The organism is Ensifer sp. EB106-03-01-XG145 (assembly GCF_058792075.1).
Genome location: NZ_JBYTEC010000020.1, coordinates 1 through 55312, shown reverse-complemented (window position 1 = coordinate 55312; position 55312 = coordinate 1). Strand labels below are relative to the sequence as shown.

Below are 55312 nucleotides of genomic sequence, written 5' to 3'. Positions count from 1 at the left end.
CTTGGGCGGGCTGGCGGTTGCGGGCGACTACAAGGCAGCAGCTGCCGGAGGAGCCGCACTTGCAGCGGTACTTGCAAGCAGAGAGCTTCTTCACAATCTCCTCAAGCGGCTAACCTGGCCGGAACTGCGTTCCGCTCTCGTTCTTGCGGTGATGACCGCCATCGTATTGCCGCTTCTGCCGAACCAGACGATCGACCCCTGGGGCGGCTTCAATCCCCGCGAGGTGTGGTTTCTCACGGTTCTGAGCGCCACTATCTCCTTCGCTGGATATGTTGCAACGCGCTTACTGGGATCGACGCGCGGGCTTCTTGTCAGCGGTCTTACGGGCGCGATTGTCTCCTCTACTGCTGTCACGGCAAGCTTTGGACAGAAAGTGCGCGCCGGGGAGCCGGCTTGGCCGCTGGCAGGCGCGGCAAGTGTCGCTGCGGCTATTTCATTGTTGCGCGTACTCGTTATCGTCCTTGCACTATCACCGCGGCTTCTTCCGCTCGTAGTGCCGCCGTTGCTGACGGCAGGTGTCGTATTCGTCGTGTGCGGGAGCCTTTTGATGATAAAAAGGGCGCCCGGTGCAGGTAAAGACGTCGATGCACGAAATCCCTTTGAACTTATGCCGCTCCTTATCTTTGCCAGTCTTTTTGCCGCCACGGCGACACTTGGCGCCGCAGTGGTGGCGAGGATTGGCAACAACAGCCTGATTGGCATTTCGGCGGCATCTGGCATCTTCGACGTCGACGTTGCCGTACTGACCGCGTTACGCTCCGTTGGCGGAGCAATGCCCTTGCCAACTGTCGGCGCCGCCGTGCTGGCAGCCGCGCTCGTCAATGCCGGGGGCCGAATATTCGTGGCGATCCTATCCGGTACAGCAGGATACTGGGTGCTACTCGGCCTCGTCTCGCTTGTTGCCGCAGCAGCCGGCGCCAGCGCCTATTTCTTGACTATGCAGTAGATTTGCCCCGGAGCCGCCATTTGTCGAATTCCATGGTGAAAAGGACAGAAGAGGCGGCAGTGAGAAGCATTGCCCACTCAGCCGGTTCCATCGGTGAAACCTGAAGGGTAATACTGACAAGCGGAACATGCATGGCGATGATGTGGAGACCCAAGGCTGCGGCAATGCAGAAGAGCAGGAGCGGGTTGCCAAACACGCCGAGCGCGAGCACGGATTTTCGTTCCGATCGGCTTGCAAAGGTCTGGAAATTTTCGAAGAGAACAAGCAGCAGCAAGAGCATGTTGCGGGCATCGCTTTCACTGTGGCCTTGTTGGAGAGCGAGGTAGAACATCGCGAAACCTCCGCCTCCCATGACAAGCGTCGTCTGGCAGAGACGGCGGATCATCACCCAATCGAATATTGGCTCATTCGGCCTGCGCGGGGCGCGTGAGAGTTCGTCGCCCTCAGGTCCTTCGCTTGCAAGAGCGACGTCCTGGATGCCGTTCGTGACAAGATTGAGCCAGAGGAGTTGCACCGGGAGGAGCGGCATCGGCAGTGCCAGGGCGGCGGCCAAAAGAAACAGCACGAGTTCCGCCGATCCCGTGGAAGCGAGCATGAAGATGACTTTGCGGATATTGGCGTAGGCGACGCGACCTTCCTTGATGGCACTGACAATTGACGCGAAATTGTCGTCCGTGATGATAATATCGGCGCTCTCCTTGGCGACGTCCGTGCCCTTGCGCCCCATTGCCACACCGATATGCGCGTGCTTCAGTGCAGGCGCATCGTTGACCCCGTCACCCGTGACGGCGACGAAGTGTCCGTTGCGCGAAAGCGCGCGAACGATCGCCAGTTTCTGCGAGGGAGCGATGCGTGCATAGATGCGGCCCCGGCGGGCGAGCGCGTCGAGGCTTGCGTACCCTCGCTCCTCGGCCAGGCTCACCTCTTCGCCAGTGACGACCTGATCTATCGTGAAGGTGAGGCCCGCATCAGCGGCGATCGCCGAGGCGGTCTTAGGATCGTCACCGGTGAGCATGACCACCTGAACGCCTGCGCCGTGGCAGTTGCGGATGGCTTCTGGCACTTCCGGTCTGATTGGATCCCGCATGCCGACGAGCCCCAGAAAGACCAGATCGACAAGGAGATGGCGGCCGAATCCGCCACTATCTTCGATGGCGGTTTCGCCTTCTGCAAAAGCCAGTACGCGCAGGCCTCGGGCCGCCATTTCTTCCTTCTGACGCAAGAGCCTGTCGCGGTCGATCGTTACCGCGCGGCCGTTCATCTCCATTCGGTCCGACATTGCGATGAGGGTTTCGGCCGCTCCCTTCACGAAGATGCGCAGCACGTCGCCATGTCGATGAAATGATGCGGCATATTTGATCTCCGGCTCATAGGGGATTCGGGCAACCAGAGGATAATTATCCTCAATCGACTCTCGCGGCAGGCCCGCCTTATGTGCGGCGGCCAGCAGCGCGACATCGACCGTGTCGCCAACAGTGGTCCACCCATCTTCACCCCTTACGAGCGATCCTTCATTCGGAAGCGAGGCAGCTCGAAGAAGGGCGGTCGCCCGATCACGCGCCTGGTCCGGGGACGTGTCTTTCCCGCGGATGTGACAGGACTCGATATCGGCATGCGTGTCGCAGAAAAGGTCGGTTCCATCGGGTAGGCGAATGTCGGTGACCGTCAACTCATTAAGCGTCAGTGTTCCGGTCTTGTCGGTTGCGATTATCGTGCATGACCCAAGTGCTTCGACGGCCGGCATGCGGCGAACGATGACGTGTTTCTTGGCCATCCGACGCATGCTGATCGCCAAGGCGACCGAGATCGCGATCGGGAGGCCCTCGGGGATTGCGCTCACGGCCAGCCCGACGGCCATCATGAACAGATCGCTCAGCGGCATGTCGCGGGCGACCCCGACAAGTATCAGCAAGACCACGACGGTTGCGACGACCAAGGCAATGAGTTTCGAAAAGCCCTCAAGCCGGATCAGCAACGGCGATTTCGCAAGGGGCGCCTTCCCGATATCGCTTGCGATCTTGCCGATTTCGCTGTTCTTGCCCGTCGCGTCGACCACGCCACGTGCGCGCCCGCGTGTGACGAGGGTACCAGCGTATACCATGTGGCGTCGTTGCTCGTCGCCTGTGATGGAAACCGGAGCTTGCGACTTTCTAACTGGCGACGACTCGCCTGTTAACAAGGACTCATCACAAAAGAGACCGTCAACCACGGTTAGTCGCATGTCTGCTGGCACGCGTCCGCCGGATTCCAGTGCGACCAGGTCGCCCGGCACAATCAGTCGTGTGTCGAGCTCGACCAAATGCCCGTCTCGCACAACGCTGGCTTTCCGTTGCTCGAGTTTGCGCAACGCCAATGCTGCCTGGCCGGCAGAGTGTTCCTGAATGGTCCCGACGATGGCGTTTGCAACAAGTACGATCCCAATAAAGGAAGCGTCCCTCACATCGCCTAGCAGAAGCGACACCAACACCGCGGCCAACAGAATGTAGATCAGTGGACTACGGAACTGGCGCACGAAGGTTACGGCCAGCGACCCTGCCCTCGGTTCGGGCAGGGCGTTTGAGCCGTATTTTGCCAGCCGGGTGTGGGCTTCCCCGCTCGTCAGCCCGGTATAGACGCTGGCATTCTCCTCATGCCGAGTGAGGCTCGGGGGCATCGTATCGGACATCATGGCCCCTTTTGGCAAAGTGCGAAGGTGCCTATTTGTCGGATACGGTTAGATAGTCCGTTACGCCGCTCACTCCTTTTGCGGACCAGGCAGCCTGCTCGGCCGTGATGCGCTCACGCGGGCTTTGGACTTTCCCGCGCAAGGTCACGTGGCTACCGGAGACTTCGACCTCTATGTCCTCGGCCTCGATTTCGGCATTGCGCCTCAAGGCCTCCTTGATGCCATGCCGGATGTCGACGACATCCATCCTCGGTCGAATTCTCAACTGATTATCGATGCCCGTTATACCGGAGAGTTGGCGTATCGAGTGTTCGGCCGCAGAGCGTTGGAAATACCAGTCAACGGTGCCGACAAGAGTGACGAACCCTTGCTCCACCTTGATCTGGATATCGTTCGGTTCGGAAATAGCCGCGCCCCAGTCGAGAATTTTCAAGACACGGCTTGCGATTTCGTCATCGGCGGCCTTCTTGTGCGCGGGCAACCGCACGGCGATTTCCTCCGCAATCGCGCGTACGCCCTTGACTCGTTGAGCAACGTGCTCAGCGGCGTGCTTTTCGGCAAAGCTGTGGACATGACCGGTCAGGGTCACGATTCCGTTATCAACCGTGACGCCGATGTTTGCGGCATCGATGCTGGGCTCATACTCGAGTTCGTCGAGAATATCCTGTCGTAAACTGATGTCGCTCATGGGGGTCACCTCCAAAGGTCTGCTCGTCCGGTTTGCGCCAAGAGTGTGCTCCATCATCGGCCATCGGTCTTTGAGGGGCATCAAAGCGCGGCGACACTCGAAGACTTAATTTCGAGAGGTGAGTTCAAGGAGGCGGATCATGATCGTCAAGGAAATGTCCCGCCACGACTGCAGCAGTGTCGTTCAGGAAGGCCATGTGGCGCGCCTTGCCTGTTGCCTGGACGACAAGCCCTACGTTGTCCCAATCACATATGCCTACTCCGGGAACTGCCTCTACGCATTTTCCATGCCCGGACGAAAGATCGACTGGATGCGCAAGAATCCCAATGTCTGCTTGCAGATACATGCAAGTTCGGGAGGCGAATGGAAGAGCGTCGTGATCTACGGGCGTTATCAGGAACTTGCCCCGACCGGTCAGTGGCACCGGGAGTACCTGCACGCCTGGTCCCTTCTCGAAAAGAGAGTAAACTGGTGGGAGCCAGGCGGCCTGAAACCGGCTCCGCAAGAAGTGTCCGGCCACTACCCGCACCTCTTCTTCAGTATCGATATACTCGAAATGACTGGGAGGGCGTGTTGTGCAAGTGAGACTTGAAACTGAAAAGGTGCGCCACTCGAGGCGGCGCACGTGTTGTCTTTTGTTCAGGTGGCTCAATGAACCATCAACACCGGCACTGCCGGGGACTCGATCATGGCCTTGGTAACGCCCCCGAACATGCGTTCGCGAACACGTGAATGGCCATAGGCGCCCATGACGATGAGGTCCGCCGCGGTGTCCAGCGCATGCTCCAAGAGCACCACGTTGACCTGGCGCCCGGCGCTCGGAAGCCTGTCCACGGTGACCTTGATGCCGTGCCTAGCAAGGTAGGTCGCAACATCCGCCCCCGGTTCTTCCCCGTTCCTCGCCGGCACAGCCTTGGGATCGACCAGCACAACGTTGACGCTGTCGGCGGTCTTCATCATTTCGAGCGCTTCGCGTGCGGCTCTGGTGGCTTCGATGGTGGAGTTCCATGCAAGGAGGATCTTTTTCGGCGCCAGCGTCACCGATTGGCGGTTGCCAGATAGAAGGACTGGGTGGGCCGAACCAAATAGCGCACCCTCAATCGCGTGCGAGCGAAGCCGCGAACTCGCCTTGAGGCTTGTCCCGATCAACGTCACGTCAGCGTACCGTGCCCGCTCTCCGATCTCATCCTCCGCCCACGCTTCCTCAGGGTAGCTCCCGTGGACATCAAACGAGATGCCAAGTGCTTCCAGGGTTGCGCGGGAATCCATAACGGCGTCGCCGAGTTTCTCGGTATCGCCGGCGCGCACGTCCAGCCACGCGACCGACATCGCCGCGAAGTCACCGAGGGGCACAGGGGCGGCAAGCTTCACAAGAAAAACGGACAGGTGCGCGTTCCCTGCCACGCAAAGATCTGCCGCGGTTCTCAGATCGATATCATAGTTTTCGGCATCAGCAACCAGTAGGACAGTCTTGTAGGTCATTGCTTGATCTCCCGAATTGATGTTTGGGCTATCAGCCAATCTACGCACGGTCTTACAAACGGCATTGACGGCAATCAAAGACCCATCCTCGGGAACTCAGCATTTCGCGACCATCGTCTGCCGCTGGCGCGGCTAGTTCGGAAGGGCTGGATCGAGGTCGAAACAGTAAAATACGTAGGATAGCTGTCCGGCCAGCGCCTCGCGCATTTCGAAGAAGTGGAAAATTTCCATGAAGGACGATGCAGGAACAGGTCGTGGATCATTTGTGGAATTGGCAAAACCGTTCAAATGGTTCGCAGGTTGACCACGTAGTGAGGATTGCGAACCGTCATCGCGGCGATCTCCTGTCTCCTCCCTCCATCCACAATACCGGGACTTGTGCCGCATGCAGACAGATCAGCCTGGTTTGCTGACGGACGAGATCCAGGCGACGGCATCAGTCGAGCAGTTCGCGAAGTCGCTTTGCGAGTTTTCTCGCCGTATAGGGTTTAAGCAGCCACGAAGCACCTTCGGGCAGCCTTTCTTCTGCGAGGCTCGGGGCCGCGTAACCCGACGTTACGAGTATCTTCATCTCCGGGCGGAATCTGCGAACGTGCTGGGCGAGCTCGTTACCGGTCATCCCGCCAGGCATGACCATGTCCGTAAACACAAGGGAAATCTCCGGGTGGTCTGCGAGGAGCTGAAGGGCTTCGGCGCCTGTCTCGGCCTCGACGACCCCATAACCGGCGTTTAAAAGACGCGCTACCACAACGCGGCGGACGCGGGCGTCGTCCTCGACTACGAGAATGGTCTCGTGTCCGTGTGGTATGGGCTCGGCTTGAGGATCCTTCGGCCAGTTTTCCTCGTCGGCCGGCGATATTCCTTTCGCCGCCGGTAAGAAAAGCCGTACGCTGGTGCCGTGGCCAGGTTCGCTATAAAGTTGGACATGGCCGCCTGATTGCTTGACGAAGCCATAAACCATGCTGAGACCGAGCCCGCTTCCCGCTCCGGTCGCCTTGGTCGTAAAAAAGGGCTCAAATGCGCGGCGCCTGACATCTTCCGACATGCCCACCCCCGTATCGCTGACGGTAACGAGGATATAGTGTCCCATCCGGGCATCTGGATACATAAGCACGTAGTCCTGATCGAGGCTCGCCTTCGACACCTCGATAGTGAGCCGTCCGCCCCCTCGCATTGCATCGCGCGCATTCAGCGCAAGGTTCAGAAGAGTGTTTTGAAGTTGAGGGACATCGACGAGTACAATGTTGTCAGAGCCACGAACCAATGTTGATAGTTCCACCGTTTCGCCCAGCGTTCGCCCCAGAAGATTCGCGAAATTGCAGATGAGACCGCCCACGTCGACGAGTTTTGGAGCAAGGGGTTGACGCCGGCCAAAGGCGAGCAGTTGCGCTGTAAGCTTTGCGCCGTCGTCGGCTGCGGCCTGTGCTTCTTGCAAAAGCTGCCTAAGGTCTTGATCCTCAAGGCGCGCCTCGATCATCTCGAGGTTGCCGGTTATGACCGTCAGCAGATTGTTAAAATCGTGCGCGAGTCCGCCGGTAAGTTGCCCGACCGCTTCCATTTTCTGTGCCTGACGCAACTCCTCATCAATACGTTGGCGGCTGGTCAGGTCCCGAATGAAGCCGGTAAAGATCCGGCCCCCGGCTGATCGGGCTTCTCCGACGGACAATTCCATAGGGAAGGTTGTACCGTCCTTGCGCCTGCCCGTCACAACTCGCCCTATTCCGATGATCCGACGCTCGCCGGTGCGCAGATAGTTATTCAAGTAGCGATCGTGCGCGTCGCGGTCCGGAGACGGCATCAGCATCTTCACGTTCGCGCCGCGCACCTCGCTCTCGGTGAAGCCGAACAGTCGTTCCGCCGCCGCGCTGAAAGAAGTGATCAGCCCCGTCTCGTCAATCACCACCATTGCTTCGGGCACCGTCTCAAGGATCGACCGAAGATGGGCCTCTCGCGAAACAAGATCGGCCTGGGCGTGTTTCAAGTTGGTGATATCGCTGTCAATCTGCACGATAAGATCGCTTTCACCGTTTGGAAGACCGACCCAGCGGCTCGCAACGAAGACCTTGCTTCCATCCTTGCGCTTTTGTGCCAGTTCGCCGGACCATGACCCGTGTCGTTCAACCTTCTTGCGGATGTTTTTGACTGGCTCTGGAAATGTCGTGGCGAGCAGGTGGTGGATCAGTTCACCTTGCGCTTCAGCCCGTGGCCAACCGTATAGTCGCTCGCAGCCTTTGCTCCAGTGACTGATCTTTCCGCTAGTCTCATGCACGATCAGGTTCGCGTCCTCGAGGAGACCAACGATTTTGCCGACCGTCGTTTGCGTCATCATCAACCGCCACGTGCTCAAGCGAAGCAGCTTCGCCCCATCCTGTTAGACATCGCAGCCGGACGAAGATCGCAATCCTCACCATCCGCGATCGATTGAAGCATATGCTTTTTCAAGACTATGATCGAGCGCCGGTCGGGCGCAGCGATGACACCGTTGCTCGCGAATTTCGTTATGGTGCGAGATACCGTCTCGATGGTCATGTTCAAGTAATCGGCAATGTCGAGCCGGGTCATCGGTAGATCGACGTGGTCGGTCCGTTCGGCGTCTCGGTCTCTCGCCATCATAAGCAGGAAGTTGGCGACCTTCTCGTCGGCGCTGCGTCGCGACAGCAACACCGCCTGGTCCTGGGCCGCAGTCATTTCGTCGCATAGCTTGGAAAAGAGCTGCGCTCGAAGGTGCGGTTGGCGTGCCACTTCGTCTTCAAAGCGACGACGGGGATATCGCCGCAATCTCACGTCGGTAATCGCTTCGACCGTATAGACGTAGCGGTCTTTAAGAGAGACACCCAGGAGATCACCGGGACGCAGAAAGCCTACGATAACCCTACGGCCATCGGCAAGCAGGCGCAATGCGCGCAGCATACCGTGTTCAACCTGAAAAACGAATTTGGCATCGTCCCCTTCCCAGAACAATGCTTGGCCCGGCACAGCCGCGATGATCGGTTGGAAACTGAAGACCGACGATAGCTCCGGGGGAGGAAGAGAGCGCTCCAATGCTCCAGGACCGCCCTGCATAGCTACTGATTGAAGGGTCATCGCGCATCCTCCATCTGACGCTGAGTGGGGGGATTTCAACATCTGTGCGTGACCCGGCATCGACGCGCCTGCAACAATTGGTGCTATAGTGTGACGGAATGTAACAGCACTTCGGGGGGAAGGTTATGGCAAACGCTCGAGACGAGCCGGAGCTTGTTCTTGTCGTGGATGACGATGCACGTATAAGGCAGATGTTGTCACGCTATTTCGAAGGGGAAGGCTATCGCGTCACCCTTGCCGGCGATGGTCGGGAAATGCGCAACAAGCTTGAGAAGGCTCATGTGGATATCGTTTTGCTCGATCTGGGGCTTCCCGGAGAAGATGGGCTGTCACTGGCCCGCGAGCTTCGTGCCCATTCCGACATTCCCATCATCATGTTGACCGGCCGGGACGACGTGGTCGATCGTGTGGTTGGCCTTGAAATCGGAGCCGATGACTATGTCACGAAGCCCTTCCACCTTCGCGAAGTTCTTGCGCGCGTGAGGAGCGCGCTTCGCCGTCGGCGGCCGCCTCCCGCATCGGTTCCTGAAGTCCAAACGAGCGAGACCTTTTGTTTCGAAGGTTTGCGTCTCGACGTCGCCTGTCGTCGGTTGACATCTAAGGACGGCGGGGAGATCGCCTTGACGACGGCGGAGTTCGACATGCTCTGCACCTTAGTGAGACATGCCGGCCGCGTCCTTAAACGCGACGTGTTGATGGACTTGACACGTGGCAGGTCACTGGAGGCTTATGACCGTGTGATCGACGCCCAGATAGCGAGATTGCGCCGGAAGATCGAAAGGGATCCGCGCCGCCCCGAACTGATCAAGTCCGTCCGCGGAGTGGGCTATGTGTTCAGTGCGCGCACCATGAAACAGGACGCTTAGGCTACCCGTCTCCATCGACCGCTCGCGCAGATTTCAGCGCAGCGGGATAACTATCCCGTCGGGCTCCTCATCACAGCTTCCGTTGGCAACCGGCCATCGATCCGGCGCAAGACTTGCGACATGAATGGCGCCGCAATGTCTATCGAACGCCATTGCGCTCAAGTATCGGAGCAGGGCACCGCAGACGCCACGCGTGTCGCCGGCGCTAGCTATGACAAAAACCGGAACGGAGAGATATCGGCCCAGTCGCTCATGATGCCTCACATGTAGAATGGCGATACCTTTGACGTAACCCAGCGAATTTTCGGCAACTGCAATCTCCTCGACAAAGGGGGAGGGGTACTTTCGCGCGAGAGCCGCCGCGCAGATTCGCCGCCATGCATCAAGGCCGATGTCGTAGCCCGCGGCGTCGATGAGACAGTAGGCCCGTTCGACCTGTGCTGCTTTGATTGGGGCGACGACATAGGCGGAAGCCATGATATCCTTCCCGATGAGTGGATCGGATTGAACCAACCGGGCGGCCCCGGACCTTGTTGCCGTGCGATTGCAGGCTCTTCTCCAGGATGGTGGCGCGGTTCACAATGAGGGCAGTTTTCCTGTGAACCGGGAAGCCGTCATTGACGAGCATCAATGCCGGCAACTGATATCTGTCTTTTATTTGTCTGAAATAACGCCTCAATAGGGAGTATGAGCCATGTCGGTCGATCTGCGCGGTCGCAGCTTGCTCACCCTTGGTGACCTAACCCCCGAGGAAATCCATTTCCTGCTTCGGCTCGCCACGGATCTGAAGGAAAAGAAGCGGATTGGCACCGAGGTCAGGCAATTGAGCACCAAGAACGTCGCGCTCGTGTGCGAGCGAGATTCGATCCACGCGCGCGCCGCCTTTGAAGTTGCAGCCCACGACCAAGGTGCGAATGTTACGTTGATTGGACCGTCAACCGGTTATACGCGACATCGGGAGTCGATCAAGGACAACGCTCGTTTCCTCGGTCGGCTGTATGATGCAATCGGATATATCGGGCATTCCCAAGCTGCCGTAGAAGAGGTCGCCAAATGGGCGCGCGTGCCTGTCTTCAATGGAATGACGGACGAGTCACACCCCATGCAGACTTTGGCCGACCTTGTGACAATGAAGCAATGCAGCGACAAGCCTCTCAATGACATGATCGTGGCCTTCCTTGGGGATGGACGCAGCAACGTCGCACGATCTCTGGCAGTGGCGTCCTCAAAGCTCGGCATCGACCTTCGCATCGTTTCGCCACCGAGTTTCTGGCCGGAAGCACCCTTCGTCGAACGTGTGACTTCGGTGGCAAGGGATAGTGGCAGCCAGATAACCGTGCTGGAGCACGTCGGTACCGGCATTCTCGGGGCTGACTTTATTTGCACCGCTCCCTGGTTTGCCGAGGGAGACGTTCGTTGGGCCGAGCGGGTGAGGCAGCTTGCGCCCTTTGCCGTTAGAGAGAATGTAATGGAAGCAACCGACAACCCGCACACAAAGCTGATGCACAGTCTACCCGCCTGGCACTGGCGGGAAGATGAGGCCGGCGCACGTATCGCCAAACGTTTCGGCGTCGAGTGTATGGAGGTGTGTGATGGTGTCTTTGAATCCAAATCCTCGATCGTATTTGATCAGGCAGAGAACCGCATGCCCGCAATCAAGGCACTTCTCGTGGCTACGCTTGCCGATTGATCGTGCCACGGTGCGAGCAGAGATCTTGCGGTTGAAGCAACCAGTTCCTGGGGGCCTCGCGCCCGACGACCAAAATGAGGCTTGTGCAGATGATCACTCAACCGCTCATTCGCTTTCATGGAGCCGCAGGCACCGTGACCGGTTCCTGCCAACTGATTGAGTTCGGCGCGACAAGAGTTCTTGTTGATTGCGGGCTGTTCCAAGGATCCAAAACGGAAAAAGAGCTCAACTATCGTCCGTTTCCCTTCGATGTCGACAGCATCGACGCCGTGATCCTGACGCATGCCCATATCGACCACTCCGGTCTCTTGCCGAAGCTCGCCAAACTTGGGTACGAGGGTCCAATTTTCGCAACACCGGGAACGACCGATCTGTGCTCCGTCATGCTGCCCGACTCTGCCCATATCCAGGAAAGCGAAGTCGAACAACTCAACCGCCGGAACCTTAGGCGTGGGCGGCAACCGGTGACGCCGATTTACAGCGCTCGTGATGCAGCTGTCGCGGTCACGCTATTCAGGCAGGTGCGCCTCGGCACATGGGAGAGGGCGGCTGACGGAGTACGCTTTCGGTTCTGGAACGCTGGGCACCTCCTCGGTTCAGCGTCAGTCGAAGTCGAGCTGGACACGTCCCCAACGCCCCTCAGATTGCTTTTTTCAGGCGACATCGGCCCACGTCACAAGCTTCTTCAATATGACGCGGCCGCACCGACTGGCTGGGACTATGTCGTTTGCGAAAGCACCTACGGCGACGTCGAGCGGGAAGACGCTACAGACGAAACCAGGCGGCGCATTTTGCGCACGGAAGTGCTGGAAGCAGCCCATCCAAATGGCGCGTTGATCGTGCCGTCCTTCGCAGTGGAACGAACCCAGGAGCTTCTCACCGATCTCGTCTACCTGATGGACACGGGCAAGATCGAAAAATGTCCCATCATCATCGACTCGCCTCTGGCGACGCGCGCGAGCGAGATCTTTCGAAGACACGTGCGAGAACTCGAGAACGGGGATCTGCTTGCCAAGGCTTTGCAAGCAAAGAACGTGCGGTTCACGGAGACCCCCGAGCAGTCGAAAGCAATCGATCACATGAAGGGCTTTCACATTGTCATTGCCGCAAGTGGAATGTGCGAGGCCGGTCGCATAAGGCATCGCCTGAAGAACTGGCTTTGGCGGGACGAGGGAACGGTACTCCTTGTCGGCTACCAGGCCGCCGGCACGTTGGGACGTATTCTTGAGGACGGTGCCTCCGTAGTGCGCATCCAAGGCGAGGACATTCGCGTGCGCGCACGCATCAGGAAGCTGGACATCTATAGCGGGCATGCCGATGGCAGGGAGCTTGCAGAATGGGTCCGGTCGCGCGAGCCGATCGGCGCCGGCGTATTCCTGGTGCACGGTGAAGATGCGGCTCTGGAGGGGCTGAGGCAACGGCTCCAGACATTCCTGCCGGGGGAGAAGGTGGTACGTCCGCGTCTGGATGCTGCATTCCGTTTAGAGGCGAAGGGAGCGGTCGAAGTATCCGAAGGCGTCGCCCCACCACGCATCGATCCACTTCGCACGGGGCGGATGGACTGGAACAACGATTTTCAATCGCTGGTACTCGACTTGCAAGCGGAATTGGCCAAGGCAGCCGACGACAAAGCGCGAGGCGTGGTCATTCGCCGCGTGCGGCGGGCACTGAACGAGGACGCTTGAGCCGCCGCGCAGCCAGCGACCAAGTGAATCGACCTGGAGCAGACACGTTGGACGCGATATCATCAACCGGCGAGCGCCATACGATCCTGATCCGCATCGATCAGTTGGCTCGGCTCTTCAATTCGCTTGATCCTACACCCTTCCATGAGCGGGACCTGGACGAGGATGCCGAGCGCTTCATTGTCGAATGGGCAGAGGAGGCTCCTAAAGATCGAGCAATTGCAATCGTCGTGCAGTTGCCCCCGGGGGAAGCCGACACGGCGGTCACACGTGTCGTCCAGGACGCGATGCGCTACAATTTTGAAAGTCGCGCCAAGCAAGCCAGTCGCGAGTTGCGTCAACTTCTGAGGGAGGGCCGGCGAGCCTTGTTCATCGGCGTCCCGATCCTCGCATTCAGCTTGATCGCAGGTCAGCTCGTGACCAATATCTCGGGCGAAGGCGCATTCTCGCGTGTCGCCAGCGAAAGCCTCGTCATTTTCGGTTGGGTGGCAAACTGGCGGGCGCTTGAGATATTTCTCTACGACTGGTGGCCGATCATGCGAAGGCGTCGGCTCTATCGTCGTCTGGCTGCAGCGGAAGTGCGGGTGCCGCCGTTCTGACATCCTGTTTTCCTTGATGCGCGTCAATGCGCGGGCTTGCATAGGTGAGATCCTAACATCGTTATCAGGAGTGCAGGATATGCAGAATTTCCTGAGGTTCTTGCTTGCCGCCGCGATCTGCGCGTTCGCCGCTTCGTCGGCCCCAGCAAGTGGATTTGACGCCGGCTTCTCTGACAGCCTGGCGCGAGTAAGGTCTGCAGTTGTCGGTATCAGCAGTACTGCCAGCCGCATATTGACGAACGACTTGCTGGACGATGCGAACGTGCGAAAGATTCTGGGCCTTCCGGATGGTGTTCTAATTGTGCAAAGCGGCGCCACCGTCACAGGCTCCGGTGTAATCATCGACAGCGAGCACGGTTACATCGTCACAAACAGTCATGTGATCGCCGATGCCGACGAGATCGAGGTGACGCTAAAGGATGGCCGCGTTCTGCAGGCCGAAATTGTGGGCAGTGATGGGTCAACTGATCTTGCCGTGATCAAGATTAGTGCACCGGGTCTAGTCGCTCTTGACTGGGGGCGTTCGTCCGATCTGAAGGTTGGCCATTTCGTGGCAGCCGTAGGCAGTCCGCTCGGCTTGGAGCAAACCGCAACTTTCGGGATCGTTAGTGGTCTGGGGCGATCCGGTCTAGGTATCGACGAGTATGAGGACTATATCCAGACTGACGCAGCACTCAACCCCGGAAACTCCGGCGGCGCGCTTGTCAACGCAGCAGGCGAGCTTCTGGGCGTGGTACGCGGGGTGCCTCCGCCGAATGAAGGCGCCCAGGGTATTGGTTTTGCCATTCCATCCGAGTTCGCGTCCAAAATCGTTCGCGCTCTCATCGAGGACGGGGAAATTCGGCGCGGATGGCTTGGTGTTTCAGTCACCCTTTCGCAGGTAGGTATCGACGCGACGCAAGATCTGGTCGTTGACCGGCTCTCCTGCAATTCGACGGCCGAGAGGCAAGGGGTGAAGCTCGGCGATGCCGTGACGGCGCTAAACGGCCACGCGGTCTCGACAGAGGCCGCTTTTAAGAATGCTGTCAGCCTGCTGGCGCCCGATGCGCAGGTCATTCTTGATATCCGGCGTGAAGGAAGGACGCGAAGATTGGAACTGACGCTTGCCGATGCCGCGAGTGTTCGAAGTGCTCCGGTCCATCGCGCCCTGGACACCGTGACCCTTGCTTTTCCGGTTTCATCGGCATCGCGCGCGTGTACGCCAAACGGGCCGGTTCTCTTGGAGGTGCCGTCCGACAGCATAGCATATGCAGCTGGGCTCAGAGCGGGTGACTATCTGACATCGATCAACGGAGAGCCGGCCGTCTCGTCGCCTCGTATTCAAGACCTGTTGGACGCCGCAAATGGCAAAGTTTCTTTCGATATCTTGCGCGCCGGCACAGCTTATCGAATTGAGGTTCCGTAAGCGCATTCATTCGACGATCGGCTATCGTAAAATCAGAGCGAGAGAACGTCATGAAATGGTCCTTAAAACTGGGCTCCGTCGCGGGGACCGAAATCCGCGTGCACGTAACATTCGCCCTGCTGCTCATTTGGATCTGGGTCATGCACTACCGGATCGGTGGTCCGCCGGCTGCCTGGGAGGGCATTGCCTTCGTCATCAGCGTTTTTCTCTGTGTGGTGCTTCATGAATTCGGGCACATTGCAGCTGCTCGCCACTTTGGCATTAAGACACCAGACATCACTCTTCTGCCGATCGGCGGGCTGGCGCGGTTGGAGCGCAACCCCAACAAGCCGCTTGAGGAGTTTGTGATTGCCATCGCAGGGCCGCTCGTCAATGTCTTGATCGCCGGTCTCGTCGTCATGGCCGTCGGGGGCACCCTCGGCTGGGACCAACTGGTCGCGCCTCAGGATCCTCGTGTTGACTTCCTGGCCCGGCTCGCGGGCGTCAATATCTTCCTGGTTGTATTCAACATGATCCCCGCGTTCCCGATGGATGGCGGGCGCGTCCTCAGGGCAGTGCTCGCCTGGCGCTTGCCGTGGACGCGTGCCACCACACTCGCGGCCCGGACCGGACAAGTCATCGCCATAGCAATGGGAGTCTTTGGCATCTTCTTCAACCCATTGCTCATTCTGATTGCCATCTTCGTCTATTTCTCCGCTGAGACTGAAGCGCAAGGCAGCGAACTTCAGGCACTCTCCGCCGGCACGAGCGTCTCTGACGTGATGATCACCGACTTTGCGACGCTGGATCCCCAGGCGTGTGTCGGCGAGGCCGTCGAGCTCTTGCTGGCAACCAGCCAGAGCGAGTTTCCCGTTTTGAACGAGGTCGGCCGGTTCGAAGGACTGATGACGCGCGAAAGCATCGTCCAGGCGATGAGAGAAGGGGGTGCTAACGCACCCGTGATCACGGTGATGCGTCGCGACATCCCTACGGTCGATGAACAGTGCCCAATCGACGTGACTCTGAGGCTTATGCAGGAGGCGAGCGCGCCTGCTGTGCCTGTAGTCGATCGCAGCCAACGCGTTGTCGGCCTCATGAATTACGAGACCATCGGGGAATTGCTGATGCTTCGCAACGCCGACGGGCGCTTTCAGCCGGGCAGCCATGTTCGCCGCTCGAGCTAGTCACATAGCCAATAGCTGTCTATCGCTCCACGACCGCAACCCCCTCGGCGATACGGTCACTCGGATAGAGAATGACCCTCTCTCCGGGGGGCAACCCATCCCGGATCTCCACCTCCAGGTTGTTACGGTGACCGACGACGACGGACCGCAATCGCGCGTGGCCTTCCACAATGGTGAAAACGCTCCATTGGTCCTTCTGCCGAAACAACGCGCCCAGGGGCAGCTTGAGGACCTGCCCCTCGAAAAGGATGATCTGAACATCCGCGCGATAGCCGTGGCCGAGCGCACGCCAACGAACTGGCGGATCCGCGAAATCGAGGACAACATCGACGCGCTGTTCCTCGATGCCGAGCGCCGACACCTCCGTCTGGCCAAATGGCTCGATCCGACGCACGATTGCATTGAGATCTTCCCCACCCCAATTGGTCACGAACGCCTTTTGACCTGGTTTGAGCTTGACGGCGTCCTCCGAGAGAAGATTGACGAGGATCTCCATGTCATCTGGATCGCCGATCTCCAGCAAGGGGGTGCCCGCGTCGACAACGCCTTCGCTTCGGCGCATGACCCTTAGGACGACACCATTCACGGGCGCGATCAACGCAACACACTCGCAAGGTCCGCTCCGGCTCCTGATTTCCTGGCGCGACAGTAGCCGTGAGCGTGCTTGGCTAAGCTCATGGCGTCTGACGTTGAGCGCTGCCTCCGCCGTGGCTAGGTTGGCTTGGGCTACGTTGTAGACGCGCTCCGCATCGTCAAGAGTCCGCTTCGAGATCGTGTTGCGCGCCATGAGCTGGCGCGCGCGGCCCCGTTCTGCCTCCGCAAAGGCGAGGTCCGCCTTCGCCTTGTTGAGCTCGGCGGCCGCGAGGTTATAGGCGGCGCCCGCGGCTTCCACCGCTGCTCGTTGCTCCGCTTCCGTTCTCACGTCCAAAAATGCTGGCGCTGCAGGCTCGATCTGACCGAGCAAGGTTTCTCCTGCCTTGACATGATCGCCAGCTTCGGCGGTTATGCGCTGCAGTTGGCCGCGAAGGGGCGCATGAAGTGTGTAAACTTCGCGCACGCGAGTTTCCCCTTCCTCGTCGACCGTCACACGCAGCGGGCCGGTCTTCACTGTCGCAAGGTCCACCGGAACCGGCTGGGGTCGCAGCGCATAGACGAGGCCGACTACCAGCAGTACCGCCAGACTTCCCCAGATTGCCAGTCGCTTTCGTGCCGTGCGCACCTTCTACTCCCTCGATTTCAACGCGCCGATCAAATCCAATTGATCGAGCCTCCGGCGTGCGACTGCGGCGCAGACCAATGCCGAGACAAGCATGATGATGGCGGCTTTGCCGTAAGTTGCATCGTGAAGCACGAGCGGCACACGGTAAAGTTCAGTCTCGAAGGCGCTCGTCATCCACCACGCCAGGCCAAAGCCGATCGCGGCGCCAAGCGGAACGGCGAGCCATGTGAGCAAACCGACTTCTCCAAGAAGGATGTAAGAGGTCTCCCAGCGCGTGAAACCGAGTATGCGCAATGTTGCAAGCTCCTGCGCTCGCTCGGAGAGGGCGATGCGGATTGAATTGTAGGTTACCCCGACGGAGAGCGTCATCGAAAACACAACGAAGAAGCCGATGAAGATGAAGATCGTCTCGCCCATCGTTTTGTAGAAAGTATCGATGGCAGCGCGGCGAAACTGAATGGAGGCTATGTCAGGCATGTCCTTGAGTGCTGCCATGAGGCCGGATCGGTCAGCCGTGTCGATGCGGATGTGCAGACCGCTTGCAACACGGCCGTCTCCGGCAAGGCGATTGAGCGCGCTTATGTCCATGTAGGCGGGCTTGCCGATGTAGGTCTCGAACACTTGAACCACGCACACGCTGACTTGAGCTTGGCGCCCCTCCAGGAGCTTGATGATGACGCTATCGCCGATCTCAAGTTGGAGCAGTTCGGCGAGCTTGCGAGAGACGACCAGTCCGCCAGGCGGGACTTCGAGGCGCCCGCGCGAAACGTCGAAGACGGGACTAAGGAGAGCGTCACCCGGTACGCCGATTATGCCCTGGCGCTCGGCAAGATGCCCGTGGCTGATGCGAGCGGACACGTAACGATAGGGCTCGGCCGAAAGCACGCCATGGAGGTTCTCGAAGTCCCCGACGGTCTTGAGAGGGTGGGGTTCGTTGAAGGCGATCGTCGCATCCTGGTGTTGCCCGCGTTCGAATACGGTTTCGGCAAGAGAGTCGATTGCGTCCACCCATTGGAGAGCCATGATCATGACCGCCGTCGACATCGCAAGTCCAATGCTTGTGAGCAATGCACGCCCCGGCCATCTAATGATCCGACGCAGGATCATGCGGGTCGGCTCGTCGATTGTTCCGGCGAACGCGGTACGCGATGCGAACATGCGCCGATAAACCGCCGGCGAGGGGGGCTTCATGGCCTCAGCCGGCGGAAGCCGAACGGCACGATAGGTCGCCGTGAGGCTGCCTGCGAACGCTGCAGCCACACTGATTGTACCGGACACGACGAATCCGGCCGGGCCAGGCCGATAGAGCAGGAAGGGAAAGCGGTAGAATTTGGTGTAGAGTTCGGTGTTCCAGTGGCCAAGCCATGCGCCGATGAGCGAACCGATCAGGATACCTGCAGTTCCTATTGCGAGCACGAGTTTGAAGTAATGCCATCCGATCGTCCAGTTTGTGTAGCCGAGGGCCTTCAGCAGGCCGATTTCCCGGCGCTCGGTATCGATGAGGCGTGCCATCACCAGGTTCGTTAGGAAGGCGGCCACGGCAAGGAATACGGTCGGCATGACCCGAGACAGGTTCCTCTGTTGCGCGATTTCACTTTCGAGGAACCAGTTTGAAGTCTGGTCGGCCCGACTGTAGGCACCGACGCCACCGTTTGGCCCAAGAATGTCATCGAGCCGTCGAATGACATCGTTGACGTCAGCACCTGGCAGCAGGCTGAGCGCAACGCTATTGAAGGAGGCCTTAAGGTCGAAAGCGGCTGCCAAGGCGTCTCGGCCCATCCAAAGAATGCCGAAGCGCTCGTCATCCGGCATCAGTCCCCCCGGAGCGATCGCGTACACAAATTCAGGGCTGAGCGCGGTTCCCACGATCTGCATTGTGCGCTTGCGACCTCGCAAGATGGCTTCGAAACTGTCGCCGGGCTCCAACCGATGGGCTTCTGCAAAGGGCTCGCTGACGACAACCTCGTCAGGTCGGGTGGGGTCGACCAAACGTCCCGAACGGAGCACGAGCGCATTTAAGAGCTGGGGCCCCCGGTCGGGCAGGGAGATCACTTGCGCAACGACTGGCTCGAGATACCCGGCAACGTTGAGGATGGCACGCTCGTCGATCCGTGTTTCCACAAGCCTGACACCAGGGATCTCCGCGATGTCCCGGCTGCGGTATTCGGGCACGCGTTTGGCGTGAGCGAAAATATCGGCAAAGCGGGTCCGCTCGTAGTAGGCGGTTGTCGTTTCCTCAAGTGCTTCGATGGTTGTCAGCGACATGATCAGCAGTGCCGTGCCTGAGGCGATCACCAACGCGATTGCCAGAAGTTGAACCTTCATTCTCCAGAGCTGTCGTAGTAGCTTTCGATCGAGGCTCGTCATGGCCGCCACTCACCAGGTGAGTTCGCCGGGCGCGCGTTGCGTTGTGTTGCATCGCGTTTCAACGATGCGCCCATCCGCAAAATAAAGGACGCGATTGGCGATTTCGGCGATCACGGCATTGTGGGTGATGAGCGCAGTGGTTGTGCCCAGCTCCCGATTGATCTTTAGGATGGCCTCGAGCACGAGAATTCCGGTCTTGCTGTCGAGAGCGCCGGTTGGTTCGTCGCAAAGCAGCAAGTCGGGTCGCTTCGCGATCGCTCGGGCGATCGCGACCCGCTGCTGTTCGCCACCGGAAAGCTGCGCCGGAAAATGGTCAAGGCGATCGCGCAGCCCGACGAGTGTCAATGCGTCGGCGGGGGGCATGGGATCCCTTGCGATCTCCGTCACGAGAGCGACATTTTCGCGCGCTGTCAAACTCGGTATCAGATTATAGAATTGAAAGACGAATCCAACGTGATCTCGTCTGTATTGATTGAGCGCACGTTCGCTGTCCATCGCGAGCGGCTCATCGCCAAAGCAGACTTGACCACGGGTGGGCCTGTCGAGACCGCCAAGGATATTGAGCAGGGTGGACTTGCCGCTTCCGGACGGTCCGAGCAGCACAACCAGTTCTGCCTTATAAAGGTCGACATCAACGCCGCGAAGGGCAGGTACCTCAACGGCGCCCATCCGATAGACCTTTGTGAGGCGGCGCGCCGAAAGGGCGACGGCCATCTTTTCGTCTTCCACCGATCACCCCTTTTGCTGCGCAGCGATTGGACGCGATCCTGACGCCAGCGCCGTTCAAGCTTCAACCGGAAAAGTATTTCTCGATATCCGAGACCTCGAACTTGACGAGATCTTTTGCCAGTTCTGCGCTGACCAAGGATTGTACGTGGGGGGCGAGCTGTTTGCGCAACCGGCCAAGCGCGCGCGGGGGCGCAACAAGCACGAGATTGTTTATGTCCTTATCGCGTGCGAGAGCCGACATTTTATTTGCAATGTTGTCGATAAACCGCTCTTCAGCCTGTTCATGCCAGTCGGTCTGCTCAACCTTGCTTCGCGCGTTGCCCACCGATTGATAAACTCTCCCCTCGCGATCGCTTCCGAGCATTCGCGTCGGTGGTTCAAGGTCTATGATGGAATCCATCACAATAAAGTTGAGGTGTTCAGCGTTCCCCGCATTACGCATGACAAGGGCGCGGCCCCCGTTACATGCCACAACCCAGCAATCGGGCGGAATTCTCGGCTTCATGGCTATGCCCCTTCTACCTGCGAACGTCTGGGACATCCGTCCGTTCAATGCGCCATCAGGATTGGCAAATTTGCCTCCTTGAGCATGGATTTCGTGACACCTCCGAGGATGAGCTCCAGCAGTTTGGAATGCCCATAAGCGCCCATGACAATCAGTTCGGCGTTGATGTCCACTGCATGTCTTAACAGAGTTTCGGTCACGAAGCGGCCGGAGCTCGGCAGGGTCTCGACCGAGATGTTGACGCCGTGGCGCGCGAGGTAGGTCGCGATGTCGGCTCCCGGCTCGTCACCGCTCACTCTCGACGCAGCAACTGGGTCGACCATTGTGACGTGAACGGACTGAGCCATTTTCATCATTTCGAGCGCTTCTCTTGCGGCATGAGCCGCACTTGGGCGCGAATCCCACGCCAGCAATATCGTCATCGGTTTCAATGTTGCGTTCGCGTCGCGCGGGACGAATAAGACGGGTCGCCCCGCTTGGAAAAGCCCGCCGCTGACGACCTGCGACTTCAAGTCGTCGTTCGCAAAGACGCCGGGCCCGGCCACGACCAAGTCTGCGTAAATGGCTCGTTCGCCGATGTCGTAGGCGGGGCCAGCGACTTCCGCGTACACACTGTCGACATCAAACGATAACTCGGTCGTTGCGAGGCGCTCCCGGAACTTGGTAACGCGTTCGGAAAGCTTCTCCAGGTTGCGCTCGCGAACTTCCAGCCAACTGGGTGACAAGGTCTGATAGCGGCCAGTCGGCACGGGCGCCATGGTTACGAAAAGGGTGCTGAGATGAGCTCCCACCTCTCCGGCGAGCTTCGTCGCGACCTGGAGATCCTCGTCAGCTCGATCCTCGCCGAGCACATTCAGAATGGTTTTGTACGGCATGATTTCCTCCCGTTAGGCCGGCGTTCCACTCTCGCAAGCGCCGCTTGCGAGAGCGGAACGCTCGATTGTTAAGCGGCTTTCACCTGGATTTTGCGATCGTTCTGTCTAGCCTCGTTGCTCTTGGGCAAGGTGACGGTCAGAACGCCTTTCGAAAAGGTGGCCGAAATGTCATCGGCTTTGACGCCTTCAGGCATTTTGAAAGTGCGCTGGAACGAGCCGTAGCGTCGCTCCGATAGTACGTATTCCTTGTCCTTTTCTTCTTTTGATTCCTGCTTTTCGCCGCGGATCGTCAGGTTCCCGTTGGAAACCTTCACCTCGATGTCCTTTTCTTCGATGCCGGGCAACTCGGCAGTGATCTCGTAGCTTGCCTCTTTTTCCACGAGATCGACGGCCGGCGCGATAGCCCAGGTCGGCAGAAGAGATGCTCGCTGAATGTTCGTCGGGGAAAAGGAACGACGCCACAAGCTCGGGGTGAAGTCATCGAACAAACGGTCGATTTCGGCCCGAAGGCCTTCAAAAGGCAACCACGATTCTGGACGGGGCCGGGTTGCTTTTTCTTCTTCCTTGACGGGAAGTTTGGTTTCTGTCTCAGCCATGACTGCTTTCTCCTTTGAATGGACGTGGTGCGTGGCGGGCGACATGTGTGACAGAGGGGTGGATCGACTTGGTCGCCGTACCCTTGCTGATTGCTGCCGCCTGACCAGCAGACATTGCAATTAGACCGCGTTCGCGAAGGGAGCGCATTGACGGCCGTCAAAGCAGGAGTGTGGTTGTTTTGATGAAGCGCAATGCGAGGCCCCGCCTCTCGTGTCGTTATTTGAATCGCGGTCGGCATTACGGGATTCCAAAATGGCAAGGCGGGATACACTGCATAAGATACAGGCGGCCCTGTTGAAGTGGCTGTTGCTGATCCTGATCCTTCTCATGATCGCATCGCTCTTCAGCGTTCTCCTGATAAAGGGAGTTCTTCTGAAAGACAGGCAAGTGGACGTCGAGCCGACTACGGCTTTGGCTGCAGCCTGCTGCGATCTGTCATTCTCAGGCCCGAAATCCTGATCCTTTGAGTTCGACAGATCTTGGAGCTTGGCCGATGTTCGGCAAACAGCAGGCGGCTCAGCCCAAATGACGTGCGAGCGCGACCGCCGCACCTTTCAAGACCGCATCGTCGCTGCGGATGAGGAGTATCGGTATTTGGGCAAGCCAGGACGAGCGTCGTCCCTTGGCTTCGAAAGCTGCCCGGAACAGCTCCGCCTTCAGCCTTCTCTCCATTCTTCGTGGAATGGGGCCCCAGAGATAAATACCACCCCGCGCATCATAGAGGAGAGCGATGTCACCTGCAAACCTCGCTAGCCACGTGGCGAAACTGTCCGCGGCCTTCGCGGCCACCGCGTCGCTCCCGTTTAAGGCCGCATCGATGATGTCGGAAGCCGACAAGCCGCGGACGGCCTGTCCAGCGCTTTCGAGCAGCAGTTCATAGAGATGACAAAGACCGGCATCCGACAGGAGGTTCTCGACCGAGACGTAGTCCGTATCGCAGCGGATGCGCTCGAGAATTTCGAACTCCCAGCGCGTCTGGGGGGCAAAGGAGATGCTTCCTGCGTGAGTGCGATGCGCGCTCCACGTGCCATCGACTGGGGTCAGAGACGTCACGCCCAGCGCTTGTCCGATGCTGATGATCGCCTTTGGCCATTTCGCTTCGACCTTTTGTCCGCTGATGACCTTGGTGTCATGTGAAGTCAGATACGGTAGAGCCAATGCCAGCGCGTCGAGGGCTTCGACCTTTAAAACAGGCACCGGCGAAGGCCCCCAATCGAGTTGCTTTGCCAAGTCATGCTGAAGACGATCCTGGTCGGAGACCGGGCCGCCGTTAATAACCGCGACGCCGATCGCGGAGGACGCCACGGGTGTCGACCGGATGTAGGCCGCCACCGCATCGGTCACGCAGGAAAAGGCGTTGTTCTCGAACTGTACGTAGTGATCGATTGATAGTCGGTCATAATCCGTGACCGCGAGGCGTGTGTGTGTGTCGCCTATGTCCGCGACGATTGCCTGACGTGCCAACTTGCCCACCGCTGATCCTCCCGTGTCGTTTGCAACATTGTGCCTAATGTTCACCGGATGCGCTTTGATGGCCGTCAAGGTCAGACCCCTTCTTGGCGCTTAGGATCTGCTAGCTCTAAGTCCAGGAGGGAATGATGGCGTCCGTGATTTGGCTTGAAGAGGTTAGACGAGACGACATCGGTGAGGTTGGCGGTAAGAATGCGTCGCTCGGCGAATTGCTCAACAGCTTTTCCGGGAGCGGTATCAACATTCCAGGCGGCTTTGCCACGACGGCGCAGGCCTATTGGCGCTTCATCGATTTCAACGACTTGCGCGAGCCAATCCATGCGCATTTGGAGGCCTGGGAGGCCGGACGAGAGACTCTCGGTCAAGCGGGTGCGGCGATCCGCGCGCTTATTCTGCAAGGAGTTTGGCCCGCCGACATCGAAGGAGAGCTGATTTCAGCCTATCGCAATCTGTCGGAAAGGCTCGGCGTCGACGCAGCGTCGGTCGCAGTGCGCTCGAGTGCCACCGCCGAAGATCTGCCAACGGCGAGTTTTGCTGGACAACAAGAAAGCTATCTCAATATCGCCGGCGAACAAGCACTTATGGATGCCTGCCGTCGCTGCTACGCTTCCCTGTTCACGGACCGAGCTATCAGCTATCGCCAGGCGAACGGCTTCGAACAGATGAAGGTAGCGCTCTCCATCGGTATCCAGCAGATGGTGCGCTCCGATCTTGGCGGTGCCGGCGTCATGTTTTCAATCGAAACAGAGACCGGCTTCGACAAGGTTGCCGTGGTCAACGCAAGCTGGGGCCTTGGCGAATACGTCGTCAAGGGTACCGTCGATCCAGATGAGTATCGCATCTTCAAGCCTCTGCTAGGCGTGAAGGGATTTGTGCCGATAATAGAAAAGCGGCGCGGTTCCAAGGAACGCAAACTTATCTATGGCGATGGGTCGTCACCGACGCGGGATGTTTCAACATCGCAAGAAGAACGGGCAGGGCGGGTCCTGAGCGACGAGGAGATTGTCAAGCTGGCGCGGTGGGCCGTTGCCATCGAGGCGCATTACGGGTGTGCGATGGACATTGAATGGGCAAAGGATGGCCAGAGCCAAGAGATTTGGCTTGTTCAGGCGCGGCCGGAGACGGTGCAGTCACGGGCGGCGACCGACCTGCTTTCGACCTACCGCATCAATTCCAAGGGGAGACCGGTCGCTAGGGGCCTTGCCATCGGTAACGCTATAGCCGCCGCCTCTGTTTGCCTTGTCGAGCGCGCTGGAGACGCCAATCGCTTCGTTGATGGTGCCGTTCTGGTTGCGACGACCACAGATCCCGACTGGGTGCCGCTAATGAAGCGTGCCTCCGCCATCGTGACCGACCACGGCGGCCGGACGTCGCATGCCGCGATCGTCAGCAGGGAGCTCGGCGTTCCCGCCATTGTGGGCGTCGGAAACGCTACGCAACTGTTGCGCCCGGGGGCGATTGTCACCGTATGTTGCGCGGAGGGTGATGAAGGCACGATCTACGAAGGGCGGGCGGACTTTGTAGCGGAGCAAACAAACCTGTCCGACATACCCGAGACGCGCACGAAGGTGATGTTGAACCTCGCCGATCCACAGGCTGCATCCCGGTGGTGGAGATTGCCGGCCGACGGCATCGGGCTTGCGCGGATGGAGTTCGTGATATCGAATTCCATCCAGATCCATCCGATGGCACTGGTCCATTTCGACGACTTGCGGGATCAAGCCGCCAGGGAAATGATATCCAACCTGACCAAGGAATACAGCGACAAGACCGATTACTTCGTGGACAGGCTCTCATCCGGGCTGGCGCGGCTTGCCGCTGTCGCATTTCCGAAGCCGATCATTGTTCGCATGAGCGATTTCAAGACCAACGAATATGCGGGCCTTTGCGGCGGGGCGCAGTTCGAACCACCAGAAGAAAACCCCATGATCGGCTTTCGCGGGGCATGCCGCTACTTTTCACCCCGATATCGGGATGGGTTCGTGCTCGAATGTCGTGCCATAAGACGGCTTCGAGAGAAGATGGGCTTTGAAAATGTCGCGCTCATGATCCCCTTCTGTCGCTCCACGCAAGAGGCAGAAAAGGTGCTGGACACAATGGCTGAGAACGGGTTGAAGCGCGGTAATGGGCTTGAAATCTGCGTTATGTGCGAAATCCCTTCCAATGTCATTCTGGCTGCGGAGTTTGCGCGACACTTCGATGGGTTTTCGATCGGGTCGAACGATCTGACCCAATTGACGCTTGGCATCGACAGGGACTGCGAGGATCTTGCAGCCGTCTTTGATGAACAGGATCCAGCGGTAAGGTGGATGATCCGCAAGGTCATCGGCGACGCAAAGGCGGCAGGTGCCAAGATTGGCCTTTGCGGACAGGCACCCAGCGATCATCCCGGTTTCGCTGCCTTTCTCGTCGAGTGCGGCATCGACTCGATCTCGGTTACGCCCGACAGTTTCGTTGCTGTAAAACGCACGGTTGCGGCCGCGGAAGCGAAACGAGAAAAAAGTTAGAGGGGCGAGGTGAATGGAGCGTCTAGCTTCATCCCTCAGCTTCCAGCTGTTCGGCTGCAACAAACAGAAGCGCGCGCATTTTCTCCTGCAGCATCATCTTGTCGGCCACCACGTTGGCTGCACGCAGGTCGCCGAGTACCTTCAGCAACACATCATCATCTCCCGGTTCGGTTTGACCGGCCGCGATCACCTCTTCGACATAGGCCGATGCGTCTGCGCGTCCGATTACCTGGGCCGCCTATTTTTCCAGAATGCGATTGCGTCGATCTCGAACCCTGATTGCCCTTTCGAAATCAAGGAAATACTTCTCTTCAAGAGCCTTTTGGCGTTCGTTCAATGCGGTCATCATGATGCTCCGACATGTTGTGGGGCTATGCTTGCATGCCAGCTTCGACAAGACCGTCCTTTGCCGGCTCCGGTATTTCCGTCATGGTGGCTTCGGTCAACAATAGAACGCTTGCGACTGACACCGCATTTTCAAGCGCTACGCGGACGACCTTGGTGGGATCGATTATGCCGGCAGACATCAGGTCGACATATTCCTTCCGTCCGGCGTCGAAACCGTAGTTGCCTTCCCCCTCCATCATCTTCGCCACTACAACGCCGCCATCGGTGGAGGAGTTTTCCGCGATCTGGCGCGCCGGAACTTCGAGCGCGCGCTTCAGGATCTGCACCCCCGTGCGCTCGTCGCCTTCACATGCCCCTTCCTCATCGGCAACGGCATTCATGCATCGCAAGAGCGCAAGGCCGCCGCCTGGCAGAATACCTTCGGCTACCGCCGCCTTGGTTGCGCTGATGGCGTCGTCAAGCGCCTCCTTCTTCGACTTGAGTTCTGCTTCCGTGGCCGCGCCCACCTTTATGACGGCCACCCCGCCCGAGAGCTTTGCCAGCCGCTCCTCAAGTTTCTCGCGGTCGTAGTCGCTGGTTGTCGTGGAGATTTCCCGCCTGATCTGTTCGGAGCGGGCGTGAATTGCCTTCGTGTCTCCCGCCCCGCCGATGATCGTCGTTGTATCCTTCGTGATGACCACCCGTTCCGCACGACCAAGTTGTTCAGGTGTCACCGTTTCCAGCTTGATGCCCAATTCTTCGGAGATTAGCTGACCACCAGTGAGTATCGCTATGTCTTGAAGCAGGGCCTTTCTTCGGTCGCCGAAACCGGGTGTCTTTACGGCGCAGTTTCGAAGCGTTCCGCGCATCTGGTTGACGATCAGCGTGGCCAGTGCTTCCGTCTCGACGTCCTCGGCGATGATCAGTAACGGGGTCCCGGATTTGGCGATGCCCTCGAGTAGGCCGACACAATCCTTCAGCGATGTGATCTTGCGATCGAAAAGCAGAACAACAGGATTTTCGAGTGCCACTTCCATTCGCTCCATGTCTGTCACGAAGTAGGGCGAAAGATAGCCTCGATCGAACTGCATGCCTTCGAGTACATCGAGGACCGTCTCCGTTGATTTTGACTCCTCGACGCTGATGACCCCTTCGTCACCGACCCGCTCCATTGCTTCCCCGATTAAGGTGCCGATGTGAGAGTCGTTGTGCGCCGAGATGGTCGCGACCTGCTCCTTCTCGCGCTTTGAAGAGACGGGGCGCGAATTGCGCTTCAGTTCTGAAACGGCGCGCCTGAGCGCTCGGTCAAGACCTCGCTTGATATCGATTGCACTTGCGCCGGCCACAACGTTGCGCAGGCCGTCGGCGAAGATCGCATGTGCAAGAATCGTCGACGTAGTCGTTCCGTCGCCGACGATTTCGCCGGTCTTTTCTGCCGCCTGCCGCAGCATTCGCGCGCCGAGATTTTCCTCAGGGTCCTTGAGATCGAATTCCTTGGCGATCGTGACGCCGTCATTGCAAACGATCGGTGAACCCCACTTTCTCTCAATCAACACGGCTTTTGATCGGGGTCCGAGGGTAACCCGAACCGCGTCGGCAAGCTGCGCCGTTCCCTTCAGTATCTTCTCGCGAGCGGCTGCGTGGAAAAGAACTTGCTTGTGCGCCATGGCTCCGATCCTCCGTTCACCAAGCCCTAGCACACGAGGCGACATGCGACCTTGATTGGCGTCAAAAACAGTCCTGCCGCCGCACCTTTGACGGCGGTCAAGGTAAGGCCAATCAATTAGTGCTTCCATGAAGCGATTGGTGTCTCAAAGTGGGGTCGCAGCGATGATCTACAACACGATAATGGTAAACTTGAGCATGCACCAAAGTGTCGCGCCGCAGCTGAAATTTGCTCGGGAGGTCGCGTCGCGCTTCGAGTCAACACTCGTCGGTTTCGCCGCCGGCGACATTCGCATGATAACGGTGGCGCCTCCCGGCGTGGTCATGGATGATGAATTCATGCGCCTTGAAGCGATCGAAATCGAACGCGGCCTGGAGGTGCTCAGGAAAGAATTCGAGGCGGAAGGCGGTGGCGATTTGCTGCGAACGAGCGTTGGTGACCCAACGAAGGAACTCGCGGCTGCCGCTCGGTTGGCAGACCTCGTTATCGCAGGCATATGGAAAGTCGGTAGCGAGCAGGTTGATATCGGTGAGCTGATCCATTCAGCCGGTCGCCCTGTCCTCATCCCCAGAGCTGACTTTGAGCCGCTTGGAGCGCATAAGATCGTGGTCGCCTGGAAGGATACGCGCGAGGCTCGGCGCGCAGTGGTCGATGCGATGCCTTTCCTCGTTCATGCTCGAGAAGTCCTTGTCGCATCGGTCGAGGAAAAAGGAAAGCAACACGTCTTGGAAACACAGAATGATGTTGTCCGCCACCTGATCCGTCACGGTGCAAGGGCCCGCGGAGAGATCTTCAGCCGCGATGCTTCTTCTGATGGCGAGGCTCTCATCGCTATTTCCAAGCAATTCGGCGCGGATCTGATCGTTTCTGGAGCCTATGGCCATAGTCGCCTGCGCGAGTGGTTGTTAGGAGGCGTTACCCGCTCACTGCTGCGCGAAACCTCTCTCAACCGCCTGATGTCAGCCTAATTCAAACAGCCAAGCGGTTCGCACGGATGTTCGCGGAAAGGCGGGGAACAGTGAGCTCAATGCCCGCGCTAGATGCGAAAGTTCGATTTCTCAGCAACCCGGCATCGTACCCTGATCCACCATCGTGGGTCGAAGCCAGGGAGACCCATATGTCATGGGTCTTCATGGCTGATGATTGGGTGCTGAAGTTGAAGAAACCGGTCAAGCGGGCCTTTCTCGACTTCAGCACCGTTGACGCTCGCCACTTCTTCTGCAGTGAAGAAGTCCGCCTCAATCGTCGATTGGCCAGAGAGACTTATCGAGGCGTCAAGCCACTGTACGCCGACCTTTCCGGCAACCTGACTCTTGAGGAACGCGGAACGGCTGTCGATTGGGTTGTCGAGATGAGACGGCTTCCAGAGGCCGACATGCTTGATCGTCGGATAAAGGCGCGCGACCTCGTTCCGACGCAGTTGTTTGAGGCCCTGGGAGCGGCCTGGATAGGCCCAATCTTCTTTGCGGCCCTTGAACGCAGGCTCGCCAATCGCCCTTGTGACCGCTTGATCGCGGTGTATGGCGGCTTTCGTGCCTTGCTGCGAGCGCGGCTCTGCCTTGCTCATCTTCTTGAAACGCCGTTGCGCGAGCCTGAGAAGTGGCGGCCGCTGGCGCTCGCCTACCTAAAGTTGGCAAGGGCTCGTTTGTCACTGATCGTCTCCTGAGAGTGTGGCAAGCGGGGCACCGGCGTGCAGCCGGCGAATGGTTTCGGCAAAAAGCGGTGCGCTGCCCACGACCTCCACGCAGTTGCGCAAGACGTCTTCTGATATATGAAATGGCGAAGCCGTGTCCGTCACGATCGTCCGGTCAATTGCAGGATGAGCCAAGACCGCCTCGCAGCCCCGGTCGAATAGGGCATGTGTAGCCAATGCATAAACGGAATTCGCACCCCGCTGGCGGCAGGCTTCCGCTGCTCTCAACATTGTCTTGCCTGTCCCGATCATGTCGTCCACGATAAAAACATTCGCCCCTTCGACGTCACCTGCGAACAGGTGGCCCGTGACGACCCCACCGCTGCGACGCTTTTCCATGATAGCGAGTTGCGCCTCGTTGCCGGAGACACGCTCGTAATACTCCCTCAAGAGTTGCGCGCGTTTTATGCCGCCGGCGTCCGGCGACAATATCAGCAATCGTTCGGAGCCGGAGAGGTTCGCAATGACCTCGCTATAGATTTTCCGAGTGTCCAGGTGCACTGTTGCGCAGCGGAAGGCGTTCTGAAACGCCGCCAGGTTGTGAACGTCCAGCGTCACGACCACATCGATGCCCGCCGCCTCGAATAGTTGTGCTACGTAGCGTGTCGTTACCGGGTCGCGTGATTTGGTCTGCCGGTCCTTGCGCGAGTAGGCGAGATAAGGCACGACGGCGGTTATGCGCGATGCGCCGTGTTCGCGGCACGTGGCTGCGAAGAACAGAAGTTTACAAAGCTTGTCATTCACCGAACCTTCCGGAGAACCGTTCAAGGTATGAACGATGAAGACGTCGTCGCCGCGAACGCTTACAAGCGGTCGTGCCTTGTGCTCCCCGCCTTCGAAATCACGCTCTTCGTGCTCCGCGAGCGCGACCCGGAGATCGGCAGTAATGGCTCTTCCAAGCGCCATCGTTCCGTTTAGGGCGAAAATCTTCATGTCAGGCAGCATGATACATGGTTTCCTCACACTCATCGACGGTGGTTTTGTGATGGTGGAGGGCTCGCGGCTATCCTGACGTGTTCGGCTCAACCGGGCTTGGTGTTTGGTGTGCCGGATCCGGTCGCACCACGCGCTTGCCAACCATCCGCCCATGCGTGCTAGTCATCACGACGGTCCGGCCCTCAGGTTCGCCGTCCCGTTGATGGTAGATGACTACCCAGTCTTTCGTCTTTCCGAGTTCGTGGGCACGCCTGCTGTTGGAAAAAAGCACGGTGAAATGCCAGCCACCCAACTCCATATGCATGACAGGAAGCCAGGCTTCGTGTGTCGGATTGAGGCGTCTGGGGGCTATCAAGCGCAGCGCACCCGAAGCAGCCTTGTCACGATAGGCGCGGTCGACTTCGAGCAGCAGAGCAATAGGCGGTTGGCTCGACTTTTTCCAGAGGCGTGGCGCGGACCGCCGTCCGAGGCGCTCAGCCAGTGCGGAAGCGATCATTTGCTTCCGTCTGGGCCCGATCCCTTTCAGTGCGAGGTTGCCGAAGTGGATGGCGTGCTCCAGATCTTCCAGGGTCTCAAGGGTCCCGTCGTCCGCCAACACGCCTGCCAATCGCGGTCCAATTCCGGGGGTGGTGCGAAAGAGCACCTCCGGCGTGAGTTCGCCGCGCAGCCTTTCCAGTTGCACCCAGCGGCCGCTCGCGACCATTTGAATGATTGCTCCGGCGATCGCTTCGCCGACCGCAGGCAGCGCTTCGAGGGCCTCACGGCCTCCTTCCGCGACAATAGTGGCGACGGGGGTGTTGAGCGCGGCGACAACGTTGGAGGCGCGGCGATAGGCACGCGATCTGAAACTGTCCTCTCCCTGCTCGTCGAGCAGATCACCATATTCTCGCAGTTTTTCTGCGATCGCCATGTTATCGTCACGTAGCTGATCCCGTGCCTTCGAGCTGGTCTTTCTCGCCAAGGCGTCCTCCCATCAGTATCGCTTGAGCTTGGGGCACTTTCCTTCATCGACTAAAGACGCCCCTTCTCGTAGTCCTGGCAGGACTCGCCGAACTCAGCCATTGCCTCTTCCAGATAATCCGCAAGAAGCGGTGTTCCGATCAAATAGGCCGCGGTGTGTTCATTGTGGGCCTCAGCGGCTTCAGCGCGAATTCGTTCCCAGTCGTCCACTGTGTCGTCTCCACGACCGAGCCAACAAAGGGCGACGAGGTCGATCTGCTCGTCCTCGTTCATCGCAAGGATCGTGCTCTCCAGCTCTGATTCGACAGGATCATCGGGCTGGTCTTCCAGTACGGAGATCATGCGGTCATCCGTGGCATTGGATGCAGGGTCAACTTCCGAAACAACATCCTTGGCGTCGAATTCGCGCGCCTTGATGATGAGATAGCAGACAGTATCGGGCGAGATCGACAGGTTCCAGGTTCCGCTCATCTGACTTCTCCAAGCTTGCAGCCCGATATCGGGTTCGCGTCTTCGGCGAACAGAACAATGCGCGACCATTGCCCTCGGCTGAACACGCGAATGCTGTCCGTCATGATCGCAAACTTGCGCTCGAACGCCTTGATGACCGTCAAAGTGGTCCTGGCTGGCCGGGAAATTCACCGGAGAACTATTGATCAGCGTCAACGCGATACCGAGCCATGGCGCGCACAATGACGGTGTTCTAACGGCGTGGCTCATCCCGCACCGCCACCATGCGCCATTCAAGCGAGGCAACATGCTCGTCCAGGACCAGACCGATGCCATACAATTCCTAGGCGACCGGCAAACGCACGCAAGCGATGCGGTCGAACACATCGAGACTCATATCTCGCATATTTTTCTCGCTCGCGATCGAGCTTTTAAGATGAAACGGGCCGTCAAGCTTCCCTATGTCGATTTCTCCACGCCGGAGTTGCGACTGGAGGCCTGCAAGCGGGAGGTCCACCTGAATGGGCCCACAGCTCCAGGTCTTTATCTTGGTGTGCGAACCATTACGCGCGACCAGGCGGGCAAGCTTCAGTTCGGCGACGGCGAGCTTGTCGAGCCGGTTGTCGAGATGGTTCGCTTCGACCAGGGCGCTCTGTTCGATCGGATGGCTGTGGACGGGCGGCTGACCACAAAACTGCTGACGCAGGCGGCGCGCATGATCGCCCGTTATCACCGTGGAGCGCCTGTCGTCCATCGAGGTTCGGGATCTGCAAACATTGGCGCAGTGCTCGCCATCAATAGGGCTGGCTTTGCCACCAGCCGTGTCTTCGATGAAACCGCAGTGGCCACTGTCTCTCAGCTTTTCGAAGAGGCGTTGAAAGAGAATGGGTCGCTTCTTGATGCCCGAGAGGCATCAGGCAAGGTCAGGCTTTGTCATGGGGATCTGCACCTGCGCAACATATGTCTTATTGGGGGACAACCTCGCCTATTCGATTGCATCGAGTTCAATGATCAGATCGCCACGATCGACACACTCTATGATCTGGCATTCCTTTTGATGGACTTGTGGCATCGTGGGTTCCCGCAGCTCGCCAATCTGGTCATGAACCGCTACCTCGATGAATCAGATGACGAGGATGGCTTTACGCTTCTGCCCTTTTTCATGGCGATAAGGGCCGCCGTCAGGGCTCACGTGATCGCTACCCAGGTTGCCGAGGGCGGAAGCCAGGCGCATCTTGTGTCCGACGCGCATTCCTATTTTGAGTTTGCCCGCTCGCTCCTCGCAAAGGTTCAACCGCGCCTCATCGTGATCGGCGGCTTCAGTGGCTCCGGCAAGACGACCGTCGCGGATGCACTCGCCCCTTGGCTCGGCGCCCCTCCGGGCGCTCGCATCATCGAGAGTGACCGCATACGCAAGGCATTGCATGGGGTGCCGGCCGAGGCGCCTCTCGATGCGGATGCCTATCGGCCAGATGTCTCAGACAAGGTCTATTCCGAGATAGTTCGCCGCAGCCTGGCTATATTGAAGGCCGGCGGCTCTGCTGTGGCGGATGCGGTGTTCGACCGATTGCACAACCGCAGCCTCATCGAGATTGCGTCCACGGCCGCCGGTATCCCTTGCGAGGCTGTATGGCTGGAGGCTGGCGTGCAGATCTTGCAACAGCGCGTTGCCAGCAGGCAGGAGGGGCCTTCCGATGCAGATCTGCACGTTCTGGCTCAGCAGATGTCCGGCGGGCGCGGGCCACTTAGTTGGCGCATGATCGATGCGGAACAGCCGGTTGGCGGAATTGTTCGAGAGATCCTCGAACCTGGAAAAGCCGCGCGAGCTTCCGGACAAGGTCGGGATCGACCGAAGCCACTCCTCACGTGAACAAATTAGTGAGGGCGAGCCGAAAAAGTTGGCACCGCTCCTTCATACCTTTCTTGCAGGCGGATGCAGGCGATGACTTCTGCGGCCACGTGGTCGGCGACATGGTGATGGTATCAATGATGCGCCGGCTCTCAAAATGGCCGATGTTGGCATCTCCGTCGAGAGTGCCGTCGACGTGGCGCGCGAGGCAGCCGACATCGTGTTGCTGACAAAAGGACCTGTCCGTGCTTCTGAATGGTGTTGATGATGGGCAATAGCGAACTTCGGGAGCATGATCAGCATGGCCTGCGCCTCGTTGTTCCTGCCTTTTCTCCCACTCCTGGCCAAACAGATTTTGCTGAACAATTTCCTGTCCGACATACCAGCGCTCGCGATTGCCACAGACAGTGTCGATCAGGAGCTGACGGAGCGCCCCCCTCAATGGGATATTGCAGACATCAGGCGTTTCACAATCGCGTTTGGACTGACGAACTCCTTCTACGACCTTCTTACCTTCGCGTTCTTGCTCTGGGGCATCCACGCATCTCCTGCCATTTTTCAGACGGCCTGGTTCGTTGTCTCTCTCCTGACCGAACTCGGAATTATTCTGATAATACGCACGTGAAGGCCGGCTTGGAAAAGCGCTCCAGGTCGGGCGCTGCTGGTGTTGACGACCATCGTTGCCTGCATTGGCCTAACGTACCCACCATACCGCATTCGGCTTCCTGCCCCTATCCTTGCCCGTATTAGGGGGTATCCTCGTGATTACGGTTCTCTATATGATTGCGTAGGAGGCGCTAAAGCACGTCTTTCCCGGGCGCCGATGTCACGCGGTTCGGGTTGCTTAAGGCCAGCGACCCACCGGTGCTGGCTCGTAACGTGCCGGGATGCGACGGTCCCTCATTAATATGCGTTGCTTGCAACGGGCCGAGTGTCGAGTTGCCGAGTGACCGAAATGCCTGCCGCTTCTCTTGAAAATAAAATCTCGCTTGTGGTTTGGCCATGAAGATCGCATTTCTTGCCTCCCCGAGACCAGGCGCACAGGAAGTGCTTGAGCAATTCGTCAGCCGCTATGGTCAGAGAACCATTTCGGATGCCGACTATGTCATAACCATAGGGGGCGACGGTACCGCGCTGAAAGCTCTTCATGCGCTGCTCGACGTGTCGAAGAAACCGGTCTTTCCAATGCGCACGCAAGGCTCGATTGGATTTCTTTGCAATCCATTGCAGATATCCGGTCTCGTGGACCGGCTGACCAACGCCATACCGATTGACCTGCCGGTTCTGCAAGCCGATGTCGAACGATTGGGAGGTCAGCGAAAGACTGTCTTTGCGATCAACGAAATCGTCCTTCTTCGACAGCGACTGCAACAGGTGTGCTTCAAGCTGACTGTAGACGAAGGGAGCGCCACTGCGACCATTGCAGGCGATGGTTTGGCGCTGGCAACGCCACTCGGGAGCACAGGCTATAATCAATCGCTTGGGGGTCCGCGGCTGCCACTCGGCTCAAAGTTCTTGGTCCTCACAGGAATCGCTCTCGCACACCGGCCCCCTTGGCGCCACACGGTTTTGAATGACCGCATCGTCCTAGACGTAGAGGTCATCGAACCCAAGTATCATCCCGTTCGAATTGAGACGGTCATTGAAACCGTATCCGACATCCGTCACGCCCGCCTGTCTTGCAGCGTCGACCGCAAGACGACACTGCTTCTGGATCGGGACGTGTTGAATGCGCTAGCGGCATTTTTTGGCAAACGTCGCTGAAGCCGAACTCCCTGCTTCAGTTCCGGTCGACTGAACGCCTATCTTTGATGCCGGCCCTCTCATTCGGGACGCTATGAGTGAAAGGCGCGAGTTTGGCCGATATCGCGAAAGTCCTCGCGTTTCAAATGCCTGCTTTGATCACCATCAATGCCATCCAGCCGTCGTCGAGCGAGATTAATTAAACCTCGAACACGAGGCAATCGGATCGAATTGAGGTGAACCATGATAAGCGACACTACATTAAGGCAGGATATCATCGATGAGTTGGTCGAACCCAGCATCGATGCAGCCGACATTGGCGTTGCGGTTGAAGATGGCGTCGTCACCCTGACTGGTCATGTTGCGACCTATAGCCAGAAGGTCTCCCTTGAAGATGTCGTTCGGCGGATCAAGGGCGTGAAAGGCATCGCGCAGGAGGTCGAGGTACGCCCCTTCGGCACCAACATCACCGCCGACGATGAAATCGCCAAGCGCGCCGTCAACACAATCGCCTGGAACACCTCCGTTCCACGAGATAGCGTTCAGATCAAAGTCCAAAGTGGCTGGCTCACGCTGTCGGGAAAGGTCGATTGGCAGTATCAAAGGGCCGCAGCTGAGAACGCCGCACGAGCGCTGGCTGGCGTTGTCGGCGTCACGAACCTGATCGAAATCACCCCCCGCGCCGCCGCCGCCGATGTCAAGAAGCGCATTGAAGATGCCCTGAAGCGCAACGCGGAGACCGAGGCACGTGGGATCAAAGTGGACATCTTTGATGGCGGTAGGGTCACGTTGGCGGGGCGGGTCAATTCCTGGTCTGAGCGAAGAGCTGCAGAACGTGCTGCATGGTCTGCGCCTGGCGTAAAAGCCGTCGATGACCGATTGACTGTCGGTTAGCGCGTCTTCGGTATCTGTTTGCGCCGGAGCGGAGAGCGGGAAGTTTCCGCTCAGTTGACGAAGAACGAAGGAAGAACGAAGCGCGGTTGCGTGCTTCAAGCTTCCGCACCCAATTGCCCCGCCCGTCTTCTGCAGCATATACCGAACGTGTGCGAACCACCGGGTTGCGACAAGCGCCTGTCGACCGTGGATGTCAGCGTCCGTCCACAGCGTCCACAGAATGTCAGGCGCTCGACGTCATGGCCGCTGCGACTTGATGTAGGCGACCAGATCGGCAATTTCGGCGCGTGTCAGTGACAAGTCGGGCATCCGCGAATGCCGAGGCGCCGACAGGAATGCCGACAAACGTGCTTCATCGAAATGTTTCGATTTGTTGATCTCGGAGAATGTCGGAACGTTGTCTGATCCGAGCCGCTGTCCGGGAGCTGTGACGTGACATTCACTGCACCAACGGGTGGCGATGGCCCGACCGCGGGCGATATCGGCCGCGACGCTTTGATCGCCCTGGAGCAACAAGAAAACGGCAACCTGCAAAGTCCTGGTTCGCGCCCTCGGCAAGCCCCTCAGCATTTACATAGCCGCCTGTGCAGCCATATTTTCTACCAGCAGCTTCTCGTCGTCGTGAAGACGCTTTGCCGTCTTCCGCATGGAGCCCGAGCCGATGTCCGCGAACCGCGCTCCTTCTTTGAAGTAGTCGAATAGCGCCTCTTGCCAGAAGCTGCACCATACGTCGAAAAGATCGCTTGCATGATCGCGCGATTGGCAATCTTCCATCAAACGCAAATCGCTGTTGAGACGGTTTTGCAGGAACTTCAACGCCTCAATCTGATAGCGAAGGGTGGTCTCAATAGCTGCGGCCTGCATATGCCCAAGCGACCATAGCGAGCCGACCACTTCGATCGAGGGGACTGGTGATGATGGAACAAACCAAGAAGGCGCGCTTGATTGATGCGGATTTGCTCGTTGCATGTCCGTCGCTCCGGTTGATGTTTCGTTGGTCGAAAGGCCCAGTCCCAGTACCTGCTCAGGACGGCAAAACGTCCAGGAACCTTCATTTACAAGCTATCAGAGCCCCCGTCCTTGATGCCGATCAATGATCAATGTTCCTTCATTTGGCTTCGATCGAGTCTTTGGAATGGTCTCGTCGTTCATTGATCGGCGTCAATCTCCGATGCCAACGGTTGAGATATATTGCGAGGGTCTTGATTTTCATGAGGTCGCAAATGCATGCCGCTGACATCATGACCAGAAGGGTCTTCACCATAAGCCCCGAGCGTAGTGTGCGGCATGCCGCGAGACTGATGCTCGACAACCGGATTAGTGGCTTGCCGGTGTGCGATGACGATGGGAACCTCGTCGGTCTTTTGTCCGAGGGGGATTTGCTGCGCCGCTCTGAGTTGGGATCGGCAGCGCTTAGAGGAGCAAAAGGCGATCGTCCACAACAGGATCCCGAAAGATACATCAAGGCACACAGCTGGCGCGTCGGAGACGTAATGACCACAGGCGCAGTTACAGTGAATGCGGATGCATCCGTGGATCAAATTGCCGCCCTGATGCAGACGCGTTCCATCAAGCGCGTACCCGTTGTTCAGCAGAACCGCATGGTTGGGATCGTTAGCCGGCGAGACATTCTCGAGGCTGTCCTTTTGGCCAAGCCAGAGAGATTTGCCGCTGGCGATGAAGCCATCAAGCGTGCAGTGTTGGCGCGCCTTTCGTCCGATCTCAATCTCAATGAAGGCGCTATTGAGGTGAGGGTGGAGGGCGGTGTCGTTGCCCTGTGCGGCAGTGTCGAGAGCGGCGTCAAGCGGTTGGCTGCTCGCGTTGCGGCGGAAGCGGTGTGCGGTCCTGGATGCGTGAGAAATGAGTTACGCGTCGCCAACGAGGCCGACTGCACACCTTCTGGCCCTGTGGGGTGAATGATGTCTGTTCTTGCGGTCGCGCTCAACCCCACTATCGATGTTTCGAGCCAGGCGGCCCGGGTTCATGCGACAATCAAGGTCCGGACTCACGAAGTGCACCAGCGTCCGGGCGGCGGCGGGGTCAATGTCGCATGCGTCGTCGCAACGCTCGGGGGTAAGGCAGAACTGGTGGTTCTGACGGGCGGTGCTACGGGGGCGATACTCAAGGACGCTCTCGCAACAACTGCCATCCGCCTCCATCCCATAACGATAGCGGGACTCACCCGTATTGCCTTCATGGTGCGTGAAGAGGAGACCGGGCTTGAGTATCGCTTTGTGCCAGAAGGTCCCGTAATTTCCGCAGCCGACGTGTCCGCGGTCTTGAGGGTCGTTGACGAGTTTCAGGGGAATTACTTGGTGGCGAGCGGGAGCCTCCCGCGCAAGGCGCCCGCCGATGTCTATGCCGAAATTGCCAGATGTGCGGCGAAAAAGGGTGCCAAAGTCATTCTTGATTGCCCCGGTATGACGCTGCGCGATACCTTGGGCAAGGCTCCGGTCTTCCTCATCAAGCCCAGCCTTGAGGAGCTGGAAATTCTCGCCGGGTGCCGGCTGGACGAAGAGGGGGTTGCAAAAGCCGCATCGGCCTTGGTGAGGGACGGCGCCTCAGAATTCGTCGCCGTCACCCTGGGTCGCGAGGGAGCCCTGCTCGCTGGCGCTTTCGGCACCCTCCGGGTGCCTTCGAAGCATGTCGTCGCCAAATCGACGGTGGGTGCCGGAGACAGTTTCGTTGGCGGACTTGTTTGGTTCCTGGAAGCGGGTGGGCCAATGGAACATGCGTTTCGGTTCGGTGTGGCCGCGGGTGCGGCGGCGGTTATGGCTTCGGGAAGTGAACTCTGCAGACCCAAGGACGTGTTTGCCAATTATGGTAACGGTTGGTTGCCAGACGGGGCAAGTTAGGTCGGCCGATTTGATCGACGACAAAGCCGAACCTGCTCAAGTGGTCTACCTTGATGCCTGATCGTCAGCGCGTTTAAGTCGTTTGTCGACGTGCGGCCGTGAGCTGGACAAGCCGCCGGAATATGTGATCCGTCACTTTCGGCCCACGGGCCAAGCCAGAGTGGTACCGATGCCCTATGCCTCCAACAACGACCTGCCGGCATCCCTAAGGCGCGTCTTGCCCGGGCATGCACAAGACATTTATCGCGAGGTATTCAATCACGCATTTGTCTCTCACCAAAGCGATCCGCGCCGGGAGGAGGCGTCGCATCGAATAGCCTGGGGGGCCGTGAAACGGCAATATGTAAAGGTCGGCAATCGCTGGTTCGCGCGTGCTGCGACCAATGATCAAGAGGAGTGACGAAAATGACCAGCCGCATCTTAGATCGGTCCGAATGGCATATCTTTTTTGATCGCATGGCAAAATCCCTTCGGGGAAAGAAGGCGCAGGTCGAGATTACCGGCCTTCAACTGGGTGACCAAATCCAGGCGAAATCGGTCCCATTGCTCGGCATCACCTTCGATCCCAAGGGAGATTTGCTTGAAATTGCTATGGAAGGGCTTGATCACCTCATTCACAAGCCGGCCAGCATAGCAATTCTTGAAGGGGCCGATGGGCTTAGCGGGCTGGAGATCGTGGATTCAGATCAACAGCGCCAAATCGTCACATTGAAGAGCCCGCTCAGGCTTTCCCCTCCAGGCAACTGACCCAGATAGGGCGAAATTGCCTTGGAGCGCGGCTTATGTCGTCTTCGCCTATTTTGATGTCAGTTGAGGTATGTGATGAAGGCGATGGTGCTTGAAAGACCTGGGACGCCATTGATCCTGAAGACCCTTGCCGATCCGCGGCCAGGCTCTGGCGAAATCCGAATACGCGTAGAGGCTTGCGCCGTCTGTCGCACCGACTTGCACGTGGTCGACGGTGAACTTTCTCATCCGAAACTTCCGCTGGTGCCGGGCCACGAAATCGTCGGGGTCGTTGAAACGGTCGGTGCCGATGCCGATCCGTCTCTTCTTGGAAGCCGCGTTGGTGTGCCGTGGCTTGGGTTCACCTGCGGCCAGTGCTCCTATTGCCGGGCCGGCCTGGAGAACCTCTGCGACGCGCCGCTCTTCACGGGCTTTACGCGAGATGGCGGGTTTGCCACTCACACTGTCGCTGATCAACGATTTTCCTTCAAGCTTGGGCCCGCGGCTGACCCAGTCGCTGTTGCCCCGCTTCTCTGTGCTGGGCTTATTGGCTGGCGGGCGTTGACAAAGGCAGGAAACGCAAAGCGTATCGGTCTCTTTGGCTTTGGAGCTGCTGCGCACATCATTACCCAGATCTCGGTATGGCAGGGCCGCCAAATCTATGCCTTCACCAGATCCGGCGATCTTCGAGCCCAGCGCTTCGCAGTCAGTGTGGGTGCGAGCTGGGCGGGTGGATCGGACGAGGCGCCGGAAGGCGTGCTTGACGCCGCCATCATCTTCGCGCCTGTGGGCGAGCTGGTGCCGACGGCGCTGCGCGCAGTGCGCAAGGGAGGGCGGGTGGTGTGCGGCGGAATACACATGAGCGATATTCCTGAGATGCCCTACTCGATCCTGTGGGAGGAGCGTGAAATCGTTTCGGTCGCAAACCTCACGCGCGCCGACGCCCTTGAGTTCTTTCCCGTAGCTGATTTAGCTCAGGTAAAGACGCACACGGTCGTCTACCCCCTCGAGAGAGCGAACGAAGCCCTCGAGGATCTTCGCCACGGCAGACTGAATGGGGCAGCCGTCCTAGTTCCCTAAGCTGGAAGAGCGATCCGCAAGTATCGATATGGTGGAACCGCATCGACCAGGAAAATTCGACGGCGCGAGCGGCCGGCTGCCGATGAGCACCGCGGGCGAGGAGTCAAAATCATGCGCTTTTCAGATCGATCCGAGGCAGGGAAGCAGCTTGCTCGAGCTCTTGAGCACTATCGCGGCCACGATGTGGTGGTGCTAGCCTTGGTCCGTGGGGGCTTGCCGGTGGCCGCTGAGGTTGCAACCCATCTTCAAGCGCCTCTCGACGTGATCCTAGTACGCAAGATTGGCGTTCCCTGGCACCGGGAACTTGCGATGGGGGCAGTCGTTGACGGGAACAAGCCAATAGTTGTGCGCGAGGAAGAGGTCATTGCCCTGGCACGAGTGACGGAAGCGGAATTTGAAGCCGCTTATAAGAGAGAAATCGCCGAAATCGAGCGTCGCGGCAGTTTGTATTTCGCTGGCCGCGCTCCCGTCGACATCGCCAAACGTATCGCAATCGTCGTCGATGACGGCATAGCCACTGGAGCGACGATCCGTGCAGCGGTCGAAGTCATCAGGAAACGCCAACCCTCAAGAATAGTTGTCGCGGTCCCAGTGGCTTCCCCAAGAGCGGTCGCGGCGCTGCAAGGACAGGTCGATGAAGTCTGTTGTTTGATTTCCCCGCAGTCGATGGACGCGATTGGATACTTCTATAGGGATTTTCCCCAACTGAACGACGACGACGTCATCCGTGTGCTCGCCGCCCATAGCGCTTAAGTTCGAGTGCGAGTCGTTTCTCAATCATTGGCTTGTCCTGTCCACACCGGGCCGAATGACACTAGGACTGGTTGCCACCGCGACAGCGCAGTGGTTCAGCCACTATTGCCCTCCAGCAAAACGGGAGGGCGGCCGCTTGCCTCGGGCCGGTGATACGCGCGAAGTTGACGCACAAGGTTGATCCCGGTGCAGGCATCAGGATGCACAGGAGGGTATCAGGTTGCGTAGGATCAATGCCGAACTGTGCAAACTTGGCAACATAGCATGTTCAGAGCAATCATGAGGGTTTGCCCTGTAAGGCGCTCCTTAGATCCGCGTTCCGCGGAAGCAGGGCATCTGCCATTTTCCCATCAGCTCGGAGTGTTGCCCGACATCTTTGGGGGGCGGTCAATGACGGAACTCTCTTTGAAGCAGTCCACGTTACGCTTCAACGGCTGCTGGTCGGCTACGTGGTCGGTGTGGTAATCGGTTTGCCGCTCGGCGTTCTGACGAGTTCATCTAAGATCATGGAGGACACGCTCGGTTCGCTGGCCTTGGGCCTGCAGACCTTGCCGAGTGTGTGCTGGGTACCTTTCGCTGTCCTTTGGTTCGGACAGACCGAGAGCACGATGCTCTTTGTTGTCGTCATGGGCACAGTGTGGTCGGTGATAATTGCGACCAATCACGGGGCTCGAACCATTCCGCCGATTTATGCAAAGGCCGCACGGACTATGGGTTCGAAGGGATTGCATCTGTGGATCATGGTCATGCTGCCCGCCTCGTTGCCTTTTCTTGTCAGCGGTATGAAGCAAGGCTGGGCCTTTGCATGGCGATCGTTGATGGCCGCGGAGATCTTCGTCACAATCCTGACGGGCTTCGGACTTGGCCAGTTGCTTCACTATGGACGTGAGCTGAATGCGATGGATCAGGTACTCGGTACCACGTTGGTAATTGTGCTGATCGGCTTGCTGGCGGACCGGATTTTTTTCGCTCCCTGGGAACGCTTTCTGCACCGTCGATGGGGTACAAATGGCGGATAAATTCAGTTACGCGGCGCCGGCGTAACCGCATCGAAATCATGAGACTTTTGGGGTATCTTTCTTTGATGAGGGCAAGACGCCGGCATAGCGGAACTAAGGCAGAAGTTGATCGGCTGGGTTCGATACCCCCGCCGCCGGATCCTTTGTGTCGCGCGCAGCCTTTGCCCTGGCAGAGCATTAAGTCAAATACAGACGATCCTGAAGCGCAAGAGAGGGTCGAGACCATCCTCAAGAGCGAAAGCTATCGGCTGGCGATGGAGGATCCAGGCTTCTTCGATCGCGATGACGTTCGTGGACCTCGGCTTGAAATCGACTATCTCAAACCGGAACTCTTGTTGAGGCAGCACGGAATAGAAGGGACGATCGTCGTCTTCGGCAGCACGCGAATTTGTGAACCAAATGCAGCGCGCCGCAACCTGGAGGCGCGACGCGATGCGGAGCAGGGGCAACCGGACGCCAGTTCGCTGTCGCGACTTCGAGCGGCACACCGGATCTTCGAGAAGGCTCGCTTCTATGACATCGCCCGGGATTTTGGGCGAGAAGTTGGTCGATCCAATCGCGCGAACCCGCAGCGCTCTATCGTCATTATGACGGGAGCCGGACCTGGGATAATGGAGGCTGCCAATCGGGGGGCCTTTGATGCAGGCGCGCCGTCGGTGGGTCTCAACATCAGTCTGCCCCACGAGCAGTTTCCCAACCCCTATGTCAGCCCTGACCTTTGCTTTCGCGTGCACTATTTTGCAATACGCAAGCTGCATTTCCTCCTTCGTGCAAAGGCGCTCGTCGTCTTTCCCGGTGGTTTCGGTACCCTCGATGAATTATTTGAGACGCTCACTCTGGTTCAAACGCGCAAGATCAAGCCAATACCTATTGTCCTTGTCGGCGAGGAATTCTGGCGCCGGGCGGTAGACATCGATTTTTTGATAGAAGAAGGCGTGGTTGATCCTGAGGATCGCAATCTCTTTTGGTATGCTGAATCAGGCCGCCAGATTTGGGATGACATTCTAAACTGGCATAAAGAAGCTGGCACTCCCCTCTATCCGCCGCTCTCGGGCAACGATCCAGGCGTATGAAAATCTGACGTCTGCATGCGCAAGTGATTGCCTCACGGAGCGCAAGCTGTTGCGACTATCCCTCTTCGACCAGTCGGCGCGCGCATTTGCTAACATTTCGGGTGCTGACCGTGCCATCCCGCATACCGAAACAATGTGTGCTTGTCTGAGGAGTGGACAACTACCGAGCGGTGCCCATCGTATTGCGGCGCGGATATTTGTGACCACGTATTCAATTGACGCACGGTACTTTTCGGCGACATGCAACAGCTAATCGGTCGGAAGACCGGAGGGGCGCGTCGTCCACCAGATGTTTTGGAATTCATCAGACCGGTAATTCTGCTGGATAGCCACTGTTCTTCGCTGTAGAGCCAAGGTCCCCTCCTTAGACAGCGCAAAGCTTCGTGCTGATGACGTCGCCTCGTGAGAGAGTATTGGGTCGTTTGACGCAGAGTTTGACGCAGAGCAAGGAACTCGCTCGGTTCTGGAGGTAGTTTGATAAATGTGCGTATGATTGAAGGTGTCTACCAACGGGCGAAGGTAGTTCAGGTCTGCTGCCTCAGATCTCTGCATTTGAAGGAGAACCCCTATGACCAAGGTAAGACCCGTACATGTGTTGATAATCGCCACTCTCTTATCCAGCAGTCCGACGTTAACCTTTGCCCAGCAGGCCCCGGCCGAGAAAGAAGATGAACAACCGGATTACTCGGAGATGATGCCGGGTGAGATGATGGGGGCGCGGCATTACGGGATGAGAGGTGGCATGCGGCAAGGAATGATGCACGGCCACATGATGAAAATCATGTTTGCCGTTGCCGATGTCGATGGCGACGGTGCGCTCTCGTTCGAAGAAGTCACCACGATCCATAAGCGGATCTTCGACAAGGCCGACACAAACAAGGACGGCAAGGTAACGCCCGAGGAAATGCAGGGCTTCATGCGCGACTAATAAAGGTCAGCAAAAATAGCAACGCCGTCTGGGCGGCGCAGCGATGCTGTCGAGTGTAACGCCTGGCATCGATGCGGCGGGTGGTCAATTGCTAAAGAAAACCATGGGGGCTGCGTTTAGTCATCCTGATCGATTGGCGACACGCCGGTCACGTTTTGAGAATGGTCTTGAAAGACGCTCCCTCCACAAACGCGCTCGCGCGTTTGTGGAGGGAGAAAGCTCGCCGTCAGTCTGTGCTTATCTGGATCTTGCGCTCGTTCTGCCGTGGGTGCTCGGTTTTCGGCAGCGTTAGCGTCAGAACGCCTTTTGAGAAGGTAGCGGCAACGTCGTCGGTCTTGACGTCCTCGGGAATCTTGAACGTGCGGCGGAACGAGCCAAACCGTCGCTCCGACAGGACGTATTCTTTCTCCTTCTCCTCTTTCGCTTCCTGCTTCTCGCCGCGGATCGTCAAGGTTCCGTTCGAAACGCTGATTTCAACGTCCTTTTCCTCCATTCCCGGAAGTTCGGCGGTTATCTCGTAGTTCTTTTCCCTTTCGATCAGGTCGACGGCGGGAGCTACCGCCCAGTTGGACAGAAAAGGTGCTCGACGCGTGACGGCCATTCCAAGAGGGCGGCTCCAGAAATTCGGGGGGAAATCGTCGAATAGTCGGTCGATTTCGGTCCGGAGGCCCTCAAACGGGATCCATGCTTCGGTACCGCGCTTGATTGCTTTTTCTTCTGGTTTGGTTGGCATTGGAGTTGCTGGTTCAGCCATGTCCGGTTCTCCTTCGGATAAACAGGCCGCGACCGCCGGGGCCCGAACCCATGCGGTCTTCCATTTCTGCCGAGCGTTTCGCCACTCGGCTATCAATCTATGAAGCCACGCTTAGAGAATCGCGCATTGATGCGCATCAAAAGAAATGTGCGTCCGGACAGATCTCAATCTCTTCTTTTGACAAAGAACAATACCGGTTCTTTTTGGTGATGATCGCTCCTTGGAATCCAGCATGAGCAAACAACGCACGCTTTGCCTTGCACAAGCCGCCGTCTAGAGCCGGCTACTGCCGGCGAGACATTCCTGAGACGCGGACCAAAGTGATGCTGAACCTTGCCGATCCGAAGTCCACGTGGCGCTGGCGGAGGCCGACAGGCGGCAGGCATGGAATTCGTGATCACCAACTCCATCCAGATACGCTCGGTGGGGCTCGTCAATTTCGATCGTCTGCACGATCGAGCGGACAGGGAAAAATCCCTTCTCCTTGGCGAGTTGAACCATTTAGGTTGCGAACCCACAAACGCGACGCGTGAAAGAGCTTTTTCGGAAGTTCGCTCGCTGTTGGCTGAACCCATGCCCATGACCCGAGCTGGTCGCTGGCTTTTTTTGCTTGCCCCCCCCGATCGAGCGAGAGAAAGCTAAAATATTTGATCCGGGTCAATGTGGTTCAAGGCGATGTGGCTACCTTGATTACGATTTCAATCGGGAGGCTTTCATGTTCAGCAACATCCTCATACCTACCGATGGCTCACCGCTCGCGACCCTGGCCGTGGATGCCGCCATCACGTTCGCAAAGGAAGTGGGCGCGAAAATCACCATCCTTATCGTGACGGAGCCCTTTCACCTCGTTTCTCTGGATGCGGAGCAACTCAGCAACACCCGGGCGCAATATGAGGCGCTTTCCGAAGTGCATGCTGCCGAGACGCTTCGCGCCGCTCGGACCAGGGCCGAAGCGGCCGGCGTTCGCTGTGTGACCGATCAAACCAGCGCTCACGAGGTTTACCTTGAGATCATCAGGAAAGCGCAGGATATCGGCGCCGATCTGATCATCATGGCTTCGCACGGCCGCGGCGGTGTCGGCGCCTTGATCATCGGCAGCGTCGCCGCCAAAGTTCTTACGCATTCGACCATCCCCGTCCTGATATACAGGAAATAACACGAAGACTGAGACAAAATCGCCCGGAAAGGTGTGCATCGCCCGTCTCTGTAGGATTTACAGTGCAAGGATGACAAGGCCAACCGGTGCGCCCGTGAGCATGCCATTTATCATTCCCCTGATCGTGCAGCCCGCGCTTGGCCTACCCTCTGCAACCCCGGCAAGCCCGGTCAATTCATCAGGCCTATCTGTCCACCCTCAGGGGCGCACTCCATATAAGGGGTGATTTTTGGACGCCGATTGACATCCGGCAGCTGGAATGTCGCACTTGCGATCAAACTCGCCGATCGGCGCCTGGCGTACAATTCTTCAAAGGCGCGTGTCGCGCTGGCCCGCAAGCTGGCGGTGGTGTTGCATCGCATGCTCAGGGACGGAACCAACTTCATTGCTCGTAAGGGAGCGTCAGCCCTGGCGGCTTGACCGGAGAAGACGACAAGACAGGTTTCGGACGGGCACAGCCATCAGTCCTCCGCAGCAAGGTCCCTTCGCCGGGACGATGGATGGGTTAGGCCGTTATGCGATCAGCAGCACGCGGTGACTGCGCCGTTCTAGATTGGCCAACCGGTCCTCAGCAGACTCCATAGAGCAGCGGCCGAGCGTCGACTGCGGAGAGACGCCAACAATCAGAACACCGACAACTGCAGCCTCAACTCCCGTCGGCCACTGTGAACAACAAGACCGCCGATGACGCCGAAGGCTGTCGCTGAAAAGATCAGTTGCGCCGCCAACGCTACCGGCAAGCGTCGGGACCTCGCCGCTTTCGTTGAGATCTACAGCCTCGCCAAGAGGTGGCCGCGGCGATTGTGCGATGTCCTGAAGTTGGGCCGGTAAGCTCGTGCCTTCGCGGGTGTCTCTAGCGCCGTTTGTCCGTGTCGCGTCCACACCGCTCTTCCCTTTATAGAACTCAGCCATATTTACACCTTCACTGCCGGAAGGCGGTTCCTTCGAAGGGACCTGGGGCATGTCCATCATAATCAGCATCCTGATCACGGCCCTTATCATCGCCTTGGTGCTGTACCTCGTGCAAAAACTTCCGATTGACTCGACGATGAAGCAGATGGCTCAGATCGTCGTTGTAGTCGTCGGCATAGTCTTGTTGCTCAGCTCGCTGGACGTATTCTGATCAGTGCACGGGGCTTGCCACTACTCGACCCAGCCGACGTCACCGGCCGGGAGTTGCTCTCAGCCCGCTTTTCCCGCCTTTGCGTTGCGGATTGGGCGAAGGCGTCAAGAAACTTGCGCGCCTGCCGGGGTTGCAATTCGCAAAAGGGAAAATCCTGATGAACGGCCACCACCACGAACGCCCACAGCAATGAAATTGAAGCCGGCTTTTTTCGGACTCTAAATTGTGAAGGCTGCAGCCGACACGCGCGGACACGCCTGTAAACACGTGATAGACCGCCCAGGAGCGATCCGCTTCCATGAGGCGGCCGTGCTGATGATCCACTGTGTCGGACGCTGGCGCGCCATCTTCATTTCCTAGATTTTGATCGCTAGTGCATGTAAAAGCGGATCAGCCTATCGGCACTCGCGTGGACCGCGTCGCGCGAAACAGAGGTTCGCTGATGATGACGCTGTTACTTCCAAATCCGAGCCGCAGCGTCGATGAAAAGCGAAACGCCGTCCGCTTCATTGGCCATGACGGTATGTTCGAGTTGCAGTTCTTCGTCGAGGCCGAGGCGCTCGTGATGGCGGATGCCGAATTGGGCAGGTCGGAAATCTCGGAATCGAAGCTCCTTTCTGCTTTCGACGCGTTGCGCCTGTCCATCTACGAAGTCGCACACAAGGCCTATTCCAGTGGCCGCGATTCCTACGCACTGACCGCCGCCGATTTCCGCCAGGATGGATTCAGATGCTGATCCGCTACGGCTATGAGATCACCCTGAACTTCCAACAACCGACCGCGTTGATATGCCTGCTGTCGGTCCACGAGGATCGCGCGGCCGATATCCGGGTTCCTGAAACGACATTCACCGCCCCCGATGTGCCGACATCGACCTATCGCGATCTCTTCGGCAACCGATGCCGGCGGCTTGTCGCACCGGCGGGTGACCTGATGATATGGGGCGATGCCACAATCGAGGACGACGGCAAACCGGACAAAGTTCTGCCAGCCGCCCAGGAGCTCCCAGTGCCGGAGTTGCCGGACGATTGCCTCACCTACCTCATGGGCAGCCGCTATTGCGAAACCGACCGTCTCAGTCAGAGCGCTTGGGACATGTTCGGTACGGTCGCGCCCGGTTGGGGGCGTGTGCAAGCGATCTGCGATTTCGTCCACCACCATATCCGATTCGACTACATGCAAGCCCGGTCGACGCGGACGGCCTTCGAAGTCTTTCATGAGCGCGTTGGTGTCTGCCGCGACTTCGCACATCTTGCGGTCACGCTTTGCCGCTGTCTCAACATTCCCGCGCGCTATATCAACGGCCATCTCGGCGACATCGGCGTCCCGATCTTCGACCCGATGGATTTCAGTGCCTGGTTCGAGGTCTTCCTGGACGATGGATGGCACACGTTCGATCCGCGCAACAATACGCCGCGTGTCGGCAGGATCGTGGTTGCGCGCGGCCGTGACGCGGCCGATGTCCCCCTCATCAACTCGTTCGGGCCGCACGTCCTCAAGTCGTTCCGGGTGTGGACTTATGAGGTGCCGGCCTTGCAATAACCCGCTGGGAACATTGCCAGTCGCGATCAAAAACGCAGGAGCGGTTTACGGCATGAAGGACAGCCTCTCACGGCTTCCCAGGGAACCCGCGGATCGGCTTACTAAGCCATTCATGCGATTCCTCCGCATTGAGGCTACGGCGGGCATTATCCTGCTGCTCAGCACGCTCTTGGCGCTAGGCCTCGCAAACACAGCGTGGTCGTCGTCGTTCCTCGCCTTATGGGAGATGCCCGCGGGCGTCAGAGTTGGCGACATCGAGACCTATCGTTCTCTGAAGCACTGGATCAACGACGGGCTGATGACGCTCTTTTTCTTCGTCATCGCCCTTGAGCTAAAGCGCGAGCTGGTGCTGGGGGAGCTACGCAATCCGCGAATAGCCGCTCTACCCATCGCCGCCGCTCTCGGGGGAATGGCTGTGCCGGCCGGACTGTTTTCGCTACTTGTCGGCGGCGGGCCGGGTGCGAGCGGCTGGGGCACCGTGATGTCCACGGATACGGCCTTCGTCATCGGGTGCCTTGCGTTCCTCGGTTCGCGCGTGCCAGGGAGCTTGCGGCTGTTCCTGCTCTCACTTGCGATCTTCGATGACGTCGGCGCCATCCTGATCGTGGCGATCGGCTATGGCGAACCCTTGAATTGGGTCGCACTTGGAACCGCCGGTCTCGGCCTTGCCGTCGTAGCTGGAATCGCGCGTCTGGGTATCCGCAGCATTCCGGTCTATTTCGCGATAGGTGGCGGCATCTGGCTAGCATTCGACACTTCGGGCGTCCACGCGACGCTCGCCGGAGTGATTCTTGGATTAATGACGCCGGCACGGAGGTGGGTAAGCGACACCCGCCTCCATGCGATACTCGACCGAGTGATCGCTCATCCGCCCGGCGACCATTGGAGCCGCGACACCGTGGCACGCAGCGACCTCCATCGGGCAGACGTCGCGACCCGCGAGGCACTGTCGCCGATCGAGCGCCTCGAGATTGCACTCCATCCCTGGGTCGCATTCGTGATCATGCCGTTTTTTGCCCTCTCTAACGCGGGCGTTCCGATAGGAGACGCAAACTTCGACATTCCCCTCACGATCGCAATCTTTGCCGCCTTCGTGGTTGGCAAGCCCGTTGGCATTGTGCTCTTCAGCTTCCTCGCCGTGAAACTGCGTTTTGGGACTCGTCCAGACGAGCTATCGTGGAGTCTGTTGGCAGCCGGAAGCCTGCTGGCCGGGATCGGCTTCACCATGGCTCTGTTCATTGCCGACCTTGCTTTCGAGACCGAGCTTCTGAACTCCGTCAAGCTCGGCGTTCTCGGCGCTTCCGTCATCTCGGCAGCCCTAGGTCTCCTGGCATTGACCTTGCTGACGTCTCCTGGCAGACGGTAGTCCAGCTCGGTCCGTCGGCGGGTTCATAGCGGAAGCGGGCCCCTTGACGATCTGCGTTCCGGCCGGCCCCACGGCCGTTAGGGTCAGGACCCCCACGCCGCCGCAGGATGCCGCTCCGCGTTCTATTGTCTGGATCGGCGATTGCCGGCCCTCAAATCGCGATAGACGCGGCGGCATAGTCGCAGCCCGTCTTCGCGATGTTCGAACAGCCACCGCCCCTCGATCGCGGGAGCATGAGCACAGTTCATTCGGCTAAACCTCACAGAGTCCGGATCACCTGATTGAAAAGCGTAGTAAAATTCCGATTCTGACGTGCGGGTCTGCGCTCCACCTTCCGGACTAGGCTCAGGATCCTTCCTCCTTGCGTGGATCGTCGCCGACCTGACGCAAGAGCTGGGTGAAGTAATGGTTCAAGCTTAGGAATGACCGTTTTGCATGCGACTGTTGCTCCGTTGCGGAACCAGCGATTTGGCGAAGGCTGCAACGGGTGAGCGCCTGAATCAGGAGGAAGGTATGTCCAGGGAAACAGAAGAGAACATCGACGAACGACAAGAGATTGCCGACCGTGCGAGCCGCTATTTGGGAAGGCCGGCCGCGTTGCTTACGGATCGGGAACGCGCGGTTTTTCGACGCCATCTAGCCCGACGCGCAATAGCGCGGGACCCGAATCGCTCTTTTGACGAGAAGCTGACGCCGGGCAACGTTTGGCGGACAAAGTGGCCGAGTTCGGTGGCTCGTGGACCTTCATCATGACTTTCGCGCTAGCACTCGCGCTGTGGGTCGGAGCGAATGTACTTGCAACTACCCGCGCCTTCGATCCTTATCCCTTCATTTTTCTCAATCTCATTCTATCGATGCTGGCAGCCGTTCAAGCACCCGTGATCATGATGAGCCAGAACAGACACTCAATCAAAGATAGGGTCGATGCGACACACAACTATGAGGTTAACCTGAAGGCGGAAATTGAGATCATGGCGCTGCATGACAAGCTGGATCAGATGCGCGAGATTGAACTTAAATCCCTGATTGACAAGCAGCAGCAACAAATCGAGCTGCTGGCAGGACTTCTCATCAATCGCAACAAATAGGTCGTGGCGCATGTCACTCAGATAGTCTTCGGACGAATGACGATTCCCTTGGCTACCTTGGGTCGAACAGGCGGACCGCAATCAGTATGCCCCACGCGTGTTTCTTCGCGGCGTGTTCGTGGAATTCGCGGTACCTCCCCTCAATGACTAAACATCTCCATCGGTGCCACTCAATGAAATGCTCGATCTCGACGCATACAAGCGGATTACTCCGCATGAATTCAATCTTACTTCCCGGCGTCGTTGCGATCGATCTGCTCATTCTGGTCCCGACGGGCAGACTTTAGGCTGACGCCACGATGAACCTGAAATCGGGATTGAAGCGACGCTTGCGCTAGATGGGCGGCCAAAACCAAAGGATCAGAGGCACGCCCATTAAGACCACAATAAACGAGAGCGGCAGCCCCAACTTCCAATAGTCGCCGAAGCGGTAGCCGCCAGGGCCTAGCACCAGGGTGTTGCACTGGTGTCCAACAGGCGTGAGAAAATCGCAAGCCGCCCCCACCGCGACTGCCATCAGAAACGCATCCGGATTGTAGCCAAGGCGCTGAGCAAGGGTGACCGCGATCGGGGCGGCTACGAGAACGGTGGCTGCATTGTTCAGAAACGGTGTTGCTGCCATTGCGACCACCATGATCATTGCAAGGGCCCCATAGGGGGGCAACGTGGTAGCAAGTTGAGCAAGGCCGCCGGCGATTAGGTCGGCACCACCGGTCGCACGGATCGACTCGCTGACCGGAATGAGAGCGCCCAGCATTATTAGGATGGGCCAATCGACAGCCTCGTAAGCTTCCCGAAGCGAAAGTGAACCAAGCACTACCGTCAGCACAGCAGCCGTAAAGAAGGCCGTGGCGACGGGCAGCAGGCCGAATGCCGTTAGCACCATGGCACAAGCCAGGACCACCACCGGAATCAGGCCTTTCCGGGGATTCCCCAAGCGGATTTCGCGTCCGGCCAACGGAAGAAGACCGAGTTCCATTAACCTGTTCGGGAGAAGCACGAGATCGCCCTTCAAAACGAGCACGTCGCCTGGTTTTAATACGATGTCGCGCAATCGATCAGTGAAGCGCTCGCTGCTTCGGCTTACTGCGAGCAGATTAATGTTGAAGCGATCATGCAGCGCCAAACGCTTGGCGGTTTGCCCGATCAAGACTGATTTCGGGCCGATCACCGCCTCAATTCCAGCAATCTCCTCGTCGGTTCCCTTCGCTTCCGTGGGGCGGTCGTGTCCCTCCAGTTCAAGACGTGCACGACTGATGCCTCGCTCGAGCGCCTGAGGGGCTCCCTCCAACAGAACGATATCCCCTTGGCGGAGTTCGACGTCCGGCAGTGGAGTTACGCGCTCGACTCGGTTGCGAATGAGGCCAGTGACAAGGACTTCCTCGTCCAACAAGATCGACAGGTGGCTGATCGACTTGCCGATGACCGACGAAGTGGCAGTAACACGCGCCTCTGTCATGTAGTCCTTGATGTTCAGCGCCTTCTCCATTGTCGCGACCGCCGTGCGTTCGTTGGGAAGCAGCCGGTAGCCAAACGCCAGAAAGACTACTCCCGCTGCGGCTAGCCCTATGCCGACGGGGGTGAAATCGAACATGTTGAATGGTCGGCCCGTCAGTTCCTCGCGCATTCGGGAGACGACGATGTTCGGCGATGTGCCGACGAGGGTCATGAGCCCGCCAAGCAAGGAGCCAAACGCCATCGGCATGAGAAGAGACGAGGGGGAAGCTTTCGACCGGCGCGCCATCTGGAATGCTACTGGGATCATCATCGCCAGTGCGCCGATGTTCTTAATGAAGATGGAGAGAACCGAGACAGTCGTCACGAGAATAACAACCTGACCCTGCACAGAGGTCACGCTGGGCGCCACCCGATGGAGCAATGCCTCTATGACGCCACTGCGCTCAATCGCGGCGCTGACGACAAGCGCGCTGGCTACAATGATGACAATATCGTCCCCGAAGCCGGAGAATGCTGCCTTGTGCGGCACGATACCGGTGAAAACTGCGGCAAGCAGCGCGAGAACTGCAATGAGGTCGTAGCGGAGCCGTCCCCATATGAAAGCGACCATTAGGCTAATCAGAATGGCGAAGGCGAACGCCTGAGCCTGTGTCATGGATAAAGTCCCGACCTACTCCTCCCAATGCCAGGTCCATTTTACTCGCTGAAAGAGCTAATGTCGGGATAACTTACCAGCTTCATTCCAGCTTCGTAGAGCGGATGCACGCATAATTAGGCGACTACAGGATGCTTCCGAACAGGACCGAATAGACGATCACAGCAATCGCCAGCGTAAACGCAAGCGATACGAACATGCGCGTGAAATCGTAGGTATTAAAGCGGGCGCGGATGAGGTTTTTCATTGCGATCTCCTAAGTTTCGCCTGGTCGAGATGCCCAAAGCGCAGCGTCACCGCGCCTCAAGATAGTGAGCGACTGCAACTCGTGCTGACCCTGCCGAAGATGTCCGCTGGAACTTGGATATCGGTCAGAATGGTTGCTACGAGTTCGTCGCGCTTGGCACGATTGTCGTAGCCTTTAAGTGCTGCGAGTGGTGGCAGTTTGCCATTCGCCCTGCCGCACTTGAACAGATGCCCGCAAGCGCAGCCACTCTGGCCTCGGTGCCGCGAAAAGTCCAACGACTAGACCGATCGCATAGGCCTTTGTCCGCTCAAGGACTTGATCGAATGTCATGATTTCGTTCCCTTTAATCAGGTGGAGACCTCGAATTACCGCTGATTTGGTGATCGGCGGCGCGGCCTGATGGCTGTTGGCGTCTTTCGCCTGCGATTT

At 58.3% G+C, this 55312-nt stretch carries 54 protein-coding genes and 4 pseudogenes (1 of these 58 cut by a window edge); 32 read left to right on the top strand and 26 right to left on the bottom strand.

Annotation, left to right across the window (positions count from 1 at the left end):
- Window positions 1-946: the 3' portion of an MgtC/SapB family protein gene (locus tag AC3WWH_RS29270; RefSeq protein WP_058323783.1), read on the top strand. 305 nt of this gene lie to the left of the window's left edge; the window shows 946 of its 1251 coding nt (coding positions 306-1251); its start codon lies off the left edge, out of view; it ends in the stop codon at window positions 944-946.
- Here AC3WWH_RS29270 and AC3WWH_RS29265 read toward each other — a convergent pair.
- Together AC3WWH_RS29265 and AC3WWH_RS29260 are read right to left on the bottom strand one after the other, a co-directional pair.
- Complete coding sequence (locus AC3WWH_RS29265) at window positions 936-3611, bottom strand: cation-translocating P-type ATPase (protein WP_058323794.1); 2676 nt, start codon at window positions 3609-3611, stop codon at window positions 936-938. The genes AC3WWH_RS29270 and AC3WWH_RS29265 overlap by 11 nt on opposite strands.
- A gap of 31 nt (window positions 3612-3642) precedes the next feature.
- Window positions 3643-4299 (bottom strand): BON domain-containing protein, encoded by a 657-nt coding sequence (locus AC3WWH_RS29260; protein ID WP_058323782.1) that lies wholly within the window; start codon window positions 4297-4299, stop codon window positions 3643-3645.
- 139 nt (window positions 4300-4438) lie between these two features.
- Here AC3WWH_RS29260 and AC3WWH_RS29255 point away from each other — a divergent pair, with 139 nt between their 5' ends.
- Window positions 4439-4891 (top strand): pyridoxamine 5'-phosphate oxidase family protein, encoded by a 453-nt coding sequence (locus tag AC3WWH_RS29255; RefSeq protein ID WP_058323781.1) that lies wholly within the window; start codon window positions 4439-4441, stop codon window positions 4889-4891.
- Between the two features lie 56 nt (window positions 4892-4947).
- Here AC3WWH_RS29255 and AC3WWH_RS29250 read toward each other — a convergent pair whose 3' ends face one another.
- The 3 genes from AC3WWH_RS29250 to AC3WWH_RS29240 all read right to left on the bottom strand — a co-directional run bounded on the left by AC3WWH_RS29250 (window position 4948) and on the right by AC3WWH_RS29240 (window position 8865).
- Window positions 4948-5781, bottom strand: a complete 834-nt coding sequence (locus AC3WWH_RS29250; RefSeq protein ID WP_058323780.1) for a universal stress protein — start codon at window positions 5779-5781, stop codon at window positions 4948-4950.
- Between the two features lie 436 nt (window positions 5782-6217).
- The gene (locus tag AC3WWH_RS29245; protein ID WP_113398973.1) at window positions 6218-8107 is read right to left on the bottom strand and encodes a hybrid sensor histidine kinase/response regulator; all 1890 of its coding nucleotides are present in this window, start codon (window positions 8105-8107) and stop codon (window positions 6218-6220) included.
- 17 nt (window positions 8108-8124) lie between these two features.
- Entirely contained in the window at window positions 8125-8865 is a 741-nt protein-coding gene (locus tag AC3WWH_RS29240; RefSeq protein ID WP_058323779.1) for a Crp/Fnr family transcriptional regulator, read from the bottom strand.
- Between the two features lie 125 nt (window positions 8866-8990).
- Here AC3WWH_RS29240 and AC3WWH_RS29235 point away from each other — a divergent pair, with 125 nt between their 5' ends.
- Window positions 8991-9731 (top strand): response regulator, encoded by a 741-nt coding sequence (locus AC3WWH_RS29235; protein WP_058323778.1) that lies wholly within the window; start codon window positions 8991-8993, stop codon window positions 9729-9731.
- Window positions 9732-9764: 33 nt separating this feature from the next.
- Here the strand turns inward: AC3WWH_RS29235 and AC3WWH_RS29230 are convergent, their stop codons facing one another.
- Window positions 9765-10208: a hypothetical protein gene (locus AC3WWH_RS29230; protein WP_058323777.1), complete on the bottom strand. Its 444-nt coding sequence runs from the start codon at window positions 10206-10208 to the stop codon at window positions 9765-9767.
- Between the two features lie 217 nt (window positions 10209-10425).
- Here AC3WWH_RS29230 and argF point away from each other — a divergent pair, with 217 nt between their 5' ends.
- The 5 genes from argF to AC3WWH_RS29205 all read left to right on the top strand — a co-directional run bounded on the left by argF (window position 10426) and on the right by AC3WWH_RS29205 (window position 16273).
- Window positions 10426-11421: an ornithine carbamoyltransferase gene (argF, locus tag AC3WWH_RS29225; RefSeq protein WP_058323776.1), complete on the top strand. Its 996-nt coding sequence runs from the start codon at window positions 10426-10428 to the stop codon at window positions 11419-11421.
- Between the two features lie 89 nt (window positions 11422-11510).
- A complete protein-coding gene (locus AC3WWH_RS29220; protein WP_058323793.1) occupies window positions 11511-13106 on the top strand; it encodes an MBL fold metallo-hydrolase in 1596 nt (531 codons plus the stop codon).
- A gap of 47 nt (window positions 13107-13153) precedes the next feature.
- A complete protein-coding gene (locus tag AC3WWH_RS29215) occupies window positions 13154-13705 on the top strand; it encodes a hypothetical protein (protein ID WP_245299233.1) in 552 nt (183 codons plus the stop codon).
- 79 nt (window positions 13706-13784) lie between these two features.
- Complete coding sequence (locus AC3WWH_RS29210) at window positions 13785-15110, top strand: S1C family serine protease (RefSeq protein ID WP_058323775.1); 1326 nt, start codon at window positions 13785-13787, stop codon at window positions 15108-15110.
- A gap of 50 nt (window positions 15111-15160) precedes the next feature.
- Entirely contained in the window at window positions 15161-16273 is a 1113-nt protein-coding gene (locus AC3WWH_RS29205) for a site-2 protease family protein (protein WP_058323774.1), read from the top strand.
- Window positions 16274-16292: 19 nt separating this feature from the next.
- Here the strand turns inward: AC3WWH_RS29205 and AC3WWH_RS29200 are convergent, their stop codons facing one another.
- The 7 genes from AC3WWH_RS29200 to AC3WWH_RS29170 form a co-directional block, all read right to left on the bottom strand.
- A complete protein-coding gene (locus AC3WWH_RS29200) occupies window positions 16293-17492 on the bottom strand; it encodes an efflux RND transporter periplasmic adaptor subunit (RefSeq protein ID WP_058323773.1) in 1200 nt (399 codons plus the stop codon).
- Window positions 17493-17495: 3 nt separating this feature from the next.
- On the bottom strand, window positions 17496-19817 hold the full coding sequence (locus AC3WWH_RS29195; RefSeq protein WP_245299232.1) for an ABC transporter permease: 2322 nt from the start codon (window positions 19815-19817) through the stop codon (window positions 17496-17498).
- Between the two features lie 51 nt (window positions 19818-19868).
- Window positions 19869-20588 carry an ABC transporter ATP-binding protein gene (locus tag AC3WWH_RS29190; RefSeq protein WP_197417414.1) on the bottom strand — a complete coding sequence of 240 codons (720 nt, stop codon included), beginning with the start codon at window positions 20586-20588 and terminating at the stop codon, window positions 19869-19871.
- A 61-nt stretch (window positions 20589-20649) separates the two neighbouring features.
- Window positions 20650-21093, bottom strand: a complete 444-nt coding sequence (locus AC3WWH_RS29185) for a baeRF12 domain-containing protein (RefSeq protein ID WP_058323790.1) — start codon at window positions 21091-21093, stop codon at window positions 20650-20652.
- 44 nt (window positions 21094-21137) lie between these two features.
- Window positions 21138-21968 (bottom strand): universal stress protein, encoded by an 831-nt coding sequence (locus tag AC3WWH_RS29180; RefSeq protein WP_058323771.1) that lies wholly within the window; start codon window positions 21966-21968, stop codon window positions 21138-21140.
- 68 nt (window positions 21969-22036) lie between these two features.
- On the bottom strand, window positions 22037-22564 hold the full coding sequence (locus AC3WWH_RS29175; RefSeq protein WP_058323770.1) for an Hsp20/alpha crystallin family protein: 528 nt from the start codon (window positions 22562-22564) through the stop codon (window positions 22037-22039).
- 517 nt (window positions 22565-23081) lie between these two features.
- On the bottom strand, window positions 23082-24107 hold the full coding sequence (locus AC3WWH_RS29170) for a glucokinase (RefSeq protein ID WP_245299231.1): 1026 nt from the start codon (window positions 24105-24107) through the stop codon (window positions 23082-23084).
- 53 nt (window positions 24108-24160) lie between these two features.
- On the opposite strand from AC3WWH_RS29170, the gene ppsA reads away from it, so the two are divergent.
- Window positions 24161-26542: a phosphoenolpyruvate synthase gene (gene ppsA, locus AC3WWH_RS29165; RefSeq protein WP_082641029.1), complete on the top strand. Its 2382-nt coding sequence runs from the start codon at window positions 24161-24163 to the stop codon at window positions 26540-26542.
- A 28-nt stretch (window positions 26543-26570) separates the two neighbouring features.
- Here ppsA and AC3WWH_RS29160 read toward each other — a convergent pair whose 3' ends face one another.
- Together AC3WWH_RS29160 and groL are read right to left on the bottom strand one after the other, a co-directional pair.
- Complete coding sequence (locus tag AC3WWH_RS29160; protein WP_492377352.1) at window positions 26571-26732, bottom strand: ATPase inhibitor subunit zeta; 162 nt, start codon at window positions 26730-26732, stop codon at window positions 26571-26573.
- A 181-nt stretch (window positions 26733-26913) separates the two neighbouring features.
- Window positions 26914-28536, bottom strand: coding sequence for a chaperonin GroEL (gene groL, locus AC3WWH_RS29155; RefSeq protein ID WP_058323765.1), 1623 nt, complete (start codon window positions 28534-28536; stop codon window positions 26914-26916).
- 163 nt (window positions 28537-28699) lie between these two features.
- Between groL and AC3WWH_RS29150 the strand changes: the two genes are divergently transcribed.
- Together AC3WWH_RS29150 and AC3WWH_RS29145 are read left to right on the top strand one after the other, a co-directional pair.
- Window positions 28700-29503, top strand: coding sequence for a universal stress protein (locus tag AC3WWH_RS29150; protein ID WP_082641027.1), 804 nt, complete (start codon window positions 28700-28702; stop codon window positions 29501-29503).
- A 149-nt stretch (window positions 29504-29652) separates the two neighbouring features.
- Window positions 29653-30201, top strand: coding sequence for a hypothetical protein (locus AC3WWH_RS29145; RefSeq protein ID WP_082641025.1), 549 nt, complete (start codon window positions 29653-29655; stop codon window positions 30199-30201).
- On the opposite strand, the gene AC3WWH_RS29140 is transcribed toward AC3WWH_RS29145, so the two are convergent.
- From AC3WWH_RS29140 to AC3WWH_RS29125, 4 genes are read right to left on the bottom strand one after another with little or no spacing between them, the layout of a single operon-like run.
- Window positions 30184-31173, bottom strand: coding sequence for a ribose-phosphate diphosphokinase (locus AC3WWH_RS29140; protein WP_063891521.1), 990 nt, complete (start codon window positions 31171-31173; stop codon window positions 30184-30186). The two genes, AC3WWH_RS29145 and AC3WWH_RS29140, sit on opposite strands and share 18 nt — an antisense overlap.
- A gap of 58 nt (window positions 31174-31231) precedes the next feature.
- On the bottom strand, window positions 31232-32125 hold the full coding sequence (locus AC3WWH_RS29135) for a nucleotidyltransferase family protein (RefSeq protein WP_245299230.1): 894 nt from the start codon (window positions 32123-32125) through the stop codon (window positions 31232-31234).
- Window positions 32126-32175: 50 nt separating this feature from the next.
- Complete coding sequence (locus tag AC3WWH_RS29130) at window positions 32176-32595, bottom strand: DUF3775 domain-containing protein (protein WP_058323761.1); 420 nt, start codon at window positions 32593-32595, stop codon at window positions 32176-32178.
- The gene (locus AC3WWH_RS29125) at window positions 32592-32738 is read right to left on the bottom strand and encodes a hypothetical protein (protein ID WP_156433184.1); all 147 of its coding nucleotides are present in this window, start codon (window positions 32736-32738) and stop codon (window positions 32592-32594) included. Before AC3WWH_RS29125 ends, AC3WWH_RS29130 begins: the two co-directional genes overlap by 4 nt.
- A gap of 143 nt (window positions 32739-32881) precedes the next feature.
- On the opposite strand from AC3WWH_RS29125, the gene AC3WWH_RS29120 reads away from it, so the two are divergent.
- The 4 genes from AC3WWH_RS29120 (at window position 32882) to AC3WWH_RS29105 (ending at window position 37060) form a co-directional block, all read left to right on the top strand.
- Window positions 32882-34444, top strand: a complete 1563-nt coding sequence (locus AC3WWH_RS29120) for a bifunctional aminoglycoside phosphotransferase/ATP-binding protein (protein WP_058323787.1) — start codon at window positions 32882-32884, stop codon at window positions 34442-34444.
- 271 nt (window positions 34445-34715) lie between these two features.
- A complete protein-coding gene (locus tag AC3WWH_RS29115; protein ID WP_306341307.1) occupies window positions 34716-35048 on the top strand; it encodes a cation transporting ATPase C-terminal domain-containing protein in 333 nt (110 codons plus the stop codon).
- 377 nt (window positions 35049-35425) lie between these two features.
- Complete coding sequence (locus AC3WWH_RS29110) at window positions 35426-36187, top strand: NAD(+)/NADH kinase (RefSeq protein ID WP_058323759.1); 762 nt, start codon at window positions 35426-35428, stop codon at window positions 36185-36187.
- A gap of 225 nt (window positions 36188-36412) precedes the next feature.
- The gene (locus AC3WWH_RS29105) at window positions 36413-37060 is read left to right on the top strand and encodes a BON domain-containing protein (protein ID WP_058323786.1); all 648 of its coding nucleotides are present in this window, start codon (window positions 36413-36415) and stop codon (window positions 37058-37060) included.
- Between the two features lie 237 nt (window positions 37061-37297).
- Here AC3WWH_RS29105 and AC3WWH_RS29100 read toward each other — a convergent pair whose 3' ends face one another.
- Together AC3WWH_RS29100 and AC3WWH_RS29095 are read right to left on the bottom strand one after the other, a co-directional pair.
- Window positions 37298-37594: a c-type cytochrome gene (locus AC3WWH_RS29100; protein WP_245299229.1), complete on the bottom strand. Its 297-nt coding sequence runs from the start codon at window positions 37592-37594 to the stop codon at window positions 37298-37300.
- 36 nt (window positions 37595-37630) lie between these two features.
- Window positions 37631-38029, bottom strand: a complete 399-nt coding sequence (locus tag AC3WWH_RS29095; RefSeq protein ID WP_063891520.1) for a hypothetical protein — start codon at window positions 38027-38029, stop codon at window positions 37631-37633.
- Window positions 38030-38283: 254 nt separating this feature from the next.
- Between AC3WWH_RS29095 and AC3WWH_RS29090 the strand changes: the two genes are divergently transcribed.
- From AC3WWH_RS29090 to AC3WWH_RS29050, 9 genes are all read left to right on the top strand, one after another.
- On the top strand, window positions 38284-38976 hold the full coding sequence (locus AC3WWH_RS29090) for a CBS domain-containing protein (RefSeq protein ID WP_058323756.1): 693 nt from the start codon (window positions 38284-38286) through the stop codon (window positions 38974-38976).
- 3 nt (window positions 38977-38979) lie between these two features.
- Window positions 38980-39915, top strand: a complete 936-nt coding sequence (locus AC3WWH_RS29085) for a hexose kinase (protein ID WP_113398975.1) — start codon at window positions 38980-38982, stop codon at window positions 39913-39915.
- Between the two features lie 169 nt (window positions 39916-40084).
- On the top strand, window positions 40085-40315 hold the full coding sequence (locus AC3WWH_RS29080; RefSeq protein ID WP_082641024.1) for a ChaB family protein: 231 nt from the start codon (window positions 40085-40087) through the stop codon (window positions 40313-40315).
- Window positions 40316-40320: 5 nt separating this feature from the next.
- Window positions 40321-40662: a DUF5335 family protein gene (locus AC3WWH_RS29075; RefSeq protein WP_058323755.1), complete on the top strand. Its 342-nt coding sequence runs from the start codon at window positions 40321-40323 to the stop codon at window positions 40660-40662.
- Window positions 40663-40737: 75 nt separating this feature from the next.
- Window positions 40738-41721: a zinc-dependent alcohol dehydrogenase family protein gene (locus AC3WWH_RS29070; RefSeq protein WP_058323754.1), complete on the top strand. Its 984-nt coding sequence runs from the start codon at window positions 40738-40740 to the stop codon at window positions 41719-41721.
- Between the two features lie 111 nt (window positions 41722-41832).
- Window positions 41833-42474 (top strand): phosphoribosyltransferase, encoded by a 642-nt coding sequence (locus AC3WWH_RS29065; RefSeq protein ID WP_058323753.1) that lies wholly within the window; start codon window positions 41833-41835, stop codon window positions 42472-42474.
- 449 nt (window positions 42475-42923) lie between these two features.
- A complete protein-coding gene (locus AC3WWH_RS29060) occupies window positions 42924-43493 on the top strand; it encodes an ABC transporter permease (protein ID WP_306341306.1) in 570 nt (189 codons plus the stop codon).
- A 161-nt stretch (window positions 43494-43654) separates the two neighbouring features.
- Window positions 43655-44566 carry an LOG family protein gene (locus AC3WWH_RS29055; RefSeq protein WP_245299225.1) on the top strand — a complete coding sequence of 304 codons (912 nt, stop codon included), beginning with the start codon at window positions 43655-43657 and terminating at the stop codon, window positions 44564-44566.
- 568 nt (window positions 44567-45134) lie between these two features.
- Entirely contained in the window at window positions 45135-45494 is a 360-nt protein-coding gene (locus AC3WWH_RS29050) for an EF-hand domain-containing protein (protein WP_082641020.1), read from the top strand.
- A 226-nt stretch (window positions 45495-45720) separates the two neighbouring features.
- Here AC3WWH_RS29050 and AC3WWH_RS29045 read toward each other — a convergent pair whose 3' ends face one another.
- Window positions 45721-46248, bottom strand: a complete 528-nt coding sequence (locus tag AC3WWH_RS29045) for an Hsp20/alpha crystallin family protein (protein WP_058323750.1) — start codon at window positions 46246-46248, stop codon at window positions 45721-45723.
- Between the two features lie 384 nt (window positions 46249-46632).
- On the opposite strand from AC3WWH_RS29045, the gene AC3WWH_RS29040 reads away from it, so the two are divergent.
- The 3 genes and pseudogenes from AC3WWH_RS29040 to AC3WWH_RS29030 form a co-directional block, all read left to right on the top strand.
- A complete protein-coding gene (locus AC3WWH_RS29040) occupies window positions 46633-46890 on the top strand; it encodes a hypothetical protein (RefSeq protein WP_162752550.1) in 258 nt (85 codons plus the stop codon).
- Between the two features lie 73 nt (window positions 46891-46963).
- Complete coding sequence (locus AC3WWH_RS29035; RefSeq protein WP_058320835.1) at window positions 46964-47404, top strand: universal stress protein; 441 nt, start codon at window positions 46964-46966, stop codon at window positions 47402-47404.
- Window positions 47405-47716: 312 nt separating this feature from the next.
- Window positions 47717-47824: pseudogene (locus tag AC3WWH_RS29030) on the top strand (IS110 family transposase); the annotation flags it as partial.
- A gap of 192 nt (window positions 47825-48016) precedes the next feature.
- Here the strand turns inward: AC3WWH_RS29030 and AC3WWH_RS29025 are convergent.
- A pseudogene (locus AC3WWH_RS29025) lies at window positions 48017-48153 on the bottom strand (EamA/RhaT family transporter); the annotation flags it as partial.
- Between the two features lie 212 nt (window positions 48154-48365).
- Here AC3WWH_RS29025 and AC3WWH_RS29020 point away from each other — a divergent pair.
- The 5 genes and pseudogenes from AC3WWH_RS29020 to AC3WWH_RS29000 all read left to right on the top strand — a co-directional run bounded on the left by AC3WWH_RS29020 (window position 48366) and on the right by AC3WWH_RS29000 (window position 52523).
- Window positions 48366-48527 (top strand): Thivi_2564 family membrane protein, encoded by a 162-nt coding sequence (locus AC3WWH_RS29020; RefSeq protein ID WP_093235127.1) that lies wholly within the window; start codon window positions 48366-48368, stop codon window positions 48525-48527.
- A gap of 445 nt (window positions 48528-48972) precedes the next feature.
- Complete coding sequence (locus AC3WWH_RS29015; RefSeq protein ID WP_058320839.1) at window positions 48973-49263, top strand: DUF1488 family protein; 291 nt, start codon at window positions 48973-48975, stop codon at window positions 49261-49263.
- Window positions 49257-50069, top strand: coding sequence for a transglutaminase-like domain-containing protein (locus tag AC3WWH_RS29010; RefSeq protein WP_058320836.1), 813 nt, complete (start codon window positions 49257-49259; stop codon window positions 50067-50069). Before AC3WWH_RS29015 ends, AC3WWH_RS29010 begins: the two co-directional genes overlap by 7 nt.
- A gap of 52 nt (window positions 50070-50121) precedes the next feature.
- Window positions 50122-51435: a Na+/H+ antiporter NhaA gene (gene nhaA / locus AC3WWH_RS29005; RefSeq protein ID WP_058320837.1), complete on the top strand. Its 1314-nt coding sequence runs from the start codon at window positions 50122-50124 to the stop codon at window positions 51433-51435.
- Window positions 51436-51948: 513 nt separating this feature from the next.
- Window positions 51949-52523: pseudogene (locus AC3WWH_RS29000) on the top strand (DUF1003 domain-containing protein).
- Between the two features lie 334 nt (window positions 52524-52857).
- Here the strand turns inward: AC3WWH_RS29000 and AC3WWH_RS28995 are convergent.
- From AC3WWH_RS28995 to AC3WWH_RS28985, 3 genes and pseudogenes are all read right to left on the bottom strand, one after another.
- Window positions 52858-54636: an SLC13 family permease gene (locus AC3WWH_RS28995; RefSeq protein WP_058320838.1), complete on the bottom strand. Its 1779-nt coding sequence runs from the start codon at window positions 54634-54636 to the stop codon at window positions 52858-52860.
- A 124-nt stretch (window positions 54637-54760) separates the two neighbouring features.
- On the bottom strand, window positions 54761-54883 hold the full coding sequence (locus AC3WWH_RS28990) for a hypothetical protein (RefSeq protein WP_280938310.1): 123 nt from the start codon (window positions 54881-54883) through the stop codon (window positions 54761-54763).
- Between the two features lie 56 nt (window positions 54884-54939).
- Window positions 54940-55213, bottom strand: a pseudogene (locus AC3WWH_RS28985) (hypothetical protein).
- Window positions 55214-55312 lie beyond the last annotated feature (99 nt).

What these genes read in the sequence shown, in the direction of transcription:
- AC3WWH_RS29265 (WP_058323794.1), bottom strand. Translation starts at nt 3,611, where the DNA reads ATGTCCGATACGATGCCCCCGAGCCTCACTCGGCATGAGGAGAATGCC.
- AC3WWH_RS29260 (WP_058323782.1), bottom strand. Translation starts at nt 4,299, where the DNA reads ATGAGCGACATCAGTTTACGACAGGATATTCTCGACGAACTCGAGTAT.
- AC3WWH_RS29255 (WP_058323781.1), top strand. Translation starts at nt 4,439, where the DNA reads ATGATCGTCAAGGAAATGTCCCGCCACGACTGCAGCAGTGTCGTTCAG.
- AC3WWH_RS29250 (WP_058323780.1), bottom strand. Translation starts at nt 5,781, where the DNA reads ATGACCTACAAGACTGTCCTACTGGTTGCTGATGCCGAAAACTATGAT.
- AC3WWH_RS29245 (WP_113398973.1), bottom strand. Translation starts at nt 8,107, where the DNA reads ATGACGCAAACGACGGTCGGCAAAATCGTTGGTCTCCTCGAGGACGCG.
- AC3WWH_RS29240 (WP_058323779.1), bottom strand. Translation starts at nt 8,865, where the DNA reads ATGACCCTTCAATCAGTAGCTATGCAGGGCGGTCCTGGAGCATTGGAG.
- AC3WWH_RS29235 (WP_058323778.1), top strand. Translation starts at nt 8,991, where the DNA reads ATGGCAAACGCTCGAGACGAGCCGGAGCTTGTTCTTGTCGTGGATGAC.
- AC3WWH_RS29230 (WP_058323777.1), bottom strand. Translation starts at nt 10,208, where the DNA reads ATGGCTTCCGCCTATGTCGTCGCCCCAATCAAAGCAGCACAGGTCGAA.
- argF (WP_058323776.1), top strand. Translation starts at nt 10,426, where the DNA reads ATGTCGGTCGATCTGCGCGGTCGCAGCTTGCTCACCCTTGGTGACCTA.
- AC3WWH_RS29220 (WP_058323793.1), top strand. Translation starts at nt 11,511, where the DNA reads ATGATCACTCAACCGCTCATTCGCTTTCATGGAGCCGCAGGCACCGTG.
- AC3WWH_RS29210 (WP_058323775.1), top strand. Translation starts at nt 13,785, where the DNA reads ATGCAGAATTTCCTGAGGTTCTTGCTTGCCGCCGCGATCTGCGCGTTC.
- AC3WWH_RS29205 (WP_058323774.1), top strand. Translation starts at nt 15,161, where the DNA reads ATGAAATGGTCCTTAAAACTGGGCTCCGTCGCGGGGACCGAAATCCGC.
- AC3WWH_RS29195 (WP_245299232.1), bottom strand. Translation starts at nt 19,817, where the DNA reads ATGAAGGTTCAACTTCTGGCAATCGCGTTGGTGATCGCCTCAGGCACG.
- AC3WWH_RS29185 (WP_058323790.1), bottom strand. Translation starts at nt 21,093, where the DNA reads ATGAAGCCGAGAATTCCGCCCGATTGCTGGGTTGTGGCATGTAACGGG.
- AC3WWH_RS29180 (WP_058323771.1), bottom strand. Translation starts at nt 21,968, where the DNA reads ATGCCGTACAAAACCATTCTGAATGTGCTCGGCGAGGATCGAGCTGAC.
- AC3WWH_RS29175 (WP_058323770.1), bottom strand. Translation starts at nt 22,564, where the DNA reads ATGGCTGAGACAGAAACCAAACTTCCCGTCAAGGAAGAAGAAAAAGCA.
- ppsA (WP_082641029.1), top strand. Translation starts at nt 24,161, where the DNA reads ATGATGGCGTCCGTGATTTGGCTTGAAGAGGTTAGACGAGACGACATC.
- groL (WP_058323765.1), bottom strand. Translation starts at nt 28,536, where the DNA reads ATGGCGCACAAGCAAGTTCTTTTCCACGCAGCCGCTCGCGAGAAGATA.
- AC3WWH_RS29150 (WP_082641027.1), top strand. Translation starts at nt 28,700, where the DNA reads ATGATCTACAACACGATAATGGTAAACTTGAGCATGCACCAAAGTGTC.
- AC3WWH_RS29145 (WP_082641025.1), top strand. Translation starts at nt 29,653, where the DNA reads ATGTCATGGGTCTTCATGGCTGATGATTGGGTGCTGAAGTTGAAGAAA.
- AC3WWH_RS29140 (WP_063891521.1), bottom strand. Translation starts at nt 31,173, where the DNA reads ATGCTGCCTGACATGAAGATTTTCGCCCTAAACGGAACGATGGCGCTT.
- AC3WWH_RS29130 (WP_058323761.1), bottom strand. Translation starts at nt 32,595, where the DNA reads ATGAGCGGAACCTGGAACCTGTCGATCTCGCCCGATACTGTCTGCTAT.
- AC3WWH_RS29120 (WP_058323787.1), top strand. Translation starts at nt 32,882, where the DNA reads ATGCTCGTCCAGGACCAGACCGATGCCATACAATTCCTAGGCGACCGG.
- AC3WWH_RS29115 (WP_306341307.1), top strand. Translation starts at nt 34,716, where the DNA reads ATGATCAGCATGGCCTGCGCCTCGTTGTTCCTGCCTTTTCTCCCACTC.
- AC3WWH_RS29110 (WP_058323759.1), top strand. Translation starts at nt 35,426, where the DNA reads ATGAAGATCGCATTTCTTGCCTCCCCGAGACCAGGCGCACAGGAAGTG.
- AC3WWH_RS29095 (WP_063891520.1), bottom strand. Translation starts at nt 38,029, where the DNA reads ATGCAACGAGCAAATCCGCATCAATCAAGCGCGCCTTCTTGGTTTGTT.
- AC3WWH_RS29090 (WP_058323756.1), top strand. Translation starts at nt 38,284, where the DNA reads ATGCATGCCGCTGACATCATGACCAGAAGGGTCTTCACCATAAGCCCC.
- AC3WWH_RS29085 (WP_113398975.1), top strand. Translation starts at nt 38,980, where the DNA reads ATGTCTGTTCTTGCGGTCGCGCTCAACCCCACTATCGATGTTTCGAGC.
- AC3WWH_RS29080 (WP_082641024.1), top strand. Translation starts at nt 40,085, where the DNA reads ATGCCCTATGCCTCCAACAACGACCTGCCGGCATCCCTAAGGCGCGTC.
- AC3WWH_RS29075 (WP_058323755.1), top strand. Translation starts at nt 40,321, where the DNA reads ATGACCAGCCGCATCTTAGATCGGTCCGAATGGCATATCTTTTTTGAT.
- AC3WWH_RS29070 (WP_058323754.1), top strand. Translation starts at nt 40,738, where the DNA reads ATGAAGGCGATGGTGCTTGAAAGACCTGGGACGCCATTGATCCTGAAG.
- AC3WWH_RS29065 (WP_058323753.1), top strand. Translation starts at nt 41,833, where the DNA reads ATGCGCTTTTCAGATCGATCCGAGGCAGGGAAGCAGCTTGCTCGAGCT.
- AC3WWH_RS29050 (WP_082641020.1), top strand. Translation starts at nt 45,135, where the DNA reads ATGACCAAGGTAAGACCCGTACATGTGTTGATAATCGCCACTCTCTTA.
- AC3WWH_RS29045 (WP_058323750.1), bottom strand. Translation starts at nt 46,248, where the DNA reads ATGGCTGAACCAGCAACTCCAATGCCAACCAAACCAGAAGAAAAAGCA.
- AC3WWH_RS29040 (WP_162752550.1), top strand. Translation starts at nt 46,633, where the DNA reads ATGGAATTCGTGATCACCAACTCCATCCAGATACGCTCGGTGGGGCTC.
- AC3WWH_RS29035 (WP_058320835.1), top strand. Translation starts at nt 46,964, where the DNA reads ATGTTCAGCAACATCCTCATACCTACCGATGGCTCACCGCTCGCGACC.
- AC3WWH_RS29020 (WP_093235127.1), top strand. Translation starts at nt 48,366, where the DNA reads ATGTCCATCATAATCAGCATCCTGATCACGGCCCTTATCATCGCCTTG.
- AC3WWH_RS29015 (WP_058320839.1), top strand. Translation starts at nt 48,973, where the DNA reads ATGACGCTGTTACTTCCAAATCCGAGCCGCAGCGTCGATGAAAAGCGA.
- AC3WWH_RS29010 (WP_058320836.1), top strand. Translation starts at nt 49,257, where the DNA reads ATGCTGATCCGCTACGGCTATGAGATCACCCTGAACTTCCAACAACCG.
- nhaA (WP_058320837.1), top strand. Translation starts at nt 50,122, where the DNA reads ATGAAGGACAGCCTCTCACGGCTTCCCAGGGAACCCGCGGATCGGCTT.
- AC3WWH_RS28995 (WP_058320838.1), bottom strand. Translation starts at nt 54,636, where the DNA reads ATGACACAGGCTCAGGCGTTCGCCTTCGCCATTCTGATTAGCCTAATG.
- AC3WWH_RS28990 (WP_280938310.1), bottom strand. Translation starts at nt 54,883, where the DNA reads ATGAAAAACCTCATCCGCGCCCGCTTTAATACCTACGATTTCACGCGC.